Source organism: Bacillus paralicheniformis (assembly GCF_001042485.2).
Lineage (GTDB): Bacteria > Bacillota > Bacilli > Bacillales > Bacillaceae > Bacillus > Bacillus paralicheniformis.
Map to the genome: position 1 here is coordinate 1 of NZ_LBMN02000023.1, position 56,990 is coordinate 56,990.

The following is a 56,990-nucleotide window of genomic DNA, read 5'->3' on the forward strand; positions in this document are numbered from 1 at the left end:
GAATGGATTTGTGCTGGGGGCGGTTGTTGAGCCTGCCAATATTCATGACAGCCAAGTGTTCACGACCCTGTTTCAACAGGTGAAAGAGCACGTCGCTAAGCCTCATACAGTCGCAGTTGATGCCGGATATAAAACGCCGTTTATCGCAAAGTTTCTAAGTGATCAAAATGTCCGTCCCGTCATGCCTTACACTCGACCACAAACTAAAAAAGGGTTCATGAGAAAACATGAATATGTATACGATGAATATTACGATGCTTATATTTGCCCTGACGATCACGTTCTGACATATCGCACAACCAACCGTGAAGGCTATCGGATTTATGCATCAGATCCAAACCGATGTGAACACTGTTCTTTTCTGAAGCAATGTACGGAAAGTCGAAATCATCGAAAGATGATTCACAGGCATCTCTGGCAGGATCATTTGGATGAAGCCGACCATCTTCGCCACACGGATGAGAATAGGCGAATCTACGCCAAACGCAAAGAAACGATCGAACGAGTTTTTGCGGATTTAAAACACAAGCATGGCCTGCGCTGGACAACCCTGCGGGGAAAGAAAAAATTGTCCATGCAGGCGATGCTTGTTTTCGCTGCCATGAATCTCAAAAAGCTGGCGAATTGGACTTGGAAAAGTCCAATTCGCCAGCATTCTCATCGAAAAAACAGAATAAATTGGACAAAAATAGGTCGGATTATAAAAATCCGACCTATTTTGTCAACGGTCTGAGAGGCTCTTTTTAGAGCCTCTTTTTATTTTAACTTGCGATGACATATAATTACTACTTTAATCCATTGTGGTATAATTGGAACCTGGATTTTTAACAGAAAGGCTAAACAATTGATGTCGCACAACAAACTAATGTTTTTGCTTTTATCATTTTCATCTATTATACATCTGCTCGGTACAATTTCTGACCCTGCGTCCAGCTGGAAGTCCTGGTTGGTGAACATTGCTTTCATTTTATTGGCCCTTCTCTTTTTAAATCTCACTTTAAAAGAAAAGAAAGAAAATCAACAGAACAAGTAACGGTACGCTCTTCTCAAAGAGAAGGGCATATATTTTATAAAGAATGAGCAGTCGGCCAGTGCCTCAGAAGTCATTGTTCTTTTCGGGAGGTTTTAAAAAAATGGTCAAAAAAATTGTAAATCGATTGAATTCATTTTCCCTGCTGGGGACAATCTTTTTTATCGGCAGTTATTTGACGTACAAATTTAATGGCATAGAGCTAGTTGGGTTCCTGTACTCAGGCATCACTTTTTTGATAATCCTGATAGCCACCACCATAATGTTATTCAGGCTAAAAAGAAAAGGAACCAATGAAAATAAACAGGCTTAATGCATGCTTTATACTATTTTTAACTTCCCTCCATTAGTGTAACCTTTCTCATCCATAATATAGATGATCATTAAAGCATCACACGTCCAGTACATCAAATATCATCTCCTGTTCATACTAATAGCGGGAGGTACATCGACTTATGCTGAAAATTTGGATGACTGGACTTTTATTATTAGCGCAGCCTGCGGGGCATTCTGACAGCTTAACGATCACCCAGCAAGGGAAGAAAGTGGCCGTTGTGAACCGCGAAGATTTTACAATGCCGCTTCCCGGGACACCGTTGATTGATGATAAAAAATACGCCGAGTTCGTTGACAGGCTTGAGCGGAAAGTACACAAGGATCCCGTCAACGCCGTGATCAATGATCAGGGAAGGATCGTTCCCGGCAAGGTTGGCTACAGCCTTTCCAGGAAGGGGGTTAGAGAGCAGTTTTATGCGTATTTTTATGGGGATGGTCCGTCCACGATAGAAGTGCCTGAATTGAACATTTACCCGAAAGTGGACAGCGAACTGCTTTCCCATATCCGGACACAGCGGATCGGTCAGTATGTGACGTATTTTAATTCCGGGAATAAAAGCAGGACGCACAACATTTCACTCGCGGCAAAAGCGATCGACAATCATGTTGTGTTTCCTAATGAGACGTTTTCATTTAACAAAGTTGTCGGTATGAGGACGCCGGACAAGGGGTATATGAAGGCTCCGGTGATCGTGAGAGGCGAATTGTCTGAAGGGGTTGGCGGAGGCATTTGCCAGGTTTCGTCAACATTGTTTAATGCGGTTGACCGGGCAGGACTGGAAATCGTCCAGCGTTATTCCCACAGCCGGCGTGTCCCTTATGTTCCGCCGGGGCGCGACGCGACGGTCAGCTGGGGCGGACCTGATTTGCGCTTTCAAAATAAATATAACCAGCCGGTATTGATCAGGGCGAAACGGCATGGAGGAACGATGATTGTTACACTTTATTCTTCTGATGTGGTCAATCATCAGCTGCGGAAAGTTCCGAAGGCTCCTTCTGAAATCCCAAAAGAAGAGCATCAGGGCGGGGATCACTGAAGGCGAATGTTCATCTGGGCTGCACTTGTTCACACAATGTACAATAAAATCCTTTAGTCTGTATGATAGGATGAATCAAGGACATCTTTAAATTTCAGACAAGAGGAGATGATCGAGTGACATGGCTTTTTGTAACCTTTTTGGTTATCTTCAGTCTTTTTAAAATATTGGTCACTTGCCTTCCGAGCGGTGTCGTAGAGTGGCTGACCGGCAAATTTCAAGTTCATGTTAAGCTTGAGGAAGCGAATGTTACAGTGACGTTCGGAGGAGAGCGTTTAGAGGGATCTGACAAGAGTCAATTTATTCAAAACTTTAATGAGGCCGTATTTATGGAGCGGTATTACATCTACCCGGGAGACGAGCCGCTTTTTGTAAATCCGAAAAACGCTGGGACACCGTTTGTTATCGAAACAAAAAGAGGGAAAAACGCTGTGAAGCTGTTGGTTTACAGATACGATGATCATATAGACGTCGTTAAACAATATAAGAAAAAGACGGCCGCTTATTGTCTGCGTTCTGACGGTCTGCAAAAATGCAGGGGGCTCAAAACAGCGGATTTGGTTTAAAAAGCAGGGAAAACCTGCTTTTTTATTATGATATGAAATAAAGCCTGACAGCGCTGTAACCGATCAAAAATAAACAAGCAGCGATCGTAAAGATAAATTCTCCTTTTTTATTCTTCTTCAAAAGAACGAATGAACGCACACCGATGTTCAGTCCAAACAGGATGAATCCCACATTCAAATAAACGGGATTGAACCCGGATGGAATGATGAGAAGAAATATCCCGGCAAGCGTGATATAATGGAATGCTTTGCCAAGCGGCGGTTCTTTTTCCCGCGCTGTACGGCTGTCCATTTCACCATCACCTTTCTTTAGCAGTAAAATCCTTGTATTGATATTATTCTAATTTAAAATGTGATTGATGAAAAGTCTTGCACAGGGAGAAACGCCATGACCATACATATTCAACAGCTTGATGCCCCTCTGAAGCCTGAGTTTGTTGATGAACTGATTAATTTGTGGAATGATAATGCATTGGAAACGGCTGATTGCACATTGGATGATCAAGATAGACAAATGATACAGCAGCAGCTGAAACAATATGTTCAATCTGCATACGGAGCGGTTTTTGCCGTCGTGAATGAGAGGCAAGAAGCGGTCGGATACGGGCTGGCCTCTATTAAGAAAGATTTGGTCAGCGATTGTCTGAGCGGGCACATCGATGAAGTGTACATAGCCCCGGTCTATCGAAGAAACAAGCTGGGAAAGCTTGTTGCAGATCGTATGATGGATTGGTTTGAAAGGCATCAAGTGTCTCACGTTCAAGTATCGGTTGATATCGATAATCAATCGGCGCTGCGTTTTTGGGAAGGCATCGGCTTCAGCAGTGAATTTTATCTTCTGAAACATTAGTTTTTTGAATCAAGTGGGCGCGGCTCCTCTCGTCATGACCGGCCGCCTCGCCCAAAAGCCCCTTTTTATTGCAAAGGGGCTTTTTTGATGAGCTCAGGAGAATTATGATGCGGTGAATTGACGAGAGGCGCGACTTCATACGCTTCCATCTCTTTTGACGCATATGGTTTTAAAAGGCTTTCTAAGTATGCAAGGTCTTGATTTTTCGGATTCAGCCATTCTTTTTCAGCTTGACGATCAAGAATGACGGGCATGCGATCATGAATATCTTTCATTAAATCGTTGGGCATTGTCGTAATGATTGTGCATGTATAGACGGGCTTGCCGCCGGCAGGCTGCCACTTCTCCCAAAGCCCCGCAAACGAAAACAGTCCATTTTTTTTGAGCTTGATCCTCATCGGCCGCTTTGTCTTTGCATCGGTCCGCTTCCACTCATAAAAACTGTCTGCCGGAATGAGACACCTTTGTCTGATCAGCGGCTTTCGAAAGCTCGGCTTCTCAGCCAAAGTCTCAGCGCGCGCATTGATCATTTTATAACCGATTTTCTCATCCTTTGACCACGGCGGAATCAATCCCCACCGCAGCCGCCCTAACCGGTTATGGGAACCGTCGCTGATGACGGCGAGAATGCGCTGGGAAGGCGCGATGTTATAACTGGGGCTGTAATCTTCAATCGTCATTTGATCAATCTCGAAACGGTCAATAATCTCATCAAATTCAGAAAAGAGCGTAAACCTGCCGCACATCTTAGTCACCCTTGTTTGTTTATTGAAAGTTTGAGGCTTTTATATATAAATGGCCAACAAGGCCGCTGAAACAGCCATGACAAAGCAGTCATCGCCCGTCATGGCCACGCCGTTTTTGATGAATACGCTGCAGGTCCAGTTGAGCGCCGATCCTTCTGCGGTCCGGTCAATCAGCTTTTTACCCGCTGTGTAAACACATGCTTTAAATAAAGAAAACGAAATGGAACATAAAATAAAGAGCAAAATAAACTTTACCATCAACACCAGCATTGCCTTTTCACCCCGGCATATTTTGTAAGCTCCACCTTCATTTTACCAATAAATTCATATGTTAAAACCCTATTCTTGTTTTATTTTATTGACCGACTGGTCAGCAAGCGCTACAATTTATACTAACCGATTGGTCAATAACGAAAAGGAATGATGATCAATGCCTTTACAGCTTTATGAAAAAGAACAAATACTCGATGCCTGTTTGGAGGTTTTTGCCCGGCACGGCTATGCAAAGACTTCGACCGGAATGCTGGCGGAAGCGGCCGGTATTTCAAAGGCGCTGATTTTTCATCACTTTAAAAGCAAAAAAATTCTGTACTTAACTGTGCTCGATTATTGTATTGAAAAGGTAAAGTCGCGCCTTTCCCTTGATGACCTGTCGTCTTATCATGATTTTTTTGAAGCGAAAGAAAAAATAAGTTTGGCTAAGCTTGAGTTTTTCGCGGATTATCCAAATGTATATAAGCTCACGAAAGAAGCCTTTTTTTCGCCGCCTTCCGAATTAAAAGAAGAAATCGCCGCAAAGTATGGGGAGCAATTTGCCGTTAGAAATCGTATTCTAAAACAGCTTTTCGCAAAAGTTTCGTTGAGGAAAGGAGTCGATCGTGAAGAGGCGTTCGAACTCATAATGGTCATGATGGGGCATTTTGAACAAAAGTTTCTAGCGAAAGTAACGGCTGAGAACGATTATGATCCAGCCTGGAGCAGACGTCTTCTTGAAGAACGAAAACGGTTTTTGGATATGATTCGTTTCGGTATTGAAGGCGAATAAAAAGGGGGATTTCTGATGGGACGCTATGTATTGGGCTTTCATGAGGTCGATCGAGCCGATTTGCCGCTTGTCGGGGGGAAAGGGATGAACTTGGGCGAATTGTCCAAAATGGGCGGCATTCAAGTGCCTCACGGCTTTTGTGTAACCACAAAGGCATATGAAAGGATGATTGGCGAAAACGGCAGAGTCAGTGAACTGATTGATCAGCTGTCACTTTTAAAAGTGAAGGATAGAGAGCAGATTAACGAACTCGCCCTCCAGATCCGCAATGGTATTGAAAGGGCCGAAATCGCCGAAGAGATCAAAGAAGCGGTTAAAAGCGCTCACTCAAATGCTGGCGGCGGTGCATATGCCGTCCGATCAAGCGCTACGGCGGAAGATTTGCCTCATGCCTCTTTCGCCGGGCAGCAAGATACGTATTTAAATATAAAAGGAATAGAGGCGATCTTGAAGCATATCAGCAAATGCTGGGCTTCATTGTTTACAGAGCGGGCCGTGATCTACCGGATTCAAAACGGTTTTGACCACCGTAAAGTTCAATTATCGGTCGTCATCCAGCAGATGGTGTTTTCGGATGCGTCCGGCATTATGTTTACGGCAGATCCCGTTACATCCAACCGGAAGGTCACCTCGATTGATGCGAGCTTTGCTTTGGGGGAGGCGCTTGTATCTGGTACGGTTTCGGCAGACAACTACAAGGTTCGCGAAGGAGAGATCGTTCAAAAAACGATTTCCGAGAAAAAGACGGCAGTCTATTCTTTGGAAAGCGGCGGCACTGAGGCGCGTGAAGTCGAAGCGGGACGCCGGAAAAAGCAAACATTAACAGATGAACAGATCATACAGCTTGAAGCACTGGGAAGGAGAATCGAAGCTCATTTCGGTTTTCCGCAGGATATTGAATGGTGTCTGGCTGATGGCGAATTTTTCTTTGTCCAGAGCAGGCCTGTAACGACATTGTTTCCTCTTCCGAAACAGAGAGATGACAAGCTGCGCGTCTATATGTCTGTCGGGCATCAGCAAATGATGACAGAGCCGATCAATCCGCTTGGGATATCGTTTTTCGGGTTGATCTCGGATTATGAGCTGACTTGTGCCGGCGGAAGGCTTTTTATTGATTTATCACACGATTTGGCATCTTTTGCTGGTCGGAAAGTCGTCCTCAGCACGGCGGGGAAAAATGATCCTTTCATGCATAGCGCTCTTGTGAATTTTTTGAAAAGAAAGGAGCTTGTCAAAACCCTGCCTAAAGGGAAGCGGATGTTTAGATTAGGGGCTGAGGGGCTGTCATGGTCGCTGCCTGGTCATGCGCTGAAGATTTACCGGAAAAACGACACAGGTGTAGTCAACCGGCTCATGTCCAAAGCGGAAGCATCCATTCATGAGGCTGAACAGCGATTGAAAAATGCATCGGGTGAAACGTTATTTGCACAGATAGAAGAGGATCAAAAAAACTTGAAAAAAGTTCTCTATGATTCAGAGAGCATGGCTGTGATTATGGTTGGTTTATATGCGGTATACTGGCTCAATCGAAAAATGGAGAAATGGCTTGGCGAAAGAAATGTCGCCGATACCCTTTCTCAATCGGTATTGCACAATGTCACATCTGAAATGGGATTGGCGCTTTTGGATGTTTCCGATGCTGCCAGAGGATACCCCGAGGTTCAGAAATATTTAGCGCATGCCAATGATGAAACCTTTTTCGAAGATCTCAAACAGCTTGACGGCGGTCCCGCTTTTATCAGCGCATTGCGGGCATTCCTTGAGAAATACGGCATGCGCTGCACCGGTGAGATCGATATGACCAAGACGCGCTGGAGCGAACGCCCTTCCATTCTTGCTCCAGTGATTTTGAGCAACATCAAAAACTTTGAACCTGGTGCGCGAACGGTCAAGTTTGAACAGGGGCGATTGGAAGCGGAGCAAAAGGAGAGGGATCTGTTAAGCCGTCTGCAACAACTAAAGGGAGGCAGACAAAAGGCAAAAAAGACAAAGAAGATGATCAGCGTTTTGCGGAATTTTATCGGTTATCGGGAATATCCCAAATATGCTCTGATCAAACGCTATTTTATATATAAGGAAGCGTTGATGAAAGAAGCCGCCGTTTTGCAGCGAAAGAAGCTGATTCAAGCGAAGGAGGATATTTATTATCTGTCTTTTGATGAATTGAGAGAGGCCGTTTGCGCTAATCGTCTCGATGTGAAGAAGATCGAGGAAAGAAAAGCAGAATATCAGCATTATGAAAAATTAACGCCTCCGCGAATGATGACTTCAGAAGGCGAGGTCATCACGGGAGAAGTTCTGGGAGACCACATTCCGGCGGGAGCATTGGCGGGCGTTCCTGTTTCATCGGGAGTCATCGAAGGTAGGGCAAGAGTGATTCTGAAATTGGAAGAAGCCGATATCGAAGAGGGGGATATCCTTGTTACGCCTTTTACAGATCCGAGCTGGACACCGCTGTTTGTCTCAATCAAAGGTTTGGTGACGGAAGTGGGCGGCCTCATGACACATGGCGCCGTCATTGCGCGGGAATACGGGCTTCCGGCGGTGGTGGGGGTTGAGCATGCGACGAAAGAAATTAAAGACGGACAGAAGATCAGGATTAACGGATCGGAAGGCTATGTTGAAATACTCGAATCATAAAAGTGAGCGCAGCTTCAAGCTGCGCTTTACTGTTTATAAAGGTCGGCGGACAACATCCAATCCATCAAATGCTGATACGGATAATAGGTTGTGCCATTTAATTCAATTTTAGGTATGTCAGGATATTTACTCAGCATTTCTTTCGTTTCTACTTTACTTAAACCTAAATAATAATGTAAATCGCCTTCTTTGACTAAATAGGGATAGCCTGAATAACTCCCTTTTGGGTTTTTAAAGTTTTTCAAGCCGTCACCGATAAAATAGCCTAAAGCCGCTAAACCAAGCCCGATCCAAAACAGGTTCATTTCCATGTTTACCATCCTTTTCGCATATTGCTTTATCTGTCATACGAAAAGCGTTGAAAAAAGTTTCAAGGTCAAAGGCTTTGCCGGTTCAGCATCTCATAAAGAACGACGGCATGGTTATGGCGCTCATCCTTTGCACCGTAAAGCAGAATAACGGTTTCGTCCGCAGCCATTTCTTTTAATTCCTTGAAGCTTCTCTGTTTTTCAGGGTGTTGTTTGATTTCATTTTGATAGGCTTCTTTAAACGATTCGAATTTTTTCGGGTCATGACCGAACCATTTTCTTAAATCAGGACTTGGAGCGATTTCTTTCATCCAGCAGTCAAGGTTCGCTTTTTCTTTTGAAATGCCGCGCGGCCACACAAGGTCGATTAAAATGCGGCGTCCTTCTGCATGCTGGTTTTCTTGATAAATGCGCTGGAGAATAAACGGCATTTGGATCACTCCTTCTCATTTTATGATAAAACGGCCGTCTGGAAGGAACAACCTCTATTGAAATGACAATGCCAACATTCCTTTTATTCGATGGAATGTTTTAAAGAACTGTACATTTGGCTGACGCTTTCATCGATTTCATCTCTTGACATCCGCAAGGCTTTTTCCGATCTGGCATAGCCGATTTCTAATCGGCCTTCTTCCAGCCCTTTAAAAATCTCATCGGCAAATTCATCCAAAGGAGCTCCGGAATCATGCAGTCCGACACCGCCCAGATCTGTATTGACCGCGGGAGGAGCGACCTCTATGACCTCAACGCCGGCCTCGGAAAGCTGATGTCTTAAACTCATCGTAAAAGAATGGAGAGCGGCTTTTGTCGATGAGTAGATCGGTGCGATCGCCATCGGTGTAAACGCCAGGCCTGATGTCACATTGATGATCGCTGTTTTCCCCGGTTTTTTGGCAAAGTATTGGCTAAAGAGCATGGCCAGGTGGATCGGTGCCTCCATGTTGACGGTGATTTCTTTTTTGTAGTCAGCCCAATTGTCTATGACATCTGCTTTTAAAATGTGGTAGCGCTGCTGTATACCCGCATTATTCACAAGTACGTTTACGCCAGGGTGACGTTCTTTGACCCATTCAAATAATGCCAGTCGTTCCGTTTCATCGGTTACATCGCATATACGCGTGATCAGCTCCGGATATTTTTCCTTTGCTTCTTTCAACTTGCTTTCCCTTCTCCCGCAGACGATGACCGTATTTCCCGATTTCATAAATCGTTCGGCAAAAGCAAAGCCGATTCCTGATGCGCCGCCTGTGATCAGTACTGTGTGTCCCGACAGTTTCATTGAAATCCCTCTTTTCCGTCAAATTTTCAAACAATAAGTTGAACATCTCTTCTGATCCTATACTAGACCCTTCATTTTCCAAAATGCAAGTATTCCGATTAGACGGTATCGTCCGATTCCATTATCATTGAAAACTGAAAGGGGTGGAATAAAATGTATGAAACGACTGTCGAAACGTGCTTTGGAAAGCTGAAAGGCAGAACGGAAAACGGTGTCCGTATCTTTAAAGGCGTACCTTTCGCAAAACCTCCCGTCGGCAAGTTAAGGTTTCGGGAACCGCAGCGAATGGAAGCCTGGGAAGGTGAGCGGGAGGCTTTTCAATTTGGTCCGGTTTGTCCGCAGCCTGACAGGGGGTTGCCTGGTGAGTCAACGGGGGTTGAAAAGTCTGAGGATTGCCTTTATTTAAATGTGTACGCACCTGAAGAGGCGGATGGGGATCTGCCTGTTATGGTGTGGATTCATGGGGGCGCTTTTTATCTCGGAGCTGGCAGTGAACCGTTCTATGACGGGACTCAGCTCGCAAAGCAGGGAAAGGTGATCGTGGTCACCATCAATTATCGCCTCGGTCCGTTCGGTTTTTTGCATCTTTCTGCAATTGAAGATTCCTACACAAGCAACCTTGGCCTCTTGGATCAAATCGCGGCCCTTGAGTGGGTGAAAGAAAATATCGCTTTCTTTGGCGGAGACCGTCATCATATTACGGTATTTGGAGAATCGGCGGGATCGATGAGCATCGCTTCGCTCTTGGCGATGCCGAAAGCAAAGGGGCTTTTTCAACAGGCCATTATGGAAAGCGGGGCGTCCGCAACAATGTCTGAAAAGCTTGCGAAAGCCGCAACAGAAAGATTCTTAACGATTCTCGATATTGATCAACATCATCTGGAGCGCCTTTGCGATGTATCTGATCAAGAACTTCTTCAAGCCGCCGATCAGCTGCGTACTTTAATGGGAGAAAATATTTTTGAATTGATCTTTCAGCCTGCACTTGACGAAAAAACCCTCCCGCTGAAGCCGGAGGCCGCCGTCGCGAAGGGTGCGGCAAAAGGAATCGGTCTATTAATCGGAACAAACCGCGATGAAGGCGCTTTGTTTTTTGCCTCTGATTCGGAACTTTTGCCTGAGAGGAAGATTAATGAGATTTTAGAAGAATACATGGGAAAAGAGGCCGCTGAAGCCGCCGCGCCTCTGTATCCGAGATCATTGAAAGGCCATGTTGATATGATGACAGATCTAGTCTTTTGGCATCCGTCCGTTGTGTTCGCTTCGGCTCAATCACAACATGCATCTGTCTTTATGTACCGGTTTGACTGGCATGCCGATTCGGAGCATCCGCCGTTCAACAAAGCGGTGCACGGCTTAGAGATTCCGTTTGTATTTGGCAATATGGACAGTTTGGAACAGCTGACAGGTACGAAGGCTGGGGAGGAAGCGCATCTGCTTGCTAAACAGATCCAGGCTGCCTGGGTGTCTTTTGCCCGCTCCGGAAATCCGAGCACCGATGATGTCAGCTGGCCTGATTATGATGAAGATTCACGGAAAACGCTGATTTTTGATCAAGAGATCGCGATTGAAAACGACCCGTATTCAGAGAAGAGGAAGCTGTTGACAGCCTCAAACCTGCAGGTTTAGAACAAGCGGCTGACCACAGGTCAGCCGCTTTGGTGGTAGCGTTCGCTTTGAATGGCTTCAAGCGATTTGCCGCGCGTTTCCGGCGCCATACGGAGCCCGATGATCATATGAATGACGAGAAATGCAATCATGACGGCGCCGGCTGTTTTAAAGCCCAATCCCGTAATCATCGCAGGAACGATCAATGAGATGAGCCCGACGCCGATGCGGACGATGAAGAACATAAAGCCTTGGGCGAGCGCCCTGTATTTCGTATGAAAAAGTTCTGCCGCCCACAGCCCGTAAAACGCCTGCGCTCCAAATCCCGCAGAAATGCCCCACAGGCATACGAATAATAAAAGCTCAGTGATGTTCATCGTACCGAAGGTGAGGATGACCCATGCGGCGGTTGCCATGGCTGCTCCTATGCCAAAAAGCGTTTTCCGATTGACTTTATCGCCGAGACGGATAAAGACGAAGTATGTGGACGCCACTGTCAAAATCCATAAAAATGCCTGCAGCAGGTTGGCTTGCGCCGCTGTTAAACCGCCGACCGTCTCATAAATATACGGCATGAAATATCCCATTGTTCCGGCAACAAGGTTCCAAAACGCGTAAATTCCGATAAGGAGAATCATGGCGTGGAGGTTCGCTTTGTTGGTCAACAGCTCTTTGATCGATGCCTTTTCTGCAACTCCTTTTGCTTTGTCTTCAGCTTCTTTTCGCTTTTGCTCCTCCCAGATGGACGATTCGTGAATCTGCTGCTGCAAAATCCACGTGATGACCGCGACAACGAATAATTGCGCAAAAATCAACCGGCTTCCCAGCAAACCGAGCGGTGCCAAGGCAACCGATAGCAGCAGCGTAAGCGCCGGTCCGACCGACCATGCCAGCTGCCCCCAGCCGACGCGTCCGGCGCGTTCGTGATCAGGCGCCTCCTCGGCAATATAAGTCCAAGCAGCCGGAATCGCTGCGCCCACCGCAATTCCCGTCACGATGTAACCGGTTAAAAGCATCGGAAAATTAAACGACACGGCAATCAGCAAAACGCCAAGCATATAGACTAATAGATCGTACTTGTATATGAATTTTCTCCCGTAACGGTCGACTAAAAAACCGCCGAGAAAAGCGCCGATCGCCGCGCCGAAACCATTTGCGCTTAAGGCGCCGAGAAGCCCGACCCGGGCGTCGTCCAACCCTAAATATTCAACCCATAACGAAAGCCCGCCGGCCCCTGCGACGATTGATCCCGCCTCCAAATAGTTGGACATGGCAACCGTGATCGTCGACTTCAAACTGCCTTTTTTTCTCCCTGGCATGATTCGCTCCCCTTTCAAATCAGAATTCTTTTCTGACAGAAGCCGGATTGATGCGTTGAATGCTGGATTTTTCTTTCGTGAGGCATGCGGATATGTAAGCGCTGTCATTTTCTGGTGATACCGACCCTGCATCCGTTCCAGCTTGCATGCTGTTCCGAATGTTTTTCATATAGTATTACTTTATTCCGAAATCAAAAATAAATCAACATATAAATCAGAATATTCCGTCTGAATATTTTTGTTTTTGTTTGAAAATTTTTCTCGAAAAACTGCCATTATATCAATTTTTTATTAAAAAACCGAAACTTTTCCTCTGGAAAAATAGTATATTTAAACTAAGTATATTTTACTATGAGGAGGAGTTTTTAGATGAGTATATTAAGCAGGTTCAAAGACATTATGGCCAGCAATATTAACGCTTTGCTTGATAAAGCGGAGGACCCGGAAAAAATGGTGGATCAGTACGTCAGGAACTTGAACAGCGACTTAAACAAAGTAAAGGCGGAAACGGCGTCTGTCATGGCGGCCGAGCAAAGGGCAAAAAGAGAACTGGCGGATTGCCGGGCGGAAATCGACAAGCTTGAGCGCTATGCAATGAAGGCTTTGGAAGCCGGTAGCGAGGCGGATGCCCGAACATTTTTAGAAAAGAAAGCGGTGCTGGAAACGAAGGCGTCCGAATTAGAAACTGCATTACAAACGGCGTCATCCAATGCGCTTCAAATGAAAAAAATGCACGATAAGCTTGTTTCCGATATCGGAGAGCTTGAAGCGCGCCGGGCCGCGATCAAAGCGAAATGGACAGCGGCGAAAACACAGGAAAGAATGAATAAACTCGGTGCATCTGCAGCGAATGCCAACCATTCAATGTCCGCTTTCGGCAGAATGGAAGAAAAGGCCAACCGGGCGCTTGATGAAGCGAATGCGATGGCTGAACTGAACGCCGCTCCTCAAGATGACGTAGAAGACCTGAAAGCTAAATATGACAGCCCCTCTGGTGTGGATGATGCGCTTGCCGCACTGAAAGCAAAAATGGCGGGTCAAAAGTCATAACAATTTGAAATGAATAAAGTGAGAGGTTAAGAGACATGGTGATTTCTTATAAATGTCCGGGCTGCGGGGATGACATGGCCTTTGACGCTGAATCCGGCACGCTGGCCTGCCGGAGCTGCGGGAGACAGGACAAGATTGAAAACATTCCGGAAGAATTAAAAACAGCGAGATTTACTGAAGACGAAGCAACAGAATATCATTGCCAAAACTGCGGCGCTATTTTGATCACTGAAAAAGAAACGACGGCTACCTCCTGCAGCTTTTGCGGGGGAGCGGCTGTGATCCCCGACCGCCTGTCCGGAAACCTTGCCCCGGCAAAGGTCATTCCTTTTACGATCAGCAAAGAGGAAGCGGCAGACGCGTTTCGCAAGTGGTGCAGAAAAGGGCTGTTAACACCAAAGGGCTTTATGTCGGCGGACCGGATTAAAAGCATCACAGGCATGTACGTTCCTTTCTGGATGTACGATTTAAACAGCAAAGTGCAGGTCAGCGCCCGCTGCACAAAGGTACATAGGTATACACAGGGCGACTACATCTATACGAAGACCGAACATTATGATGCGTTTCGCGATATCAATCTCGACTACATCAAAGTCCCGGTGGATGCATCAGAAAAGATGAACGATGAATTGATGGACAAATTGGAGCCTTATCCGTATGATCAGCTGAAAGATTTTAAAACGGCCTATTTGGCAGGCTACATCGCTGAAAAATATAATTACGATGATGAAGAGCTTTTTCCGCGGGCGAAAAGCAAAATCAGCGGCTACATCGAGTCATATATCGATTCCACCTTATCCGGATACAGCTCCGTCGATGTGAAAACGAAACACGTCGATACGCAAAAAATGAAAAGCTTTTATGTGCTTTTGCCCGTCTGGATGGTCAATTACAACTACAAACAAAAGGATTACATTTTTGCGATGAACGGACAAACGGGAAAAGTCGTCGGCAAGCCGCCGATCAGCTCATTTAAAGAAAAGATGTGGTTTAGCGGACTAGCTGTCTCCATATTTGCGGTCTGGAAAATCATCGCTGCTGTGATGGGAGGCGGGGCATGATGAGAAATTTATTGAGAAGCGCAATGATCCTATGTATGATTTTCCTTGTCTTCATCCCTATAGCCTCCGGTGCGGCAGCCTCTGAACAGAAGCGGTATGTTTATGATGAAGCCGGGCTTCTGACCAAACAGGAAATCGAGAAGCTGGAGACGCTGGCAGCTAAATTAGGCGCCGAACGGGAAACCGACTTTATCATTGTGACGACCCATGATACGAATAGCCGCGATGTGAAGAAATTTACTCAGGACTTCTATGACGAAAAAGCGCCCGGCTATCAGAAAAAGCATGGAAATGCAGCCGTGTTAACGGTTGATATGGAGCATAGAGAAGTCTATCTTGCCGGCTTTAAAAAGGCTGAAGAATATTTGAATGACGCCAGACTGGACAAAATTAGAGAAAAAATCACGCCGGATATATCTGACAATCATTATGAGACCGCATTCGAAATGTTTATGAAGGCGGCGTATGATGATATGGAGAAGAAACCATGGGCGGACAGCATCTTTTTTAAGACATGGTTTCAATTGCTTGTGTCAGCAGTCATCGCGGGAATTGCCGTCGCCATTATGAAATACAATTCAGGCGGCAGAGTGACCGTAAGTGCAAACACGTATATGAACGGTGATACTTCCGGAGTGATCAGAAAGAATGACGAGTACATCAGAACGACCGTCACAAAACAAAGAAAACCGTCCAATAATAAAAGCTCAGGCGGCGGAACGACGAGCGGAGGACATTCGCACAGCGGCAGCCGGGGAAGCTTTTAGAAAGGGAAAGGAAGAGCTCAATGGTGTTTTTTAAAAATCAATTTGCAAATGTAGTAGAGTGGGATGAATTTCGCGATGATATGATTTTCTACAAATGGAACAACCGCGAAATCAAAAAGGGGAGCCGGCTGATCATTCGTCCCGGTCAGGATGCCGTCTTTTTAAACAATGGAAAAATTGAAGGCATATTCCAAGATGAAGGCGACTATGATATTGAATCTGAAATTATTCCTTTTTTATCTACTTTAAAAGGTTTTAAATTTGGCTTTAACAGCGGGATGCGCGCCGAAGTCCTGTTTGTCAATACGAAGGAGTTTACCGTCAAATGGGGGACGAAGAATGCCATCAATATCCCGGCTGCAGGACTACCGGGTGGCATGCCGATCAGAGCGAACGGCACATTTAATTTTAAGGTGAATGATTATGTCGCATTAATCGATAAAATTGCCGGTGTGAAAGATCAGTATGTTGTGGAAGATATCAAAATACGGATCACATCTATCCTTGATCAGCTTTTGATGAAGTGGATCACAAAAGAAGGAAAAGATATGTTCAACCTTCAAGCCAACGCCTTTGATATCGCAAAAGGGATCAAGGAAGACCTTGATATGGAGATTGTCAGCGACGGCATGACGGTTACAGGCTTTAACATCATGAGTTTCAATTATCCGAAAGAAATCCAGGACATGATCACGAAGAACGCTTCCCACGGCATGGTTGGCGATCTGAACAGATATCAGCAGATCTCCATGACAGACGGCATGGCGTCAGGAAAGATGACAGGCGGCAGTGCCGCATCCGATATGGCCGGCATGATGATGGGAATGAACGTAGCGAACCAAATGATGAATCAGATGAACCAAAATCAGCAGGCGCAGACACCAACGCCCCAAAGCACGCCGCAGGCAGGGACAAAGCCGAACTTCTGTCCAAACTGTGGAACGAAAACGGGGGAAGCCAACTTCTGTCCGAACTGCGGGCAGAAACTTGTGTAAGCTGGTATCTTCTTTGTGAATGCATGAATACCAGACCGGCATGATTGCCGGCAGACCAAGCTGGAAAACAAATGGAGCAGAAGCTGATCCTGTTTCACAAGTCGGATCAATTGCATGATCAGAACGCCCGCCGTATTCTATATATAACAATGTGAGTGCCGGGTGAAAAGAATACGGCATACATCAATCAACGATGTACAGAATAATTAAAGGAAACAATGTGGAGGAAAAGCGACATGGAATTAGGCATCAGCACCTTTGTAGAAACGACCCCTGATATCAAAACCGGAAAAGCCATCAGCCATGCAGAGCGGCTGCGCGAAGTAGTGGAGGAGATCGTCCTTGCCGATCAGGTGGGCTTGGATGTATTCGGAGTTGGAGAGCATCATCGTCAAGATTACGCAGCTTCTTCTCCTGCCGTCGTCCTGGCCGCAGCGGCTGCACAGACGAAGCGCATCAGATTAACGAGCGCGGTCACCGTGCTGTCGTCGGCTGATCCCGTCCGTGTTTTTCAGGATTTTGCGACGCTCGACGGGATTTCAAACGGCAGGGCGGAAATCATGGCGGGCCGAGGGTCTTTCATCGAATCCTTTCCGCTGTTTGGATATGATTTAGATGATTATAATGAGCTCTTTGAAGAAAAGCTTGATCTGCTGCTCGAGCTGCAAAAGTCGGAAAGGGTCACATGGAGCGGCAAACATCGTCCGGCTATTCAAAATACAGGCGTGTACCCGCGCCCTGTTCAGAATCCGCTGCCTGTATGGATCGGAAGCGGCGGAAACCAGGAATCCGTCGTGCGCGCCGGCCTGCTCGGCCTGCCGCTGGTTCTCGCGATTATCGGGGGGAGTCCGCAGCATTTCGCCCCGCTTGTTGAGCTTTATTACAAAGCGGCGGAACATGCAGGGCATGATGCCTCAAAGCTGACAGTCGCTTCCCATTCCCACGGCTTTATTGCGGAGGATACCGAGACGGCCGCCGATCTGTTTTTCCCTTCCACCCAGCAGGCTATGAATACACTTGCGAGGGAGCGGGGCTGGGGGCCGTACAGCCGGTCGAGCTTCGATGCAGCCAGAAGCTTTGAAGGGGCGCTCTATGTAGGCGATCCCGAGACGGTGGCGGAAAAAATTATTCACCTGCGCAAGAATGTCGGGATCACCCGCTTTTTGCTTCACGTTCCGGTCGGTTCGATGCCGCACGAAGATGTCATGAAGGCGATTGAACTTTTTGGAACAAAAACGGCGCCGCTCGTCAGGGAAGAAGTATCCCGCTGGGAGGCAACCGAAAGATCATAATTATAAAAGGCCCGCGCTTTCTTTGCGCGGGCCTTTTATTTCATATAATGCTTTTTGAAATCCGGATGAATCGAAAATTTTCGGCGCAAATGGATCAGGTTTTCGCCGAAACTTTCCTCCAATACCTCTCTGTGCTTCTTCATGATTTCCATCAGATACAGATCATGAATCATCACTTCGGTAATCGGCATCACCAAGCCTACATGCATCGTCCAGGCTGCGCGGCTGTCTTTCCCGTGCGAGACAATGCCGGCCACGACTTCCGAATCGTCGACGCTGAATACAAGCCAGCGTCCGTCGTACTCTTCTGTAATTTGCGTGCTGCTGTCATGGAGATAGACATTGGCGAAATCAGCTTCAATGTCGCCGTACGCAATGATGGTGACGATGACGCCTTTTTTTGCGGCCTGCTTGAGTTCCGGCTCCAATTCAGGAAAATCCTCTTTCCAAATTTCGAGGAGAATCCTTTTTCCGGCTGATGATATACAAGCCTTTACTTTATCGATAATCTCGCTTCGTCCGGTGATGTTCCAAATATTTTCCCGGTCATTTGCAGTGCGCTCAAACTTCTCGAAATATTTTTCTGCCTGTTCAAAAGTCTCTTCCGCTTTCAGCCGCCGGTTTTTAATCAGTTCCTTGGCGGGAACGGGGATGTACTGCGGTGTGCCGCCGTAGCTGACAAAGATATCGCCGCGGATCACGAGGCTCTCCAGCACTTCGTATATTTTCGACCGGGGAACACCCGATTTTTTTGCCACCGCATAGCCTGTCAGCGGCGATTCTTCCAAAAGCGCCAAGTATGCTTTCGACTCATACTCGGTGAAATTCAGGTTTTTCAGTACGTCTAATATGTTTTCCTTCATAAGCCCTCCAGCTTCAACAAGAGTCGCTACCTTTGTCACTCATATTTTGCTGGATGTATTGATTTATTTCAAGTCCGCTGATACACTTTTTAATAAGTGGTTACTAAAGTAGTCACTATATAAAACCAGTATGGGGGGAGACATCTGATGGATAGCCTGCTGTCATACATATCGATTGCCGCCATGATGGTGGTGATACCAGGAGCAGATACGATGCTTGTGGTGAAAAACACGCTTCGCTACGGGCCGAACGCCGGGCGCTGCAATGTTCTCGGTTTGGCGACAGGGCTTTCTTTCTGGACGCTGATTGCCGTTCTCGGCTTAGCGGTGGTGATTGCGAAATCGGTGATTCTGTTCAATACGATCAAATACTTGGGGGCGGCCTATTTAATATATTTAGGCATTAAAAGCTTTTTCGCGAAAAAAATGTTTTCTTTGGAGGACATACAAGCCGAGAAGAACAAAACCGAAAACGCATCAAGCCGGCATTATAAGGATTCGTTTATGCAAGGATTGTTCAGCAACGTTCTCAATCCGAAAACTGTTTTGGTTTATATCACGATTATGCCTCAATTTATTAATTTAAGAGAAAGCGTCAACCAGCAGTTGATCATCCTCGCTTTAATCCTTACCTTTCTTGCTGTGTTTTGGTTCCTCATCCTCGTATATTTGATCGATTTCGCAAAAAAATGGCTGAGAAGCGTGAAATTCCAGAAGGTCTTTCAAAAAGCCGCGGGGCTGGTGCTTGTCGGGTTCGGCGTTAAAACGGGTTTGGATTGATATCGGTGAAGGAGTGAGTTTTGACTCGCTCTTTTTTTGTTTATTTGTCAACAATTATAGGGTGGAATAAGTGAGATAAAACAGATGTCTATGGTTATTCGTTGACATTTTGACAACGGTTCTATATATTTATACCGACTTGGCCTTTTGGCTGATAGATTGATACATTTTTAGTGTGAGAGGAGAAAGGCTCGTGGATGAACAAAAGAAAAATCAGCTGGGGGCGCTGCTGAAAGAGCATTTGCGAAAAAGATCATTATCTTTAAGAGAATTGAGCGAACGCACTCAAATCGATAAAGCGACCATCTCAAGAATCATCAATGGCAAAAGAAAAGCAAACCTGAACCATTTGCAAAGGTTTTCAGAAAGTCTCGGCGTTTCTTTTGATGAGATGATGACAGCGGCCGGCTATGCGATCGAGAAGACGAGGGAAAGCGAACGTCAGGATATTCACTCGTCAGTTGCCGAAATTGAAGATGTTTTGCAAACCTCAAATGTCTATGATCGGTCCTTTACCACGGAAGAACTGAAAAACAAATTGAATGAGTACGAACAATATTCCCAGACGGAAGAAGGAAAGCGTACCATTCTGGCTGAGTTTGAATCCAAAGTCGAGAAAGTCGCCGGCATTGGTCCTTTTCTGACCCGTTTGCACGACATGTACAGCCGATTTACCTCAGGGCGGGGGACGCCGCGTGAATTGCTGCTGATGGGCGGCGCTTTGCTGTATTTCATCGTTTCTGTTGATGTCATACCGGATTATATTTTTCCAATCGGCTATATTGATGATGCCGCAGCGGTTCAATTCGTTTTCAACCAGCTGTCACATAAATCATGATGGAGCATGTTACAGATGAAAAGAAAGCCTATCAACATTGACGTCAGCCTTCTGCTCATTCTATTTTGTTTGTTTATCATTAGTCTGCTGGCCGTTTACAGCGGGTCCGGCCAGTATGAAACACAGGACCCTTTTTATTTTGCGAAACGGCAGGTTTTTTGGTATCTTGTCGGGTTTGGCGTCATGGCGGGAACGGCCTACATCGACTATGAGCTGCTAGAACGATTGGCGCTTCGTTTATTTGCGGGAGCCGTTTTTCTTCTGATTCTCGTTCATTTTTTTGGAACTTATAAAAATGGTTCACAAAGGTGGATCAGCTTCGGAGTCATCGAAATCCAGCCTTCAGAATTTATGAAGATCATTTTGATTCTTCTGTTGGCTTCGATACTCAACCAATTTCAGCATAAAAGGTTCTCCTTCACGGAGAGCATCATACCGACGGGGAAAATCATGGTGTACACGGTGATTCCGTTTTTCTTCATATTGGTACAGCCTGATTTAGGGTCCGCATTGGTGATTTTGTCGATCGCATTCACGTTGATGCTTGTCTCGGGGATTTCGGGGAGAATGATCATGTCCTTGTCGCTTGGATTCATGGGATTGGTCGCCTTTTTGACGTATTTGCACAATCATTACTTTGAGATTTTTTCAAAGATAATTAAGCCTCACCAGCTTGACCGGATATACGGCTGGCTCAGTCCTCATGAACATGCTTCTACATATGGATACCAGCTGACGCAGGCGTTATTGGGGATCGGATCGGGCCAGATGTCAGGAAGCGGCTTTACTCATGGAACCCAAGTGCAGGGAGGGAAGATTCCGGAGGCTCATACCGATTTTATTTTCGCCGTGATTGGTGAAGAATTCGGCTTTTTGGGTGCCGTCACATTAGTCTGTCTCTATTTTCTGATGATCTACAGAATCATCAGGATCGCGATCTCGTCCAACAGTCTGTTCGGTCTTTATATATGTGCGGGGGTTGCGGGGTTGATTGTATTCCAAGTGTTCCAAAATATCGGGATGACGATCGGGTTAATGCCGATCACAGGGCTCGCTCTTCCGTTTATCAGCTATGGCGGCAGCGCGCTGCTGACCAACATGATCGCCTTAGGTCTCGTTTTCAGTGTGAATATCAGATCTAAACATTACATGTTTGGGAATGACTGGGGATGAAGGTGCACAAAATGATTCTTTCCCATCTAAAGAAACTGGATTATGTATTGATTGCTTCGGTTCTGTTTTTATCCTCGTTTGGCTTGCTGATGGTATACAGTGCCGGCTACCCCCTCGGATATATGAAGTATCATGATGGCAGCTATTTTTTTATGAAGCAGCTGCAGTGGCTGCTCATCGGTTTGACCTTTTTTTCGGCTGCCGTCTTTTTCCCTTACAAAGCTTACAGCAAACTCATCCGTTTTTTGGTGAAGCTTTCTTTTTTGCTGCTGATTCTCGTTTTGCTGCCGGGAATCGGGATGGAGAAAAACAATTCTCAAAGGTGGATTCAACTCGGTTCGCTCATGATCCAGCCGTCCGAGGCTGTGAAGCTTGTGATGGTTATTTATTTCGCCTATGTGTATGCAAAAAAGCAGAGATACATCGCCGATTTTGGAAAGGGCGTCATGCCGCCGCTGATCATTTTGGCCGCTGTGTTTTTTTTGATTTTAAAACAGCCCGACTTGGGCACCGCTGTTTCGATCCTGTTAAGCTGCGGAGCGGTTCTGTTGTGCGCCGGTCTCAGAATACGGCACTTGCTGCTTCTCGGAACAATGGCAGGGGCGGGCATCGCATATTTTGCTATGACAGCGTCGTACCGGTTAAAAAGGCTGACATCGTTCAGCGATCCTTTTCAAAATGAAAACGGAGACGGCTACCAGTTGATCAATTCCTACCTTGCCATTGATTCGGGCGGGGTATGGGGGAATGGATTGGGGAACAGCGTTCAAAAGCTGGGGTTTCTTCCTGAAGCCCATACGGATTTTATCATGGCGGTCATCAGTGAAGAACTCGGCGGTGTCGGGCTGTTGATGATCATCGGGGCCTACCTGTTGATCATGTTAAGAGGTGTTAAGATCGCTGCGCAAATCGATGATCCGTTTGGAAAGCTGCTGGCGGTCGGCATTACATTTCAGATCATGATTCAGGCATTATTTAACCTGGGCGCTGTTTTCGGCCTTCTTCCCATTACCGGAATTCCTCTTCCGTTTGTCAGCTACGGAGGTTCTTCGTTAATGTTCATGCTGACGTCAGCCGGGATATTGGTCAACCTCTCCTCACATGTGCAGCGGGGAGTAAAAAAAGAGGGGCCTTTCTGATGTAGAAAGGCCTTTTCCCGATTTTGAAGTTACGATTGACCAGATGATCCTGTCATCAGGAATTTATCTTCTCATATCGCATTTGACCGTGACTCCATTTTTATATAAACGCATCCATATTGATAAATAAAGGAAATCGTGATATATTCAAGGTGTGAAACAGAATAATCTTTAGATGAATGCGTAAACTGAAAAAAACCGGAAGATGCGGCAACATCTCCCGGAAGCAACAGAGAGGCTCCGTAAAAAGGAGTCGGCTCTATTTTTAGATCCCAATTAAAAAGTAAGATCGTCTTGGTGTGGGAATCAAGGGCGATCTTACTTTTTTTTGTCGTTCGATGACAGAATTGCCACGACAAGAATGCCGAAAGAGACCATGAGTTGCAACGCCTCTGATACTGTCACATGCTCACCCCCTTTCTCTCCAAGAGATGGAGGGTGAGCCGACCGCCCTTATATAGAACCGAACTGTTGCTACCCCTTATTATACCAAAAAGAAGAGGCGTTTCCATAAATGCCCTTTGTCAAGTGAATTTGAAAAAACGCAGTTTTTTAAATTTTTGTGGTCAAATACCGCTTTTTAGCCAAAAAACCCTGCAAATTTTTCCGTGCAAAAAAGGCCGGTTCATGAAACCCGGCCTTTTTTGATCTGTCTCATTTGTTCATTTATGCGGGACGCGCGGCAAAAATTTGAAAGGTAACGCCGAACGGATCGGTGACAATGCCGTAAGCGGGACTGAAATAAGTCTCCTTCAGCTCAAGCTTGACCTCGCCCCGCTCGCTCAGCTTGCCAAACAGCCGCTTGGCCGAAGAAACGTCAGCTGCCGTTACGCAAATGGACAATTGGTTTCCACTTTGGAAAGGCAGTTCAGGAATGATGTCGGCGATCATCATGACGGCGTCGCCGATTGTCAAAACGGCGTGTGCGATGAAAGCCAATTCGTCATCCTTAAAATTCGCCGCCTCATCTGCGGGGCCTTCGCCAATCGTCTGACTGAACTTTACTTCAGCCTCGAGTACATCACGATAATAATCAATCGCTTCCTTTGCTCTTCCATTCATCAGGATGTAAGGTGTAAATTGCGTTTTCATAGAGCGAACATCTCCTTTTTTTGTTGATCTAAGAAGATTGTATATTATAATAGTGACAACTTATGTCATGGTTAAAAAATGATTGGAGGTTTTCATGTCTAAAGCGAAACGATTGAATGAAATGATCATGATGGTAAACCGGAAAAAACGATTTACGGTCGGGGAGCTGGCGCAGGAATTCGGCGTTTCCAAGAGAACGGTTTTAAGGGATTTGCAAGAGCTCAGCGAAATGGGGGTGCCCCTCTATTCTGAAACCGGCCCCCACGGAGGGTATCAAGTGTTAAATGAAAGGATTCTTCCTCCCATCGCCTTCAGCGAGAACGAAGCGATCGCCATCTTCTTTGCGATCGATGCGCTGAAGCATTATATATCCCTGCCGTTTGACGCTCAGTACGACTCCATCAAAAAGAAATTTTATTTGAACCTTACAGGAGACATCCGGAATGCGATTGACAGTATGAAGGATCGCGTTGCTTTTTATACGCCTTATGAGCAAAAAGACGACATTCCGGTCTTAAAGGTGCTGCTTGAAGCGGCAGTTCAGCAAAAGGTGTTGATCATCGAATATGAAGCAAATGGCGCAGCAAGCAAGAGAAACATTCAGCCGATCGGAATCTATGCCAATCAAGGGAAGTGGTATTGCCCGGCTTACTGTTTTTTAAGACAAGACTACCGCATCTTCAGGTGCGACCGGATTAAGCGGGCCGAACTTGATGAACATACGGCCCCGCTTGATTTGACCGGTCTTAATTTAAAGAACCGTTTTTCAGCTGTGTCCCGGCCAAGGGAGACATTGGAATTATCCGCGGAGCTGACAAAAAAAGGAGTAGAACGGCACGGTTCCCTCAAATGGCCGCACCTTGAGCTGGATGTAAAAGAAGACGGGTCCGGCGTGCTGAAAGGAGAGATCGCGCCGAAGGACATTGATTTTTTTGCGGATTATTTCATTTCATTCGGCCGGGAAGCAATTATTCAGAAGCCTTCCGAATTAATCGAAAGGATGAAGCGGACATTATCCGACATGCTGAAACAATACGGCTAAAATGAAGACTCCGGTCAGACTGATCACGAAGTCCGCGGCCTGCGTTTTTCCGCCTTTAAAGCCCCTCAAAAAAAGCGTGAAGACGCACGTCTCATTCATCATTCCGTTAACGCCACTCTCAGGAATTGAGAGTGTCTTATTTTTGCCGTCAGAAGAAATTTTTACCCAAAAAAGTTGACGGGGGATTTAAAAGTGGGTATCATTACAAATATGAAATAAATATTACATTTGTGTTACAAAAGAAAATGATATGTTACGAGTTTAAAAGAAGATTGACAAAGGAGCATGCTTATGAAAAAAGCGATGGCTATTTTAGGATTCCTTGTACTCACAGCATCGCTGCTATTCATCATCAATAAAGGAACATCTCAAATAAACGCTTCACAAAATAGAAAAGCCGCGATTCACACGGAATATTACAAAGACATCAGTTCGCTTTCTTTTCCGGTATTCAGCGATTTGAAGGAAGAAGATGCCCAGCTGGCCAACGAAGCGGTAAAACTTCATTTAAAAAACTCTTATAAAGAATTTCAAAAAATCGTTAAAGATGCCGAAAAGAAGGATAAGGACGAGGAGAACGTCTATGAAACGTCCTACAAAGTCAAATACAACGAGGAAGGCAAACTGAGCTTTTTAATCTATGACTATCAGTTCTCCGGCGGCGCGCACGGCCGCTACATCCTACAACTTTGACTTTGACAAGCGCAAACAAGTCGTGCTGACTGACGTATTAAACAATCAGGCAAAAATCGAAAAAGCAAAAAACTATATTTTCAGCTATATCAACGAACATCCGGAACAGTTTTATTCTGATCTTAAAAAGAGCGATATCCGCTTGGATGAACACACGGCTTTCTATTATACAAGCAGCGGAATTTCAATTGTATTTCAGCAGTATGATATCGCCCCGTATGCGGCCGGAAATCAGGAAATAAAGCTTCCGTCGACGCTTTTATATTAGTCCCGGTATGAGAAACAATATTTGTAATAGAAACAGAGAAAGCAAGTCATGAAACAGGAGAGTGAGCAGCGATGTCTGGCAAACCATCATTTCGATGGGTTAAAATGTTGATTTTTTTAACGATATTAATAGGTTTGGCGGGGTACTCTTACAATAAGGTGTCAAGCAACAGTCAAGAGCCCCCTCAACCAAAAAAAGACGGCGGACAATCCGGCCTCGGCGTCGAATCCATGGTCAGCGACAGCAAACAAGAGCGGTATGCCATCCACTATCCGGTATTTCGCATAAAAGAAATCGATGAACAAATAAAAGATTATGTGAATCAAGAATTGGCCAGTTTTAAAGAGGATAATGCAAAGGCCCAGGCTCAGCATAAAGACGGGCCTTTTGAACTGAACATCAAATATAAGGTTGTCTATTACACAAAAGATGCAGCCAGTGTGGTGCTGAATCAATACATAGAGGCCGGGGGCGTTTCGGGTACAACGTCTGTCAAGACGTTTAACGCCGATTTAAAACAGAAAAAGCTGCTGTCCCTTCAAGACCTGTTCGAAGAAAATTCAGATTTTCTGAACAGGATTTCAAGCATTGCCTATCAGGAATTGAAAAATCGGAATCCGTCTGCCGACACGGCTTTATTAAAAGAAGGGACAAGCCCTCAGGAAGAGCATTTCAGCCGCTTCGCGCTCCTGGAAAACGAAGTCGAATTTTATTTTGAGAAAAAACAAACCGGTCTTGAGCAGTCTGTAAAAATAAAAAAAGAATGGGTAAAAGATATTTTAAAAGACCAATATCAGGATATGAAAAAGAGCCGTCTTCAGGCCAAACGAGAGCAGGAGCCTGTCCCCCTTCCGAAACAGGCGAAAATAAATCCTGATGAAAAAGTGATTGCTCTCACATTTGATGACGGCCCGAATCCCGCTACAACGAATAAAATATTGAATGCTTTACAAAAGCATGAAGGGCATGCGACCTTCTTTGTGCTTGGAAGCAGAGCCCAATATTATCCCGAAACGATAAAACGAATGCTGAAGGAAGGAAACGAAGTCGGCAACCATTCCTGGGACCATCCGTTATTGACAAGGCTGTCAAATGAAAAAGCGTATCAGGAAATTAACGACACGCAAGAAATGATCGAAAAAATCAGCGGACACCAGCCGGCACACTTGCGCCCTCCATATGGCGGAATCAATGATTCCGTCCGCTCGCTTTCCAATCTGAAGGTCTCGTTGTGGGATGTTGATCCGGAAGATTGGAAGTACAGAAATAAACAAAAGATTGTCAATCATGTCATGAGTCATGCGGGAGACGGAAAAATCGTCTTAATGCACGATATTTATGCAACGTCCGCAGAAGCGGCGGAAGAGATTATTAAAAAGCTGAAAGCAAAGGGCTATCAATTGGTAACTGTATCTCAGCTTGAAGAAGTGAAGAAGCAGAGAGGATATTGAATAAATGAGAAGAAAGCGCCATATCGGCGCTTTTCTGTTGCAAGAAAATATAGGGAAAACGATATTTGTTAAAAATTCAAAATATTTATACAATAGCATGTGTTTCACTTTGAAAGGGGAGAGGAAAATCATGAAACAACACAAACGGCTTTATGCCCGATTGCTGCCGCTGTTATTTGCGCTCATCTTCTTGCTGCCTCACTCTGCAGCTGCGGCGGCAAATCTTAATGGGACGCTGATGCAATATTTTGAGTGGTACATGCCAAATGACGGCCAACATTGGAAACGCTTACAAAATGACTCGGCATATTTGGCTGAACACGGTATTACTGCCGTCTGGATTCCCCCGGCATATAAGGGAACGAGTCAAGACGATGTAGGCTACGGCGCTTACGATCTGTATGATTTAGGGGAGTTTCATCAAAAAGGGACGGTTCGGACAAAGTACGGCACAAAGGGAGAACTGCAATCTGCGATCAACAGTCTTCATTCCCGGGACATCAACGTTTACGGCGATGTAGTCATCAACCACAAAGGCGGCGCTGATGCGACCGAAGATGTAACGGCTGTTGAAGTCGATCCCGCCGACCGCAACCGCGTAACATCAGGAGAACAGCGAATCAAAGCGTGGACACATTTTCAATTCCCGGGGCGCGGCAGCACATACAGCGATTTCAAATGGCATTGGTACCATTTTGACGGAACCGATTGGGACGAGTCCCGAAAGCTGAACCGCATCTATAAGTTTCAAGGAAAGGCATGGGATTGGGAAGTTTCCAATGAAAACGGCAACTATGATTACTTGATGTATGCCGACATCGATTATGATCATCCTGATGTCACGGCAGAAATAAAGAGATGGGGAACGTGGTATGCCAATGAGCTGCAATTGGACGGATTCCGCCTTGATGCCGTCAAACACATTAAATTTTCTTTTTTGCGGGATTGGGTCAATCATGTCAGGGAAAAAACAGGAAAGGAAATGTTTACGGTAGCCGAATATTGGCAGAATGACTTAGGTGCGCTGGAAAACTATTTGAACAAAACAAACTTTAATCATTCAGTGTTTGACGTGCCGCTTCATTACCAGTTCCATGCTGCATCGACACAGGGAGGCGGCTATGATATGAGGAAATTGCTGAACGGAACAGTCGTTTCCAAGCATCCTGTGAAAGCGGTTACGTTTGTTGATAACCATGATACACAGCCGGGGCAATCGCTTGAGTCGACTGTCCAAACATGGTTTAAGCCGCTGGCTTACGCTTTTATTTTGACAAGAGAAGCAGGCTACCCGCAGATTTTCTACGGGGATATGTACGGGACGAAAGGAGCCTCGCAGCGCGAAATTCCTGCCCTGAAACACAAAATCGAACCGATCTTAAAAGCGAGAATACAATATGCGTACGGAGCACAGCATGATTATTTCGATCATCATGACATTGTCGGCTGGACGAGGGAAGGCGACAGCTCGGTTGCAAATTCTGGTTTGGCGGCGTTAATAACAGACGGACCCGGCGGGACAAAGCGAATGTATGTCGGCCGGCAAAACGCCGGTGAGACATGGCATGACATCACCGGAAACCGTTCCGATTCTGTTGTCATCAATGCAGAAGGCTGGGGAGAGTTTCACGTAAACGGCGGATCGGTTTCGATCTATGTTCAAAGATAGAAGAAAAGAGTGATAGGACGGATTTCCTAAAGGAAATCCGTTTTTTTATTTTCTCCTTCTTATAAAATTTCTTTGATTCCATCTTATAATTAATTTTAACAAGGTGTCATCAGCCCTCAGGAAGGACTAGCTGACAGTTTGAATCGTATAGGTAAGGCGGGGATGAAATGGCAACGTTATCTGATGTAGCAAAGAAAGCAAATGTATCGAAAATGACGGTATCGCGGGTGATCAATCATCCTGAGACTGTGACGGATGAATTGAAAAAGCTTGTTCATTCCGCAATGAAGGAGCTCAATTATATACCGAACTATGCAGCAAGAGCGCTCGTTCAAAACAGAACACAGGTCGTCAAGCTGCTCATACTGGAAGAAATGGATACGACTGAACCTTATTATATGAACCTGTTAACGGGAATCAGCCGCGAGCTGGACCGTCACCATTATGCTTTGCAGCTTGTCACAAGGAAATCTCTCAATATCGGCCAGTGTGACGGCATTATAGCGACGGGATTGAGAAAAGCCGATTTTGAAGGGCTGATTAAAGTATTTGAAAAGCCTGTCGTTGTATTTGGCCAAAATGAAATGGGCTATGATTTTATTGATGTTAACAATGAAAAAGGTACCTATATGGCAACACGCCACGTCATTGGGCTGGGCGTCCGCAATGTCGTCTTTTTTGGAATCGATTTGGATGAACCCTTTGAACGGTCAAGGGAAAAAGGCTACCTTCAGGCGATGGAAGGCAGTCTGAAAAAAGCGGCGATTTTCCGGATGGAAAACAGTTCGAAAAAAAGTGAAGCACGCGCACTGGAAGTGCTGGCATCCCTTGATGCACCGGCAGCCGTGGTTTGCGCTTCCGACCGCATCGCGCTCGGGGTCATCCGTGCGGCGCAATTGCTCGGCAAAAAAATTCCGGAAGATGTCGCGGTTACCGGCTATGACGGGGTGTTTCTCGACCGGATCGCTTCGCCTCGCCTGACGACGATCAGACAGCCTGTTGTTGAAATGGGAGAGGCTTGCGCCAGAATCCTGCTGAAAAAAATCAATGAAGACGGAGCGTCGCAAGGCAATCAATTTTTTGAGCCGGAACTTATTGTCCGGGAATCGACTTTGTAAGGGTCTCATTCTGTTACCGGTAACAAGCTGAAAATGATTGTTCCTGTTATGCCGTCATGATAATTTCAGAATAAAAGCCGGTTTATCACAGCCGGACAACCAAAAAGGGGGAAACATGATGGAATATGCAGCGATTCATCATCAGCCTTTCAGCTCTGATGCCTATTCTTACGATGGAAGGACATTGCACATCAAAATCCGTACAAAAAAGAATGATGCCGAACACGTCTGCTTGATTTGGGGAGATCCTTACGAACACACCGGCGGCACATGGAAAGCGAACGAGCTTGCGATGGCGAAAATTGCCGCGACAAGCACGCATGATTACTGGTTTGCCGAAGTGGCGCCTCCATTCAGGCGTCTGCAATACGGGTTTATCCTTACAGGCGCTGATGGTCAAGACACTTTTTACGGAAGCAGTGGTGCCTGTCCGTTTGCCGGAAAAGCGGCAGATATGGCCAAGTACTGTTTTAAATTTCCGTTTGTTCATGAGGCAGATACGTTTAATGCACCTGACTGGGTCAAATCAACCGTCTGGTATCAAATTTTTCCGGAGCGCTTTGCCAGCGGCCGAGAGGATTTGTCTCCGGAAAACGCTTTGCCATGGGGAAGCAAGGACCCCGAGGTGGACGATTTTTTCGGAGGGGATTTGCAGGGGATCATAAACAAACTGGACTATCTGGAAGACTTGGGGGTAGGCGGCATTTATTTGACGCCGATCTTTGCCGCGCCTTCCAACCATAAATACGATACATTGGACTATTGCTCGATCGATCCGCATTTTGGCGATGAGGAACTCTTTCGCACGCTGGTCAGCCGGCTTCACGAGCGGGGAATGAAGATCATGCTTGACGCTGTTTTTAATCACATCGGCAGCGCTTCGCGAGAGTGGCAGGATGTCGTCAAAAACGGTGAAAAGTCCCGTTATAAAGACTGGTTTCATGTTCATTCTTTTCCTGTTAAAGAAGGCGGCTACGATACATTTGCGTTTACGCCCGAGATGCCGAAGCTCAATACCGCCAACCCGGAAGTTCAGGCTTATTTACTTGATATCGCGCTGTACTGGATACGCGAATTTGATATCGACGGCTGGCGTTTGGATGTGGCAAATGAAGTCGATCATGCGTTTTGGAAGAAGTTCCGTCAAGCCGTTACTGCAGAAAAGCCCGACATTTTTATATTGGGCGAAATCTGGCATCAGGCTGATCCGTGGCTTAGAGGAGACGAATTTCATTCGGTTATGAACTACCCGTTCACAGAACCGATGATTGACTATTTTGCAGACGGATCGATTTCAGCTTCGCAAATGGCGAGCCGCATCAATTCGCATCTCATGAGCGGGATGAAGCAGGTCAATGAGGTGATGTTTAATTTGCTGGACAGCCATGACACGAAGCGGATTTTGACAAGATGCGGAGGAGATGAGAAAAAAGTACGCTCTCTTTTGGCATTTATGTTTGCTCAGACAGGCTCGCCGTGCATTTATTACGGAACCGAAATCGGGCTGGACGGCGGGGATGACCCATTGTGCCGGAAGTGCATGGTTTGGGAAGAAGAGAAACAGAATCAAGAGATGCTCACATTTATGAAACGGCTGATCGCTTTGCGAAAACAAGAAAATGATGTATTGACATATGGAACGCTCGAGTGGAGGCTGGTTGACGACGAAAACGATTTTGTCAGTTTTTCCCGAACGGATGAAGAAAAAGAGCTGATCTACTTCTTCCACCAGGGCAGCGAGGTGCGCCGTGTCAGATTGCGGGATTTGAAGATTGCAAGCGACAAAAGAATATATGATGCGTGGTCGGAAGAAGCGCTCCATCATGATGATGCGGTCGACATACAGCCAGGCGGGTTTTTCATTTTGGGGGCGGTTTAAATTCTGTTACCGGTAACAGAATTTAAACTATTGTAACCGCTTTCTATCGAGGATTACAATTGTCTCAGATTCTAAGATAGAAGGGGGAAAAAAGATGCAACATTTAAAAAAAGGATTTTTAGCGATGCTGGCGACAGTTCTGCTGTTCGGTCTTGCCGCCTGTTCAAGTTCAAAGGAAACGGGGGGCAACGGCGGGAAAAAAGTGCTGACCGTGTCTGTAGAAGAGGTCTATAAACCTTACGTTGAAAGCATAAAGGAAGGTTTTGAAAAAGAGAATGATGTGACAGTCAAAATTGTTGAAAAGCCAATGTTCGATCAGCTTGAAGCGCTTCCTCTTGACGGCCCGGCAGGCAATGCGCCCGATGTCATGCTTGCGGCATACGACCGTATCGGCGGCTTAGGACAGCAAGGGCATTTGCTGGAAGTCAAACCGTCTGAGACTAAAAGCTTCGGCGACAAAGAAATGCAGCAAGTAACAGTTGACGGAAAAGTCTACGGAATCCCGCTTGTTATTGAAACTCTCGTACTCTATTACAATAAAGACCTGTTAAAAGTGCCGCCAAAAACCTTTAACGAGCTTGAGGATTTAACAAAAGACAAGAGGTTCGCTTTTTCTTCGGAAAAAGGAAAATCGACCGCTTTTCTCGCAAAGTGGACGGACTTTTACATGTCATACGGTTTAATGGCGGGATACGGGGGATATGTATTCGGAGCTGACGGCACGGATTCCGGAGACATCGGTCTGAACAACAACGGGGCCGTGGAAGCGGTGGAATACGCCGAGAAATGGTTCAGTGAATATTGGCCGAAAGGCATGCAGGACAATACGAGCGCTGACGATTTTATCCAGCAGACCTTTATGGACGGAAAAGCAGCTGCTGTTATCGGAGGTCCCTGGTCAGCTTCCAATTATAAAGAAGCCGGTTTGAACTACGGTGCCGCGAAAATCCCGACATTGCCAAACGGAAAAGAATATGCTCCGTTTGCAGGCGGAAAAGGCTGGGTCGCCTCTAAATATACGAAAGAGGCAGAGCTTGCTGAAAAGTGGCTGCAATATGCCGCAAATGACGAAAATGCTTACCGTTTTTATGAAGATACGAACGAAGTTCCGGCCAACCTCGCCGCACGAAAAAAAGCAGGGGAGCAAAAAAGCGAGCTGACGTCGGCGGTCATCACACAATACGAAACGGCGACTCCGACTCCGAACATTCCGGAGATGGCCGAGGTATGGACAGGTGCAGAAAGCCTGATATTTGACGCGGCAGCAGGGAAAAAATCGGCACAGCAATCAGCGGATGATGCCGTCCGTGTAATTAAAGAAAACATTAAAGAAAAGTATGTGAAATAAAACGGCGGTTTTAGCGTCCGGAAGAATAGAGGGCGAAAAAAATGAACAAAGACCAAACACTTGCAAAACGGAGCCGGAAGGCAGCGCTGTTATCGATTATTCCCGGTGCTGGCCAGATTGCAAACCGGCAGTTTTCAAAGGGGATCCTTTTTCTTGTCATCACAGGCTTGTTTATTTGTGAGTTAGCGGTTTTCGGTTATCAGGCGCTGATCGGCCTCGCGACGCTGGGGACTGTCCCGGGAGAAGATCACTCGCTGTTTCTGTTGATAGAGGGCACGCTGCAATTGATATTGACGCTCGTTTTTCTGATGTTTTACATCTTTAATCTGTATGATGCCCGGAAGACCGCCGCGATGAAAGCGGCGGGTTTGAAAATCAGCGAGACGGCCGGGGACATGATCAGAAATGCAGGTGACAAAGGGTTTCCGTATTTATTTACGCTGCCGGCATACCTCATGATGGTGTTTGTAATTATTTTTCCGGTGCTGGTGACTCTGTTTATCGCGTTTACAAACTACGATTTTTATCATATTCCGCCTAACAGTCTCATCGACTGGGTCGGCTTTAAAAATTTCATGAATATCTTTTTCCTTGGCTCGTATCGGCAAACATTCGCCGATGTACTGGGCTGGACGATCATCTGGACGATCTGTGCGACAACGCTGCAAATTGTTCTCGGCATCGTGACAGCGTTGGTCGTCAATCAAAACTTTATTAAAGGCAAGCGGATGTTCCGGATCATTTTCCTGCTTCCGTGGGCCGTTCCGGCATTTATTACGATTATGAGCTTTGCCAACATTTTTAATGACTCGGCGGGCGCGATGAACGTCCAAGTGATCCCGCTTTTGAACCAGCTCCCGTTCGTCGATATCCCGGCTGTCGCATGGAAGACCGATCCGTTCTGGACGAAGACGGCTTTGATTATGATTCAGACGTGGCTCGGTTTTCCATACATTTATGTCATGGTGACAGGGGTGCTTCAGGCGATTCCCGGAGAGCTTTATGAAGCGGCAAAAATTGACGGCGCGACATTTATTCAGCGCTTTAAACACATTACGCTGCCGATGATTTTATTTGCGACCGCACCGGTGATGATTACCCAGTATACGTTTAATTTCAATAACTTCTCGATCATCTATTTATTTAATGAGGGCGGTCCGGGGAGTGCGGGGGCCGGAGCTGGGTCAACCGACATCTTAATATCCTGGATCTATAAGCTGACGACGGGAACGTCGCCGCAGTATTCCGTGGCGGCTGCTGTCACACTGCTCATTTCTTTCATTGTCATCGGGGTTTCCCTGATTGCTTTTAAGAAATCGAATGCCTTTGGCAATGAGGAGGTCATGTAGATGAGAGGGATTTTCAAAAATACGCGGTTCACCGGGATTCTGAACAAGGTTTTGACCTATATATTTTTGACGTTTTTAAGCATCGTGATTATTTATCCGCTTTTGATTACGGCATCATCCGCATTTCGGGTCGGGAATGTAGCGGCTTTTACACTCGATTTTTCGGGCCAATGGACATTGGACCACTTTAAGCGGCTGTTTGAAGAGACGCTTTACCTCAACTGGTACGGGAATACGCTTGTGATCGCGCTGTCTGTCATGGTGTTCCAGGTGACGATTGTGACGCTTGCCGGCTATACGTACAGCCGCTACCGGTTTGCGGGCCGAAAAAAGAGTCTCATTTTCTTTTTGATCATTCAAATGGTGCCGACGATGGCGGCGCTGACCGCTTTTTACGTCCTGGCCATGCTGATCGGAGCTTTGGACCAATATTGGTTTTTAACTGCAATCTATATCGGCGGCGGAATTCCGATGAACACATGGCTGATGAAGGGCTACTTTGATACAGTGCCTAGAGAAATCGATGAAGCGGCGCGGATTGACGGAGCGGGGCACCTGCGGATCTTTGCTTCGGTCGTTCTGCCGCTTGTGAAACCGATGCTTGCTGTCCAGGCGCTGTGGGCGTTTATGGGGCCGTTCGGCGACTATCTGCTGGCGAAATTTCTGCTTCGCTCGCCGGAAAGCCTGACCATCGCCGTCGGTTTGCAGACATTCATCTCCAATCCGCAGCAGCAAAAAGTCGCGCTGTTTGCAGCGGGCGCGATTCTTGCGGCTCTGCCGATTTGCATCTTGTTCTTCTTTCTCCAAAAGAACTTTGTGTCCGGTTTGACATCCGGCGGAACGAAGGGATAAACCGATGAACGACATGAGACACGAAAAGCTGATCGTCCGCTTTCTTAAAGCAGCGGCATCACCGGCGGGCGTCATGCGCTGCAAACATACATTCAGCTGGCTCGAAATTTCTTTTCTGTTTATGTTTTTGACAGCTTGCTTAACGGCGCCCGTGTCGATTGCGTTGATGAAAATGGACCGCTTCAACGCCGGGAATTTGCTCCCAAACGTTGTTCAAAAGGCTGACGCGCAATTCATCAAACAATTAAAAGGCTACCAATTGACAAACGGGAGATTGACAGGCACAGACGAGCTGTACCGTGTGGAGAAAGAGAAAACCTTGCTGGCGGTCGATTTGAAGCATGAATTGAAAACAAGCGGTGAGAACGGCCGGATAAAGGCGGAAGGCGGCTATCAAAACGCGCTCATCTTTCAGTCAGATCATCTGATTATCAGCGATCAAAGCGGAGCGGGGTTTTCTGTCCGCTATCCGGCAAAGGCCGGGCTGAATGATCTGGATGCCGATCATGTAGGGGATTTTATCGGTGCCATGTGGTTTGCCCAATATAAGCCGCTTATCATCATGCTGGCCTGTTCCGCGGTTTTCATCATTTCGCTTTTTGTAACGGCCGTTCTGACGGGAGGCATCTGGATCTCCAAAAAATCCAACATGACCGGGATAAGGTCGTTTAAGGAAGCGGCCGCAGCGGCGGTGTGCGGATCAGCGCTTCCGGCAGCGGCTGCAATGGCTTTTGGTATGATCCGCTTTGACTTCATCATGATGCTGCTCATCCATTCGTGCGGAAGCGCTTTGATGGTCTCTTTCATCTTCAGGCATATATTCAAAACCCGCCATCACAACGAAAATCTTCAGTCAGGAGGAAATCATGGTAAATCAGCGGCTATTTGAGATCGACCAGTGGAAAATCAAAACAAACCAATTTGAAAAAGAACATAAGCGGCTTCAGGAAAGTCTGACATCCTTGGCGAACGGCTATATGGGGATCAGGGGGAATTTTGAAGAAAGCTATTCAGGCGAAAGTCTCAAAGGCACATATATCGCAGGGGTTTGGTTCCCGGACAAAACGCGTGTCGGCTGGTGGAAAAACGGCTATCCCGAATATTTCGGGAAAGTGATCAATGCGATGAATTTCATCGGAATTGATGTATATGTAGACGACGAAAAAGTCGACCTCAATCAAAACGGCATCGAATCGTTTGAATTGGAGCTCAATATGAAGGAAGGCATCCTGCGGAGAAGCGCTGTCGTTCGCGTGAATCAAAAGGCTGTCAAAATTTCGTCGGAGCGCTTTCTTAGTCTTGATGTCCAGCAGCTGTGCGCGATTCATTATGAAGCGGAATGCCTGACCGATGAAGCTGTTATTACACTTGTCCCTTATCTTGATGGCCATGTCGCAAATGAGGATGCCAATTTCGAAGAGCGGTTTTGGCAGGAAGAAGCGAAAGGCGCCGAATCTCATCGCGGTCATCTTGTGACGAAAACGATTGAGAATCCGTTTGGAACGCCGCGTTTTACGGTGGCTGCTTCAATGTGCAATGTGACAGAAGGATATGTCAGCGAGCATTTTCAAACGGATGCGATGTACGCGGAAAACCGCTTCTGTTACGAAGTGAAGCCGGGAACAAAGGCTTCTTTAAAAAAATTGATCATTGTCACAACGTCCCGGGACTTTGAAGAAGCAGAGCTTTTAGTAAAGGGCAGGGCGCTTTTGGCTGATGTTCTTCAGCAGGGATATGAAGAAGCAAAGCGGAGGCATACCGAACATTGGATGGAAAGGTGGGCAAAGGCTGACATTGAAATTAAAGGGGATGATGAGCTTCAGCAGGGCATCCGGTACAACCTCTTTCAGCTTTTCTCGACATACTACGGAACCGATTCGCGCTTAAACATCGGGCCGAAAGGATTCACGGGCGAGAAATACGGAGGAGCCGCCTACTGGGATACTGAGGCGTACGCCGTTCCTGTGTATTTGGCGACGGCCGAGCCGGAGGTGACAAAGAATCTGCTTTTATACCGATATCATCATTTGGAGGCAGCTAAACGGAATGCGGCCAAACTGGGGCTGAAGGGAGCCCTTTATCCGATGGTGACCTTCACAGGCGATGAATGCCACAATGAATGGGAGATCACCTTCGAAGAAATTCACCGCAATGGCGCAATCTGTTATGCGATCTACAATTATGTCAATTACACAGGCGACCGTGACTATATGAAAGAATACGGGATAGACGTTCTCGTCGAAATCAGCAGATTTTGGGCTGACCGTGTCCACTTCTCAAAACGTAACAACAAATATATGATCCACGGCGTTACAGGGCCGAATGAATATGAAAACAATGTCAACAACAACTGGTATACGAATTTGATTGCGTCGTGGACGCTTGAGTACACGCTCGAAAACCTCGCTGTCCTCCCGGAGGAAAAACGCCGTCGGCTTGATATACGGGAAGCCGAGATGGAGAGGTGGAAGGATATCATTGCGAAAATGTACTATCCATACAGTGAGGAATTAAATGTTTTTATTCAGCATGATACATTCCTGGATAAAGAGCTTCAGGCAGCGGATGAGCTTGAACCGGATGACCGCCCGCTCTATCAGAATTGGTCATGGGACAAAATTCTCCGCTCCAGTTTTATTAAGCAGGCGGATGTTCTGCAAGGCATTTATTTCTTTAATCATCGATTTACGACGGAAGAAAAACGGCGCAACTTTGAATTTTATGAACCGATGACGGTTCATGAATCGAGCCTTTCGCCGTCTGTCCATGCGGTGCTGGCGGCTGAACTCAAAATGGAAAAGAAAGCGCTTGAACTGTATAAGCGTACAGCGAGGCTTGACCTGGATAATTACAATCATGACACAGAGGAAGGGCTTCATATTACATCGATGACTGGAAGCTGGCTCGCGATCGTGCAAGGATTTGCCGGCATGCGGACCCAAGATGAGACGCTGTCGTTTGCTCCGTTTTTGCCGAAGGAATGGGACGGTTATTCGTTCAACATCAATTATCGGAACCGGCTAATCAATGTGCAGGTAGAGGAAAACAGCGTCGCCTTCAACCTTGTAAAAGGAGAACCGCTTTCCATGACAGTTTATGGAGAGCAAATCGCACTGAACGGACGGTATGAAAGGAGGATGCCCGATGAGTCAATGGTGGAAAGAGGCAGTCGTGTATCAAATTTACCCGCGGAGTTTTTATGATTCCAACGGAGACGGATTCGGTGATTTGCAGGGCGTGATTCAAAAGCTCGATTACATTAAAAGCCTCGGAGCCGATGTTATCTGGCTGTGTCCTGTGTTTGATTCCCCGCAAGATGACAACGGCTACGACATCAGCGACTACAGAAGCATATACGAAAAGTTCGGGACGAACGATGATATGTTTCAATTGATTGATGAAGTGCATAAACGCGGAATGAAAATCATCATGGATCTTGTCGTGAACCACACGTCTGATGAACATGCCTGGTTTGCCGAAAGCCGCAAGTCAAAGGACAATCCTTACCGTGATTATTATTTTTGGAAAGATCCAAAGGCGGACGGTTCAAAACCGAACAATTGGGGATCGATCTTTTCAGGATCGGCGTGGACATTCGATGAGCGGACAGGGCAATATTACCTTCACTACTTTTCGAGAAAGCAGCCTGACTTAAACTGGGAGAATGAAGCGGTTCGCCGGGAAGTATACGATTTGATGACGTTTTGGATGGACAGAGGCGTTGACGGCTGGCGGATGGATGTGATCGGTTCCATTTCCAAATACGTCGACTTTCCCGATTATGAAACAGATAACAGCCGTCCTTATGTAGTCGGCCGCTATCATTCAAACGGCCCCCGTCTGCACGAATTTATACAAGAGATGAACCGGGAAGTGCTGTCCCGTTACGACTGCATGACGGTCGGCGAAGCAAACGGCTCAGATGTTGAAGAAGCGATAAAATACACGGATCCAAGCAGACATGAGCTGAACATGATTTTTACATTTGAACATATGGACATCGATACAAAACAACATTCGCCGAATGGGAAATGGCAGATGAAGCCGTTTGATCCGATCGCTTTAAAAAAGACGATGACGAGGTGGCAGGCCGCTTTAATGAATGTCGGCTGGAACACGCTCTATTTCGAAAATCATGATCAACCGAGGGTCATATCCCGCTGGGGCAATGACCGCGAACTGCGCAAACAATGCGCCAAAGCATTTGCAACGGTCTTGCACGGGATGAAGGGAACCCCGTTCATTTATCAGGGAGAAGAAATCGGCATGACAAACAGTGAAATGCCGCTCGAGATGTATGATGATCTCGAAATCAAAAACGCATACCGCGAACTTGTCCTCGAAAATCAAACGATGACAGAGGAAGACTTTCGAAAAGCCGTGGCGAAAAAAGGGCGGGATCACGCGAGAACGCCGATGCAATGGGATGACGGAAAACACGCGGGCTTCACAGATGGAGAGCCTTGGCTGGCGGTAAATCCCCGCTATCAAGAAATCAATGTGAAAGAATCGCTCTCAGATGAAGATTCGATTTTCTATTATTATCAGAAGCTCATCGGGCTGCGCAAACAACATAAAGTTATCGTACATGGAGATTACCAGCTGCTGCTTGAGGATGATCCGCAAATCTTTGCGTATATCCGTGAATACCGGGGCGAAAAGCTGTTAGTCGCCGTGAATTTGTCAGAAGAAAAGGCGCTGTTTCATGCTCCGCCGGAATTGCTTGAAGACAAGTGGGATGTGCTGTTATCCAATTACGCCCGCGATCGGCTTGATATAAGCGGCAGCATGGACATGGAACCCTATGAAGCTTTTATGATGATCAGCCGGGCAAAGGGTTCGACATTATGAAAGCGGTCATTTTTGACTTGGACGGCGTGATCACGGATACGGCCGAGCATCATTATCTCGCTTGGAAACATACTGCCGAACAAATCGGCATTGAGATTGACCGGAGCTTTAATGAACGACTGAAAGGAATCGACAGAGAGCGGTCGCTTAACACGATTTTGATTCACGGCGGTGCGGCCGGAACGTATCGGGAGGCGGAGAAACAAGAGATCATGCGCCGGAAAAATCAATACTACCAACAGCTGATCCAAAACTTGACACCGCATGACCTGTTGCCGGGAATCGCCGGGCTATTTGCCGAATTGAAAAGGGAAAATGTAAGCATCGCGTTAGCTTCGTCAAGCCGAAACGCGCCCGCTATTTTGCAACGGCTCGGGCTCATGGACGAATTTCATGCTGTCGTTGACCCGGCTGCGCTTGCTCGCGGAAAGCCCGACCCCGAAATCTTTTTGACTGCCGCAGCGCTGCTCGGTGTGCCTCCGTCTCAGTGTGCAGCAATCGAAGACGCTGAAGCCGGGATCGCCGCGATCAAATCCGCAGGGATGTTTGCGGTGGGAGTCGGTGATGAGACATCGCTGAGCGGGGCTGATTTGATCGTGCCCGACACAAACGAGCTGACATTTGAGCTGCTGAAGGAAGGATGGCAGCGCTGTTGCTGCATAAGAGAAGACAAATGAATCGTAAAATGGCAGGCCGCCGCTGGCGGCCTTATTTGCAATCAGAGAGGTGAAGGCAAAATTAAGATCAAGGTGTTCGGGAGGCCGTTCGGATATGCTTTTCGAATCGAAACCATCAGGCGATTGAATACCGACCTGTTGCAAATTCTAACGCCTGCGCTTTTCATGAAAAACAGCCTAATCGATCCTTTTAAAAGGATGATTAGGCTGAATGTTTATTGAGACATTTGCAATTTGACAAACTTCCGTTTGCCGACTTGGATAATCATACCGTGTTCGACCGCCACATCCGCATGAATCGATTCTGCTTTGATGCCGTTGATTTTAACGCCGCCGTTTTGGATCATTCGGCGGGCTTCGCTTTTGGAAGGGAGGAGTCCGAGCGTCACCAATAAATCGGTGACAGGCACCGTTCCGTCACCTTGCCAGTGTACAGGCGTTATATTGTCCGGCGCGCTGTTTTGCTGAAAAACCTTTTTAAACTGCTGTTCGGCCGCTTCGGCTGCCTCGCTTCCATGATACATGTTGACGATGGTTTTCCCGAGAAGCATTTTCGCATCTCGCGGATGAACGGCCCCCGTTTCCAAATCTTTTACAAGTCGTTTTTTATCTTCCGCCTCCAGGTTGGTCGCAAGATGGATATATTTTTTCATCAAACTGTCCGGAAGCGACATCGTTTTTCCGAACATTTCATGAGGGTCTTCATCAATGCCGATGTAATTGTTCTTTGATTTCGACATTTTTTCAACCCCGTCAAGTCCTTCAAGCAGCGGCATGAGAATGACGACCTGTTTTTCTTTTCCATACTTTTCCTGAAAGTGTCTGCCCATGAGCACGTTAAAATGCTGATCCGTTCCGCCCAGTTCGATATCGCTGTCGAGAACGACCGAATCATATCCCTGCATCAACGGGTAAAAGAATTCATGAAGCGAAATCGGCTTTTGCATGGCCATTCTTTCTTCAAAATCATCGCGTTCCATTAAACGGGCGACGGTAATTTTGCCCGCGAGCGCAATGACGTCTTCCAAGGTTAATCGTTTCAGCCATTTTGAGTTGTAGTGAAGCTCGACTTTGTTCTGATCAAGCACTTTTCCAAACTGTTGAAAGTATGTTTCGGAATTGCGGCGGACTTCTTCGTCCGTCAGCTGTTTCCTTGCGGCGGATTTTCCTGTCGGATCGCCGATTTTTCCTGTGAAATCTCCGATCAGGAGCTGGACGATATGTCCATTTTCCTGAAATTGGCGCAGCTTATTCAAGACGACAGTGTGGCCTAAATGAACGTCAGGCGCCGACGGATCGAGACCAAGCTTAATTTTCAGCGGTTCGCCGGTCAAAATCGATTTGGCCAGCTTTGCCCGCAGTTCTTCCGGGGGAATGACCTCCTCCGCTCCGTTCATATATAAGTGAAGCTGCCTTTCGACTTCCCGCTTCTCGGCAGTTGTCAGTTGATCAAATTGTTGTTGCTGCATGATAACTCCTCCTTTTTTGTATAAAAAAAGAGCCTCATCCCGATAAGGGACGTGGCTCAAATGCACGCGGTACCACCCTGGTTGAAGACCTCCGTCTTCCGCTCTATTTCAGATAACGGTTTCCCGTTCTTTGCTACTTGAAGGTTCACAAAGAAAGCTCGGGGAGGTAATTCGCGTCTGCCTTTGTACCGGCTCGCACCAGCCGCCGGCTCTCTGGAACAGGGAGACAGCCCGCTACTTGTTCCCGTCGTTGCTTATGGTTTATGAAGATTGTCGTTCACTTTTCGAAGGAGCTCGATCAATGTATTCTGCTCCTCTTTTGTCATGCCTTTGATCAGCATTGTTTCCCCTTTGTGGAACGCCGGATAGAGCTCTTCAATAGCGGCTTTTCCTTCAGGGGTGATCTCGGCGTATACGTGTCTGCGGTCTCTCGGATCCGTGCTTTTTCCGCAAAAGTTCTTTTTTTCAAGCGTTTTAATGACATTGCTCGCAGTGGCTGTTGAAATGCCTGACAGTTCAGCGAGTTTTCTCGTTTCAAGCCTGCCCCATACCCATAGATCGTAAAGAATCGAAAAAGCCGTCCATGACAATTGATATGAGGAAAGGATCTCGGTCTCCATTTTGACGCGGAGCTTTTGCGCTGACCGGTAAAGGTTGGTGGCAACCGAAATGGCTTCAAGATTCAAGGACTCGATCGGCATGCGTTTCAGCTTGATGAGTGTGTCGTGTTCTTCCTGTCGAAGATGGGGGGATCTATCCAAATCGTGACGCCTGCCTTTTTATTTTCAGAATCATTAGCTATGAAACGAATTTTAACAGATGGTTTTCATCCATGCAAGCCCTTTTTTGATATGACGAGAAAAGCCGGCATCATGATGATGACCGGCACTTGTTTCAGCTATTTTTTGGTGATCTGTTTGCGGCGCACTTCAACCCGATCCCCTTTTTGAATGTTGTCATACTGTTTTTTCGAGACGAGGACGGCATGTTCTTTTCCGTTTTGATCTTCAATCAACAGCCAATATCTTTTTTCTTTTCGTTCAGAGAGCGCTTTTTCTTTGATTCCGGCGGTGCGGAGCATGCTTTTTTGTTCTGCTGTATATCCGCCCGCGTGGAAGATCATCCAGTATGGAAAGTAGTAATTCAAAAAGGCTGATCCAGCAGGATTTTGATTGAGTGTTTGCTTGATGCTTCCTTTGTATAGGGCATTGGACGGCAATGTCCGCTGGATGGCGTTGAACTGACTGCTCTTGTTTAAATATTGTCGGCTCGCAGACTGATTCATATAACTGCGCATTCTCTGGTTGACTGAACCCGGACGTGTTTTTAAAGAGCTGTTATTAGCCGAGGAACTCGCAGCCTTGGTTCCGGATGTTCCATTGCTGCCTGTTGCCTCTGCTTGAGCAAAAGGCAGCAAGAGAGACAGCGCCATGATCAAAATAAGAGGAGCGCTTTTTTTCTTCATTGTTCATCACTGCTTTTTTGTTCCACTTTATCTTTGACGACGCCCTCAAGCGGCTCCTGGTCATATTTGATGTATGGGGGACGGTAGATGAAGGCTTCATGATCGCGGATTTTAATATAAGGCTGTTCGACATTTTCCACATTTTCTACATATTTTTTGAAAGTCTCCGTCTTTTCTTTCCCATTTTTCACGTATGATGCTTTCAGTAAAGGTGCTTTGTCGGATTCGCTGTCATTCACGTAATCAAACCATACGAGATCGTATCTTTGAATGGAATGGTCTTCTGAGACCTCTTGTGAACGGTCTGAAGCGGATGATGAACATCCAGATAGGGGAACGGCGAAAAGCATCGCAGCCGCGGATAACGAGATCAGTTTCGATTTTTTCACTGTGATCATCCTATTCATTTCGGTTTCTCTTTTATATACGAACGATCCTGGCAAAGGTGTCATCTGTTCTTGATAGTTTGGTAGAAAACTGGGCGTAATAATTGCATTTTAAACGTAAACAAACTGTAAAATACCATTTCTATGAAAAAAGGTATAATTTGAATGTCAGAAAAAAATCCCATTCACGGAGGATATTTTTATATGAAGAAGATACTTTTTTCTGTTTTTGTTTTGGCAGGCAGCTTACTATTGGCATTCAATTTTGCCGGTGAGGCGAGTGCTAAAACGAAAAAAGTCAGCGGCTACATCACTTGGTACAACGGCGTGGGCAAAGTCGGCGCTGACGGCAAAAGGCTCGGCCATTGGGACTGCGCCACAAAGATGGGCTTCGATGTTCCGAGAAAAGGCACAAAAATAAGAGCCTATTCTAAAGCAAAACCAAAGAAAGTCATTACAGTCTATAAATATGATGTCGGCAGAATGCCGGGCGCTGTGTTGGATGTAAGCCCGAAAGCTTTTAGAGCTTTGGGATTTCCGACAAGCAAAGGAAAGGTAGCCGGACATTATACATATAAAAAATAGGAGAAAAGAAGCAAGGAAAATCGTTTTCTTGCTTCTTTCAATTGGCGGGGGCGAATATGAAAAAAGTCTTTGTGTTTTTGTTGGCGGCCGTCATTTTAGCCGCAGGCGCATTTGCGGCCTTCCGCTATTTCGTCCCGGAAAAAGCGGAGCCGGCAAAGGGCGGCGGTTCGGACCTGCTCGTATCGATAACCGATCAGAAGCTGATGACCGCTTACTATGAAAATCAAAATAAGCTGTATGAAGAAAAGATGACGGATTACCCGGCTGCGGCATTAGACCGGAAAAAACGCATTCTTTATTATACGAACACCGATAACAGCAATATGAAGCATTTGATCAGGCTGGATTTGCAGTCGGGCGAAAAAACAACCCTATATTCAGGGGATGAATATGTCGACGGACTCAGTTTATCGGCGGATGGTTCGAAGCTGTTCATGCGATACAACCTTGCGGAGGAGAGAAATTTTCACCTCGCTTCCTTTGATTTAAAACAAAAGGCGTTTCACGTCATTTATCCATCGTTAAACAACAAGGACGAGAGTGTCAGCTACTATCAGTACAACAAAGCGAACAGTCAATTCGTTATGCTGCATTATTCATTGAAAGAAGACTATCAAAAAACAGATGAGGCCAACAGCAAAGGAGTGCCGCCCAAACCGACGAATATGAACATTTCCCTGGCGGATGAGAAAGATCAGCACCAGGTGAAAACGATCGCAAAATTTATCAATGACACGGCAATTTCGCCGGATGGCAAAACGATCGTCTTTACAGAATCGGCTGATGATCAGAAGTCGATTTATGCGATGGATGCCGAAACGAAAAAATATAAAGCGATCATTTCAGATCAGCGGGCATTTTCATTAGTCGACTCAGCACAGCCGCAATTCTCGAAAGACGGGAAAAAACTTTACTTTCTCGCTGAAGCAAAAGATGCGAAGCTGCTTGAAGATGAAACGGGGAGCGAAGCAAGGGTGAGAACGATTTATTCGTATGATATGGATACGAATAAAGTGAGCAAAGCCTGGGAAAAAACAAACGGGATTATCAACACCTTTTCCGTTATTGACGAATAATGAGCATCAGCCGGCACAAACAGTCTGTGCCGGCTGATGTTTTATCATGAGCCGTTTGCCTGAGACGCCGCAGCCGAGCTCGTCATAATGGCGATTGCTGCCGTCTGTTGTGCTTGAATAACGGCTTCAAGCGTTTGATAAAGTCCTGTTTCCAGAAGCGTCGGATCTTCCGTTTTTTCGCTCATGTACAAATTGACAGCCGTTTTCAGATTCATGTCTTTCTGCCACCTGAACAGTTTATCGCTGTTCAATGCGCCTGCCATGATTGTGATGGCATCTATGTCTTTTTCACCGTTCTCAAGCAATGCAAGCAGTCCGATTTCCGGGTATTGGACAGGCTTCGGTCTTCTATGCTTTTTTGTCAATTCATCGTATATCCGAAGGGAGCGGGCGACAAGCTGATCGGCATCCCGCTCCGGCAAAAGCGAGAGGATGTGGCTGAGAAACTGCAAATCGTTCCCTTTGCGAAAACCCGCTTGGTTCAGCTTTTGGTAAAATGCTTCGATATAGTCGATCAGTTCACCTGTTTCCATGTCTGAACCGGCCAAAAGCACGGCGAGCGGGTAATCGCCGGCCGATGTTAAAAAGACGTGCTTGTCCTTCATTCCTTTGTAAATAGACAAAGCCCGATTGATTTTGTCTTCATGATCATGCTCATCAGGATATTTTGTCAAAAGGATAAGTGCGGACAAGTAGGTGAAAATGCTTTTTTTGAATCCGTTGCCGGTCAGTTTTTCGTAAATAATGAAAAAAGGTCTGATATGCGTTTCAGGTTCTTCGAAGCGCACGTCAAACATAGCGGCGAATGTATAGCGATGGGCCGACTTTAACGGCGAAAATGTCCCGGCGGCCTGTTTGACGGCCTCACTAAGCGTTAAAAACCGTTCTTTATTAAAAGGCCGCTTGTTGACGACATACATGGAAGCAATCATCATCAATGTCCGCTGATCTGTGACTTTCCATTTTAAATCGCTTTTTAACTCAGAGTAAATTGCTTTATATTGATCCAATCGCTGCTGCAGTTTAGCAGATGCCATTTTATCTGTCTCCTTCCTCGGTTTGCGTCGTTTTTGTATATACGAAGCAAAGGAAAATAAGTTTCATGGATTTGGCATCATACCGGGCTTTTGCTTAATAATATGGAAAAGGATACAGCGCGGCAATAATAACAAACGGGAAGATCCTGCTCCTGAACCGTCGGAATCGCCGGCGCGGATATCCGTATCCGCCGTAAAACTGCCTTTCATCTGTCACGTCTTCGGGAATGAGGAGAGATGCTTCCTGACGGTTCACCCCTTCAAGGATCCCGTGAACGGAACGGCCGTCCTTCATTTTCAGCACGACGTGATAGTGCATGTATTTGCGGCATAAATCGTGCAAAGACCTTTGATGATCATGGGGCATTGAGCAAACGGCATCTTTCGGAACACTCATATTCATTTCCATCTCCTTTTAGATTTATGGTATTCATCTAATGGATGAATGTTCCGGCTTGGAACGGTGAAGCCGTGGTATATGTAAAAAAGCCGATATGAATCGGCTTTAAAGATCAATGGTCAGCACTTCTTTCTGCGGCACTTGAAACGGTCGTCATCATCATCAGAAAAACACTTTCTTTTTCTGCATTTGAACCGGTCATCGTCAGAGCTGCGGGTTTTATCCGTATTATTTGTTTTATCCGTTTTATCCGTTTTATCCGTTTTATCCGTTTTATCGGTATCCGCCGAACGCAGCGCTTTCCTTGACTGTCTTTCTTTTTCCCGCTCAGGGCTGTATGGATCGTAATTGTCATAGTACTCTTCGTAGCTGCTCATTTTGAGGCAATCACCGCCTTTGGGTCATGATATGATAATGTATTATAAAGAGGGGCGTTTTGCCTGTGCATATGTAATGGTTTGTTGTGCCGTAAATAAGCTGATCAACTGACAAAATTCAACATTGAATAAAAGGATTTTTCGTTTCAACCGCTAATATTATTATGTATCAACTATTTTTTTACGGCTGCGCCTGCCGATGCTTGCGAGAAAGCATTCAGGCGGACAGTCTGATAGGATAGAAGGAGCGGAATGCCAATGAAACGATCCGAAAGTGAAGGAGAGTACTTATGAAAAATAGTAGAAAAAAAGAAATCTTATCGTGGGTGAAAACACTTGTCATAGCCGCCGCGCTTGTCATGGTTTGCCGCTATTTTCTGTTTACGCCGTCAACTGTTTTGGGAGATTCAATGTATCCGACTTTAGAGGACGGCAACATGGTCATGGTTAGTAAAATCAGCGATATTCAGCGCTTTGATAAAATTATTTTTCACGCGCCTGATTCAGATGAAAACTATGTGAAAAGGGTGATCGGCCTCCCGGGGGATACGATCGAAATGAAGGACGATGTCCTTTATATTAACGGAAAAGTATATGATGAGCCTTATTTAAAGAAAAACAAACAAAAGCTGACGCTTCATGAACATTTAACAGATAATTTCACACTGGAGAAATTAACCGGCAAACAAAAGGTGCCGGAAGACCACTTGTTCGTGATGGGTGATAACCGTCAAAACAGCAAGGACAGCCGCTTTTTCGGATTTATTACAATGGACTCCGTTGTCGGCAAAGTTGAGTTCCGTTATTTTCCTTTCAATGAGATCGGCGGAATAGAATAGAAACGAAAAAGGCTTCCCATGATACGAATGGGAAGTTTTTTGGTTGTTAGAGCCCAGTTTTGGATGTCACAGATGCTCTCTAAATAAAAAGGGATTGCCATGTTTGATTGTTGATTATAATTTATCATTGAAACAATAATAACTAAAAAATCCTCGATTTAACAATTTAGTGTATGGTATTCTTTAAGCACAAATATTGTTCACTTTTACTATACATATTATTGGGGGGATAAATGGAATCAAAAAATAGTATAACTTACACCGTCTATAACTGTATTTTTCTCTCTGAAAAGTTAGTTTTTTAGTTGTTCTAAATCAGAGGTTTCAGCTTTTCTAAGGAGTAATCTTGATTTTTTTATTTTCAATTCTTACGTTGTTGCTGCGATGATTGACATAAATTCTGATAGGAGGTCATTATGTTTAATACACAACAGAGAGATAAGCTGCTAGAACTGAAGAAAAAGTTTGGAAGTGGTTTTATCGCAGTTTTCTATATCTCTATTCTTCTTTCCGTGTGTACGTTTTTTATAGAATACAAATATTTTCTCATTGTATTATTCGCGCCCACTATTATTGTAATGTTAATCAACCCTCCTTTTTCCGAAAAAAAGGGTGTGTTTCGTTTCATTGCCGGCCTTTATTTGCTTTTATTGGCACTGGCAACATACTTGTGGCTTTAGGCATGAAAAATCCGGACTGTCATCAGCGCGAGGTTTTTTCGAATAGGAGAGAGGTTGGTTATTTTCGGCCCGCGGAGAAAAGGTGAATTTACGTTTAACGCTTTTGCTGCCAAAATCTCGAAAATCCGGCAAGCTTGACTTGAATGGTTCTCATCACCAGAAAACAGAATGAATTGGATAAAAATAGGGCAGGTTATAAAAGTCCGACCTTTTTTATCAATAATCTGAAAGGCTGCCTACAGTGATCATGGGGAGCCTTTTTAGCATTCGCACATTTTGGAGAGCGGGCGGTTTGAAACATTGTCTGTACAGTGAAATAATGAAAAAAGAAACTGGACAACAAGGAGGATGAGCAGATGAAAGTGTTTGTAGTGGGGGCGAACGGACAAATCGGGCGCCGTTTGACGAAAAGCTTGAATGAGAGCGATGAACATCAAGTCAGAGCAATGGTGAGAAACGAAGAACAGGCGCAGGCTTTGAAACAATCGGGAACAGAAACCGCGCTCGCTAATTTAGAAGGCACTGTGGAAAGCATCGCAGAAGCGGCGAAAGGCTGCGACGCGATTGTCTTTACCGCCGGCTCAGGCGGCAAAACGGGCGCTGATAAAACGCTTTTGGTGGATTTGGATGGGGCGGTTAAAACGATCGAAGCTGCCGAAAAAGCGGGCATCCACCGTTTTATTATGGTCAGCACATTGCAGGCACACCGCCGTGAAAATTGGAGTGAAGCGTTAAAACCGTATTATGTCGCCAAACATTATGCGGATCGGATTCTTGAAGGCAGCGGATTAAACTACACGATTATCCGTCCGGGAGGCCTGTTAAACGAACCGGGTACAGGCCGGGTGAAAGCGGCGGAAAACCTTGAGCGCAGAACGATTCCGCGAGAAGATGTGGCTGATACCATCTTGGTGGCGCTCACCGAAGAGCATACATTCCGGCGTTCATTCGATTTGGTTTCGGGTGATCAAACGCCCGCCGAGGCGCTTAAATCGATATGAAAGTGAATCGGGGAACCTGTGGTCAGAAGGTTCCCCGGCGTTTTTACAGAAGCGGAATATAGATGGTCATCTTCATCTCGTTCGGCGGCACCGAACGGCACACATCAGTCACTTCAAAGTCCGGTCCTTCTGTTCTCTCGTAATTGGTATTCATCAGCCATGATCCATAGATGTATCTTCTTGTGTTCTGCACGGATTCGGTCGATCCGTTCACATGAAATACGGCGTATTTGCCGCCGGGAATTTTCATATACATAAGCGGCTCCGGCACTTCTCCGGCTGCTGTTTCGCGAACGGCTTCCCCGATGATAAATGAGAAACCTCCGTCATCCTGGAAGCGGCATGACAGCCCGTAACACATATTCGGATCTGTTTTTTGAGGGATTTGCATAAAGTATCCATTTCTGCCGAAATCGTTGTAGAATTTCGGGATATCTTCGAAATACTTTTCCTCGTTTAAATTTGTCCGGTACTCATATCCGATCATATGTATATCGTTTAAATGAGTGATGTGCGGCTTTGGGATGTTCATATCTCCAGTCATCCTTTCTTTATATTCGAGAAAATTCATTTTGGTTTGAAAATCAAGCTTGACCTTTGCTTTGCGGTACTTGGCCGGAGTGATGCCGAAATACTGTGAGAATGCCCTGCCGAAAGCTTCCTGTGAGCCATAGCCGAAATCGATTGCGATATCGAGAATGGAACGGTCCGTTTTCTCAAGCAGAAGCGCAGCTTCAGACAGACGCCGGTTGCGAATGTACTGATAAACGGAAAAACCGGAGATCGCCTGAAAAAGCCTTTGAAAATGAAACGGGGAGAAACATGATTTAGCCGCAATATCCGTAATGTTTAAATCGTTTTGAAGGTGTTCTTCGATAAAATGAACCGCGTTTTGAATTCTTTCATAATCATCCATATTCATCCACAGCCTTTACGATTTGATGATCCTATTGTACAGGATCAAGCGATGGTTTTTTTGATGATTTGTGCTTTTTTAAAAGCCTCCAAATGCGGAGGCTTTTTCTTATTGATGACGAATATCCGTTACTTCAAGAGGGCGCATCATATCGTAATCTTCGTGCTCCAGAATGTGGCAGTGCCACACATATCTGCCGCTGTACGGCGCGAAGGTTGCGATAATCCGCGTCACCGAGCCAGGAGGTACTTTGACGGTGTCTTTCAGCCCCTTTTCATTCTGTGCCGGTGGAGCTGCCGGACCTGTAAAGACTAGTTCTCCGTTTTCCTGATACCGTTCGATATCAAACGGCCGGTGGTCGAGAATCAAAAATTGGACAAGATGTAAATGGATCGGATGGATCGCTCTTCCGGCATTGATGATCGACCAGATCTCAGTGCTGCCGAGGGCGGGAGTTTCAGTTACCGGTTCATGCCATTTTGTGTTGTTTAAAAGCAGAACAGGTCTTCCATATTGGTCAAGGGACGCGCCCAACGACAGATTTCTAAGGGTATTGATCTTGTGTCTCCGGTAAAATGGGCGTTTTCTCAATATTCTCGGCAATGAACTTGTATCTTTTTGCTTCAATGGTTTTGAGATGCGGAATTGCATAATGTTGGCATCTGTATCGGGATCCGCGTCTTGTCCGCTGCAGCCGATCCGGTTTTTCAATGTCACGGTTTTTCCTTCAGCTCGTGAAAAATCAACGATGATATCGCATCTTTCAGCCGGTGCGATCACCAGTTCATTGACTTTAACCGGATGCTGCAGAAGACCACCGTCCGTGCCGATTTGGTGAAATGTGATGTCATGATCGAAATACAGCTCAAAGATTCTCGTATTGGAGGCGTTCAGTATCCGAAAACGGTATTTTCGAGGTTCCAGTTCATCATAAGGCCATACCTTGCCGTTGACTAAAATGGTATCACCGCAAAAAGCCGGAACAATCGACGGGTCGGGAAGATCCGGCGAAGGGTTGTCAGGCTGCCGCGGATAAAACAATGAACCATCTTCATGAAAGGACTTATCCTGAATCAAGAGCGGAATTTCATATTCTCCCTTCGGCAAGTTCAATGACCGCTCTTCCCTGTCGCGGATAAAATATAAACCGACAAGCCCCGCATATACATTCAGCCTTGTGATGGCCATTGCATGATCGTGATACCAGAGAGCCGTAGCATCCTGCTCATTCGGATATTCATACACCTCCCTTTCAAAAAAAGGGCCTTTGACTTGAAAATCTTTAGTGTACCAGGCTTCCGGGTAACCGTCGCTATCAGGCGGTGTCCGGCCTCCATGCAAATGAACGACCGTTTTGACTTCATGTTCATGATGGCCGTCGTCATGAATTGTATGGTCGACGGGGAGAAAATGATGATCCGGAAGCTTATTCAACCATTTGACCGCGACTTTTTCGTGTTTTTGCACTTCAAAGGTGGGGCCGGGATAGACCCCGTTATATCCAAACAGCCGGGTCGGCGGCAGATCGCGGTGGAGCTGCTGCTGAAATTCTTTCATCATGACTTCATAATAGGTCATTTCCTTGCTTTTGCTGTGGGGTTTAAGCACTTTCGGAATGGGGAGTTTGTCAACGAATTTTTCAAGTTTCATGTTTCACCTGTCCTCTTTTGTTCTAATGAAAAGATCATTACATTATAAGACGGGTTGCATGGTCTGGTTCCTCATGATGAGAATAAGAAATGTAATTTGTGCTGAGAATGTTAAAAAAAAGAATCGATCATGACAAGAAGATGAACAGAATATTTCCTAACGATTAAAAATCGCCTTAAGGCATGCTTCGCGGAGGAAGAAAGGCGGGGATGATGATACATTATGTGTAAACCCTTTCTTATGGGGCGAAGCGGTCTGAAAGGAGATACCCGTATTGCAGAAAAGAATAGAGTGGATTGATGTTTCGAAGGGCGTGGGAATTATATTGGTCGTGTTGGGCCATACACCGACGCCGGATTGGCTGAAAACGTTCATTTTCGCATTTCATATGCCGCTGTTTTTCTTTCTGTCCGGCCTCGTTTACCATGATGGGAAGATGACTTTTACATCATTTCTTTTTAAAAAAATAAAGACGCTTCTTTTGCCTTACTTCATTTTTTCCGTTCTTGCCTATTTATTCTGGGTTCTCGTTGAGAGGCATTTTACGTTTACGGGGAGTTCGGATGTCGATCCGGTTGTACCGTTTAAAGGCATTTTTTATTCGATGCCTGATGACTACATGCTGACACACAACCCGGCGCTCTGGTTTTTAACATGCTTATTCCTCGTTGAAATGCTTTTTTTTATCGTGAAGAGATGGGGGAAAGGAAGGCTGTTTATCGTCATTGCCGTAATGGTGTCGGCCGCCTTGGGCTATTTGAATGATCAATTTGTGGGCATCAAGCTGCCGTGGAATATTGAAGTGGCCTTGACCGCCATCGTATTTTATTCGGCCGGTTTTCTGTCGAGAAATAGCCTGAGGGAGATGAGAGACAGAAGAACGCTGCTGCCAGCGCTTCTCTTATTCATCGCGGTCGGCTTTTTACAGACCCTGAACGTCAGAGTGGATATGAGGGCCAATGAGTATGGAAACATGGCGGTCTTTTATCTGACCTCATTTCTGGGAACGGCAGGCGTCATTTTCAGCAGTTTTAAACTCGAAAAAATGAAGCTACTCCAATTCCTCGGCAAAAACTCGCTGATCATTCTCGTACTGCACTACCCGGTCATCAGGATGCTGAAAGCCGTCGTCTACTACTTTACCCAGGTTTCCCTTGATGAGACATACGGTTCCCTGTTATGGAGCGCGCTTTACACCGGTATGACATTGCTTGTTATGGTGCCTTGCATCTTTTTATTGAACCGGTATCCGATCGTGCTTGGGCGGAAGAAATGCAATTAAAAAACTTGCAAAGGAGACTTTGCAAGTTTTTTTGAATTATTGAAGGTTAAAAGTGATTTTTTCATCATTCCAAAAATTAGAAGTGAAAATAACTTTATATGTTTTGCTCTTTTTTGTCTGAAAAGCGATAGTTCCAGAAACCTTACCGTCTTTTGTCAGATTTCCAGATGATAATTGGTTATCATCTGAAAGTGCATAAGTATTATGCGTAATTTGTCCATCTTCGTTTTGAATTTGAAAATCAAGCGGGTTGTAAGAAATATCTTTATCGCTTTTATTTTCTATGTTAACTGTTACAATCACATATTCATTACCTTTTTTTGGTTTGATAAATTTATTGCCCATCGATTTTTTAACGTTGGTCACTGTGATTTGGGTGCCATCCAGATCAGCTGTTTCATTTAAACCAAATTCAGTTTTTTCTTCTTTGGCATCGTCATTGCTTTTTTCTTCGCTAGTTTTTGCGGCTGTCGTCTTTGCACTGCTACCGGACGATTTGCTTTCTTGAGAAGAAGAGCCGCTTGAAGCGAATATCATGACGAATACGATGGATCCAATAATCGTGACATAGAACCACCATTTTTTAAAGACAAGGCCTTTATTCTCGCCGCTGAACAATGCTTTACATCCGCCGATTAATAGCAGAATAAGCGGAACGATATATGCCAGGCTGACGCCGACAGTTCCTCCTATTGCAGCCGCGATATAAAAAGTACCCGCTAATTTAGTATGTTTTTTTACGATACATGCACCGACGATGGCCAGTGCAGACAGCAAAATAACAGCCCAGGATGATCCGATAACTTCTCCGGCGCCATCCGCTTCTAAAGCGGCGCCTAACCCTCCGAATAATAAACCTGAAAATCCTGCAAAAATCCCGAAAATACCGCCTAGTAACCCCAGTACAAATTCTGCTGTACGTTTGACAGGGGCTTGAAAATTCGTTTGTTCTGACATGTAATGTCCCCCTTATAAGCTATGTCATAATGTCTAAAACATATTAATCCAAAAAAGGAAAAAAGTCCATATATTTTTCGTGACTATTTTACTATTATTTTATATTGTCAGAGTTTTAAGGACTATTTTCGACTTTTTTTAATATCGTTTAAATTTTGGGTTTGTTTAATGTTTTTTAGAAGAATCATGCAGGGGAACTAAAGAAAAAATATTCAGAAAGAAGATGCCGACCTTTTAATCCTATGCAGCGTGAATAAATTGAGGTTTTCGCAAAATCCTTATACAGAGCGGGTTTTACCGGTTTTGACCCAACTGAAATTTGTTTCCTTAAATAAAAAAAGTTCTACTCTGACTATATTTCTGCAAGAAGTGAATCATGTTTCTATAGACTCACTCAAGTTTTGCTTTGTATGATTAAAAGCGAAAACACGGATGGGAAAGGAAGCTTTTTATGGAACGGTATGATGAATTAAAAAAAGGTGAAACCGGGGCATGGGTCAGCATCATCGCTTACATTGTACTGTCGGCTGTTAAATTGGCCGTCGGGCTTCTATTTCACTCCGAAGCCCTCAGAGCCGACGGACTGAACAATACAACAGATATTATCGCCTCAGTAGCGGTGCTGATCGGCCTCAGGATTTCTCAGAAGCCGCCTGATGAAGACCATCCGTACGGACATTTCCGCGCTGAGACGATCGCCTCGATGATCGCTTCATTTATCATGATGGTGGTCGGTCTTGAGGTGCTGTACAGCTCGGGTGAAATGCTGTTTAATCCGAAAGAAACGACACCGGACATGATTGCGGCTTGGACGGCGGCAGGCAGTGCCGTCGTGATGTTTTTGGTTTTCCTCTACAATAAAAGGCTGGCAAAAAAGGTAAACAGCCATGCCCTCTATGCAGCCGCCGCCGATAATAAATCGGATGCCTATGTCAGCATCGGAACGTTCGCAGGCATCTTTGCTTCGCAATTTAACCTTGCCTGGGTCGATACGGCAGCCGCATTTATCATCGGATTGATCATCTGCAAAACGGCTTGGGGGATTTTTAAAGAGGCGGCCCATTCTTTGACGGACGGATTCGATATTAAACATATTTCAACGTATAAAGAAACGATTCGGAAAGTTCCCGGCGTCGGCAAAATCAAAGATGTTAAAGCGCGTTATTTGGGCAGCACCATCCACGTGGAAATCATCGTGGAAGTGAGATCCGACCTCAACATTGCAGAAAGCCATGATATCGCCGATGAAATTGAGAGAAGAATGCAGGAGGAACACTCGATCGTTCATTCCCATGTTCACATCGAGCCATCTGGAGAAAAATAAGAAGCGGTCACTGACCGCTTTTTTTGTTTTTCACTCTGAAATTCGAAATGAAAAAAGACAAAACTCTATTTTCCTCCAGTTAGTTGTTTTCTGAGAGTACATCGTTTATGGTAAAGTTAAATAAATTCGATTCGTCAGCAATGAGGAGGAAGAGGATGGCATACGAAGAAACGCTGCATCCCGTTTTGGGAAAAGTAGCTGATAATATTGACAAAGTAATGGTAGGAAAGAAAGATATTGCCGTTTTAAGCCTGACTGCCATTCTTGCAAACGGACACGTCCTGCTGGAAGACGTTCCAGGCGTCGGAAAGACGATGATGGTTCGCGCCCTGGCAAAGTCAACCGGCGCTGAATTTAAGAGAATCCAGTTTACGCCAGATTTACTGCCTTCAGATGTAACAGGCGTTTCCATATATAATCCGAAAACACTGGAATTTGAATACCGTTCAGGCCCGATTATGGGAGATATCATTCTCGCAGATGAAATCAACAGAACGTCGCCGAAAACGCAGTCGGCGCTTCTGGAAGCGATGGA

General features: G+C 45.7%; 58 protein-coding genes, 1 pseudogene and 1 other annotated feature (1 of these 60 running past the window's edge). Of the genes and pseudogenes, 38 read left to right on the plus strand and 21 right to left on the minus strand.

Annotated features, from left to right (window positions below):
• The 3 genes from ACH97_RS15270 to ACH97_RS15290 all read left to right on the plus strand — a co-directional run.
• Positions 1-733: transposase (locus ACH97_RS15270; RefSeq protein ID WP_155519896.1), on the plus strand; the 733-nt coding region annotated here is incomplete at its 5' end.
• A 752-nt stretch (positions 734-1,485) separates the two neighbouring features.
• A complete protein-coding gene (locus ACH97_RS15285) occupies positions 1,486-2,403 on the plus strand; it encodes a VanW family protein (RefSeq protein WP_020450369.1) in 918 nt (305 codons plus the stop codon).
• Between the two features lie 116 nt (positions 2,404-2,519).
• The gene (locus ACH97_RS15290; protein WP_020450370.1) at positions 2,520-2,969 is read left to right on the plus strand and encodes a YfmQ family protein; all 450 of its coding nucleotides are present in this window, start codon (positions 2,520-2,522) and stop codon (positions 2,967-2,969) included.
• Positions 2,970-2,994: 25 nt separating this feature from the next.
• Here ACH97_RS15290 and ACH97_RS15295 read toward each other — a convergent pair whose 3' ends face one another.
• Entirely contained in the window at positions 2,995-3,261 is a 267-nt protein-coding gene (locus tag ACH97_RS15295) for a hypothetical protein (protein ID WP_025811980.1), read from the minus strand.
• A gap of 96 nt (positions 3,262-3,357) precedes the next feature.
• Between ACH97_RS15295 and ACH97_RS15300 the strand changes: the two genes are divergently transcribed.
• Positions 3,358-3,819: a GNAT family N-acetyltransferase gene (locus ACH97_RS15300; RefSeq protein WP_025811978.1), complete on the plus strand. Its 462-nt coding sequence runs from the start codon at positions 3,358-3,360 to the stop codon at positions 3,817-3,819.
• A gap of 65 nt (positions 3,820-3,884) precedes the next feature.
• Here the strand turns inward: ACH97_RS15300 and ACH97_RS15305 are convergent, their stop codons facing one another.
• Positions 3,885-4,565, minus strand: a complete 681-nt coding sequence (locus tag ACH97_RS15305; protein ID WP_048349952.1) for an SOS response-associated peptidase — start codon at positions 4,563-4,565, stop codon at positions 3,885-3,887.
• Between the two features lie 39 nt (positions 4,566-4,604).
• Positions 4,605-4,835 carry a hypothetical protein gene (locus ACH97_RS15310; RefSeq protein ID WP_025811974.1) on the minus strand — a complete coding sequence of 77 codons (231 nt, stop codon included), beginning with the start codon at positions 4,833-4,835 and terminating at the stop codon, positions 4,605-4,607.
• A 160-nt stretch (positions 4,836-4,995) separates the two neighbouring features.
• On the opposite strand from ACH97_RS15310, the gene ACH97_RS15315 reads away from it, so the two are divergent.
• Positions 4,996-5,610, plus strand: a complete 615-nt coding sequence (locus ACH97_RS15315) for a TetR/AcrR family transcriptional regulator (protein WP_025811972.1) — start codon at positions 4,996-4,998, stop codon at positions 5,608-5,610.
• Between the two features lie 15 nt (positions 5,611-5,625).
• On the plus strand, positions 5,626-8,250 hold the full coding sequence (ppsA, locus tag ACH97_RS15320; RefSeq protein ID WP_025811969.1) for a phosphoenolpyruvate synthase: 2,625 nt from the start codon (positions 5,626-5,628) through the stop codon (positions 8,248-8,250).
• Positions 8,251-8,276: 26 nt separating this feature from the next.
• Here ppsA and ACH97_RS15325 read toward each other — a convergent pair whose 3' ends face one another.
• From ACH97_RS15325 to ACH97_RS15335, 3 genes are all read right to left on the minus strand, one after another.
• Entirely contained in the window at positions 8,277-8,561 is a 285-nt protein-coding gene (locus ACH97_RS15325; protein WP_020450376.1) for a hypothetical protein, read from the minus strand.
• 65 nt (positions 8,562-8,626) lie between these two features.
• A complete protein-coding gene (locus tag ACH97_RS15330) occupies positions 8,627-8,989 on the minus strand; it encodes a DUF488 domain-containing protein (RefSeq protein WP_020450377.1) in 363 nt (120 codons plus the stop codon).
• Positions 8,990-9,072: 83 nt separating this feature from the next.
• Positions 9,073-9,837, minus strand: a complete 765-nt coding sequence (locus tag ACH97_RS15335; RefSeq protein WP_035337097.1) for an SDR family oxidoreductase — start codon at positions 9,835-9,837, stop codon at positions 9,073-9,075.
• A 153-nt stretch (positions 9,838-9,990) separates the two neighbouring features.
• Between ACH97_RS15335 and ACH97_RS15340 the strand changes: the two genes are divergently transcribed.
• Positions 9,991-11,466 carry a carboxylesterase/lipase family protein gene (locus ACH97_RS15340; RefSeq protein ID WP_035337094.1) on the plus strand — a complete coding sequence of 492 codons (1,476 nt, stop codon included), beginning with the start codon at positions 9,991-9,993 and terminating at the stop codon, positions 11,464-11,466.
• Positions 11,467-11,486: 20 nt separating this feature from the next.
• Here the strand turns inward: ACH97_RS15340 and ACH97_RS15345 are convergent, their stop codons facing one another.
• Entirely contained in the window at positions 11,487-12,764 is a 1,278-nt protein-coding gene (locus ACH97_RS15345; RefSeq protein WP_020450380.1) for an MFS transporter, read from the minus strand.
• 369 nt (positions 12,765-13,133) lie between these two features.
• On the opposite strand from ACH97_RS15345, the gene ACH97_RS15350 reads away from it, so the two are divergent.
• From ACH97_RS15350 to ACH97_RS15370, 5 genes are all read left to right on the plus strand, one after another.
• Positions 13,134-13,814 (plus strand): PspA/IM30 family protein, encoded by a 681-nt coding sequence (locus ACH97_RS15350; protein ID WP_020450381.1) that lies wholly within the window; start codon positions 13,134-13,136, stop codon positions 13,812-13,814.
• Between the two features lie 35 nt (positions 13,815-13,849).
• Positions 13,850-14,875, plus strand: a complete 1,026-nt coding sequence (locus ACH97_RS15355) for a TFIIB-type zinc ribbon-containing protein (protein WP_020450382.1) — start codon at positions 13,850-13,852, stop codon at positions 14,873-14,875.
• A complete protein-coding gene (locus tag ACH97_RS15360; protein ID WP_025811966.1) occupies positions 14,875-15,642 on the plus strand; it encodes a TPM domain-containing protein in 768 nt (255 codons plus the stop codon). Before ACH97_RS15355 ends, ACH97_RS15360 begins: the two co-directional genes overlap by 1 nt.
• Positions 15,643-15,662: 20 nt before the next feature.
• A complete protein-coding gene (locus tag ACH97_RS15365; RefSeq protein ID WP_020450384.1) occupies positions 15,663-16,637 on the plus strand; it encodes an SPFH domain-containing protein in 975 nt (324 codons plus the stop codon).
• 236 nt (positions 16,638-16,873) lie between these two features.
• On the plus strand, positions 16,874-17,929 hold the full coding sequence (locus ACH97_RS15370) for an LLM class flavin-dependent oxidoreductase (RefSeq protein WP_020450385.1): 1,056 nt from the start codon (positions 16,874-16,876) through the stop codon (positions 17,927-17,929).
• A 35-nt stretch (positions 17,930-17,964) separates the two neighbouring features.
• Here the strand turns inward: ACH97_RS15370 and ACH97_RS15375 are convergent, their stop codons facing one another.
• Positions 17,965-18,792, minus strand: a complete 828-nt coding sequence (locus ACH97_RS15375; protein ID WP_020450386.1) for a TrmB family transcriptional regulator — start codon at positions 18,790-18,792, stop codon at positions 17,965-17,967.
• Positions 18,793-18,939: 147 nt separating this feature from the next.
• On the opposite strand from ACH97_RS15375, the gene ACH97_RS15380 reads away from it, so the two are divergent.
• The 4 genes from ACH97_RS15380 to ftsW all read left to right on the plus strand — a co-directional run bounded on the left by ACH97_RS15380 (position 18,940) and on the right by ftsW (position 22,722).
• The gene (locus ACH97_RS15380; protein WP_020450387.1) at positions 18,940-19,572 is read left to right on the plus strand and encodes a homoserine/threonine efflux transporter; all 633 of its coding nucleotides are present in this window, start codon (positions 18,940-18,942) and stop codon (positions 19,570-19,572) included.
• 193 nt (positions 19,573-19,765) lie between these two features.
• Positions 19,766-20,410, plus strand: coding sequence for a helix-turn-helix domain-containing protein (locus ACH97_RS15385; RefSeq protein ID WP_020450388.1), 645 nt, complete (start codon positions 19,766-19,768; stop codon positions 20,408-20,410).
• Between the two features lie 15 nt (positions 20,411-20,425).
• Positions 20,426-21,583 (plus strand): rod shape-determining protein RodA, encoded by a 1,158-nt coding sequence (gene rodA, locus ACH97_RS15390; protein ID WP_020450389.1) that lies wholly within the window; start codon positions 20,426-20,428, stop codon positions 21,581-21,583.
• The gene (ftsW, locus tag ACH97_RS15395) at positions 21,580-22,722 is read left to right on the plus strand and encodes a putative lipid II flippase FtsW (protein WP_020450390.1); all 1,143 of its coding nucleotides are present in this window, start codon (positions 21,580-21,582) and stop codon (positions 22,720-22,722) included. Before rodA ends, ftsW begins: the two co-directional genes overlap by 4 nt.
• A gap of 318 nt (positions 22,723-23,040) precedes the next feature.
• Here the strand turns inward: ftsW and ACH97_RS24515 are convergent, their stop codons facing one another.
• Together ACH97_RS24515 and ACH97_RS15400 are read right to left on the minus strand one after the other, a co-directional pair.
• Positions 23,041-23,127, minus strand: a complete 87-nt coding sequence (locus ACH97_RS24515; protein WP_003179417.1) for a putative holin-like toxin — start codon at positions 23,125-23,127, stop codon at positions 23,041-23,043.
• A gap of 261 nt (positions 23,128-23,388) precedes the next feature.
• On the minus strand, positions 23,389-23,814 hold the full coding sequence (locus tag ACH97_RS15400; RefSeq protein WP_020450393.1) for a VOC family protein: 426 nt from the start codon (positions 23,812-23,814) through the stop codon (positions 23,389-23,391).
• A 94-nt stretch (positions 23,815-23,908) separates the two neighbouring features.
• Here ACH97_RS15400 and ACH97_RS15405 point away from each other — a divergent pair, with 94 nt between their 5' ends.
• From ACH97_RS15405 to pgmB, 14 genes are all read left to right on the plus strand, one after another.
• Entirely contained in the window at positions 23,909-24,856 is a 948-nt protein-coding gene (locus tag ACH97_RS15405; RefSeq protein ID WP_020450394.1) for a helix-turn-helix transcriptional regulator, read from the plus strand.
• 291 nt (positions 24,857-25,147) lie between these two features.
• Positions 25,148-25,549 carry a DUF4163 domain-containing protein gene (locus tag ACH97_RS24075; protein ID WP_241494260.1) on the plus strand — a complete coding sequence of 134 codons (402 nt, stop codon included), beginning with the start codon at positions 25,148-25,150 and terminating at the stop codon, positions 25,547-25,549.
• Positions 25,497-25,817, plus strand: coding sequence for an RsiV family protein (locus ACH97_RS24080; protein WP_241494261.1), 321 nt, complete (start codon positions 25,497-25,499; stop codon positions 25,815-25,817). Before ACH97_RS24075 ends, ACH97_RS24080 begins: the two co-directional genes overlap by 53 nt.
• Before the next feature lie 71 nt (positions 25,818-25,888).
• Positions 25,889-27,268 carry a polysaccharide deacetylase family protein gene (locus ACH97_RS15415; RefSeq protein WP_020450396.1) on the plus strand — a complete coding sequence of 460 codons (1,380 nt, stop codon included), beginning with the start codon at positions 25,889-25,891 and terminating at the stop codon, positions 27,266-27,268.
• 130 nt (positions 27,269-27,398) lie between these two features.
• Positions 27,399-28,937, plus strand: a complete 1,539-nt coding sequence (amyS, locus tag ACH97_RS15420) for an alpha-amylase (RefSeq protein ID WP_025811956.1) — start codon at positions 27,399-27,401, stop codon at positions 28,935-28,937.
• Between the two features lie 167 nt (positions 28,938-29,104).
• A complete protein-coding gene (locus ACH97_RS15425) occupies positions 29,105-30,055 on the plus strand; it encodes a LacI family DNA-binding transcriptional regulator (protein WP_025810299.1) in 951 nt (316 codons plus the stop codon).
• A gap of 115 nt (positions 30,056-30,170) precedes the next feature.
• The gene (locus ACH97_RS15430) at positions 30,171-31,934 is read left to right on the plus strand and encodes a glycoside hydrolase family 13 protein (RefSeq protein ID WP_033155045.1); all 1,764 of its coding nucleotides are present in this window, start codon (positions 30,171-30,173) and stop codon (positions 31,932-31,934) included.
• Positions 31,935-32,028: 94 nt separating this feature from the next.
• On the plus strand, positions 32,029-33,282 hold the full coding sequence (locus tag ACH97_RS15435; RefSeq protein WP_020450400.1) for an extracellular solute-binding protein: 1,254 nt from the start codon (positions 32,029-32,031) through the stop codon (positions 33,280-33,282).
• 41 nt (positions 33,283-33,323) lie between these two features.
• Positions 33,324-34,631, plus strand: coding sequence for a carbohydrate ABC transporter permease (locus ACH97_RS15440; protein ID WP_020450401.1), 1,308 nt, complete (start codon positions 33,324-33,326; stop codon positions 34,629-34,631).
• Positions 34,632-35,483 carry a sugar ABC transporter permease gene (locus tag ACH97_RS15445; protein WP_020450402.1) on the plus strand — a complete coding sequence of 284 codons (852 nt, stop codon included), beginning with the start codon at positions 34,632-34,634 and terminating at the stop codon, positions 35,481-35,483. It abuts the gene before it with no gap.
• Positions 35,484-35,487: 4 nt separating this feature from the next.
• Complete coding sequence (locus ACH97_RS15450; RefSeq protein ID WP_020450403.1) at positions 35,488-36,372, plus strand: DUF1189 domain-containing protein; 885 nt, start codon at positions 35,488-35,490, stop codon at positions 36,370-36,372.
• A complete protein-coding gene (locus ACH97_RS15455) occupies positions 36,350-38,686 on the plus strand; it encodes a glycoside hydrolase family 65 protein (protein WP_020450404.1) in 2,337 nt (778 codons plus the stop codon). Before ACH97_RS15450 ends, ACH97_RS15455 begins: the two co-directional genes overlap by 23 nt.
• A complete protein-coding gene (locus ACH97_RS15460; RefSeq protein WP_020450405.1) occupies positions 38,628-40,334 on the plus strand; it encodes a glycoside hydrolase family 13 protein in 1,707 nt (568 codons plus the stop codon). The genes ACH97_RS15455 and ACH97_RS15460 overlap by 59 nt, the downstream gene beginning before the upstream one ends.
• The gene (pgmB, locus tag ACH97_RS15465) at positions 40,331-41,011 is read left to right on the plus strand and encodes a beta-phosphoglucomutase (RefSeq protein ID WP_020450406.1); all 681 of its coding nucleotides are present in this window, start codon (positions 40,331-40,333) and stop codon (positions 41,009-41,011) included. Before ACH97_RS15460 ends, pgmB begins: the two co-directional genes overlap by 4 nt.
• 215 nt (positions 41,012-41,226) lie before the next feature.
• Here the strand turns inward: pgmB and tyrS are convergent, their stop codons facing one another.
• The 4 genes from tyrS to ACH97_RS15485 all read right to left on the minus strand — a co-directional run bounded on the left by tyrS (position 41,227) and on the right by ACH97_RS15485 (position 44,343).
• Positions 41,227-42,480 (minus strand): tyrosine--tRNA ligase, encoded by a 1,254-nt coding sequence (tyrS, locus tag ACH97_RS15470; protein WP_020450407.1) that lies wholly within the window; start codon positions 42,478-42,480, stop codon positions 41,227-41,229.
• Positions 42,481-42,522: 42 nt separating this feature from the next.
• Positions 42,523-42,740 (minus strand) — a binding site (T-box leader).
• Positions 42,735-43,181 carry a MarR family transcriptional regulator gene (locus ACH97_RS15475; protein ID WP_223254891.1) on the minus strand — a complete coding sequence of 149 codons (447 nt, stop codon included), beginning with the start codon at positions 43,179-43,181 and terminating at the stop codon, positions 42,735-42,737. It overlaps the preceding feature by 6 nt.
• Positions 43,182-43,378: 197 nt before the next feature.
• A complete protein-coding gene (locus ACH97_RS15480; RefSeq protein WP_020450409.1) occupies positions 43,379-43,945 on the minus strand; it encodes a hypothetical protein in 567 nt (188 codons plus the stop codon).
• Positions 43,942-44,343, minus strand: a complete 402-nt coding sequence (locus ACH97_RS15485) for a hypothetical protein (protein ID WP_228119649.1) — start codon at positions 44,341-44,343, stop codon at positions 43,942-43,944. Before ACH97_RS15485 ends, ACH97_RS15480 begins: the two co-directional genes overlap by 4 nt.
• A 192-nt stretch (positions 44,344-44,535) precedes the next feature.
• Here ACH97_RS15485 and ACH97_RS15490 point away from each other — a divergent pair, with 192 nt between their 5' ends.
• Together ACH97_RS15490 and ACH97_RS15495 are read left to right on the plus strand one after the other, a co-directional pair.
• Entirely contained in the window at positions 44,536-44,916 is a 381-nt protein-coding gene (locus ACH97_RS15490; RefSeq protein ID WP_020450411.1) for an RlpA-like double-psi beta-barrel domain-containing protein, read from the plus strand.
• A gap of 56 nt (positions 44,917-44,972) precedes the next feature.
• Positions 44,973-45,992 carry a PD40 domain-containing protein gene (locus tag ACH97_RS15495; RefSeq protein WP_020450412.1) on the plus strand — a complete coding sequence of 340 codons (1,020 nt, stop codon included), beginning with the start codon at positions 44,973-44,975 and terminating at the stop codon, positions 45,990-45,992.
• A 44-nt stretch (positions 45,993-46,036) separates the two neighbouring features.
• Here ACH97_RS15495 and ACH97_RS15500 read toward each other — a convergent pair whose 3' ends face one another.
• From ACH97_RS15500 to ACH97_RS15510, 3 genes are all read right to left on the minus strand, one after another.
• Positions 46,037-47,029 (minus strand): DUF4003 domain-containing protein, encoded by a 993-nt coding sequence (locus ACH97_RS15500; RefSeq protein WP_020450413.1) that lies wholly within the window; start codon positions 47,027-47,029, stop codon positions 46,037-46,039.
• A 94-nt stretch (positions 47,030-47,123) separates the two neighbouring features.
• On the minus strand, positions 47,124-47,432 hold the full coding sequence (locus tag ACH97_RS15505) for a hypothetical protein (protein ID WP_020450414.1): 309 nt from the start codon (positions 47,430-47,432) through the stop codon (positions 47,124-47,126).
• Between the two features lie 116 nt (positions 47,433-47,548).
• Positions 47,549-47,806, minus strand: a complete 258-nt coding sequence (locus tag ACH97_RS15510; RefSeq protein ID WP_020450415.1) for a hypothetical protein — start codon at positions 47,804-47,806, stop codon at positions 47,549-47,551.
• A 290-nt stretch (positions 47,807-48,096) separates the two neighbouring features.
• Here ACH97_RS15510 and lepB point away from each other — a divergent pair, with 290 nt between their 5' ends.
• From lepB to ACH97_RS15525, 3 genes are all read left to right on the plus strand, one after another.
• Positions 48,097-48,645 (plus strand): signal peptidase I, encoded by a 549-nt coding sequence (gene lepB, locus ACH97_RS15515; protein ID WP_020450416.1) that lies wholly within the window; start codon positions 48,097-48,099, stop codon positions 48,643-48,645.
• 416 nt (positions 48,646-49,061) lie between these two features.
• Complete coding sequence (locus ACH97_RS15520) at positions 49,062-49,325, plus strand: hypothetical protein (RefSeq protein ID WP_033155046.1); 264 nt, start codon at positions 49,062-49,064, stop codon at positions 49,323-49,325.
• A 356-nt stretch (positions 49,326-49,681) separates the two neighbouring features.
• Complete coding sequence (locus ACH97_RS15525; protein WP_020450418.1) at positions 49,682-50,326, plus strand: SDR family oxidoreductase; 645 nt, start codon at positions 49,682-49,684, stop codon at positions 50,324-50,326.
• Positions 50,327-50,369: 43 nt separating this feature from the next.
• Here ACH97_RS15525 and ACH97_RS15530 read toward each other — a convergent pair whose 3' ends face one another.
• Together ACH97_RS15530 and ACH97_RS15535 are read right to left on the minus strand one after the other, a co-directional pair.
• Positions 50,370-51,242 (minus strand): AraC family transcriptional regulator, encoded by an 873-nt coding sequence (locus tag ACH97_RS15530; protein ID WP_020450419.1) that lies wholly within the window; start codon positions 51,240-51,242, stop codon positions 50,370-50,372.
• A 108-nt stretch (positions 51,243-51,350) separates the two neighbouring features.
• Entirely contained in the window at positions 51,351-52,892 is a 1,542-nt protein-coding gene (locus ACH97_RS15535) for a multicopper oxidase family protein (RefSeq protein WP_048350362.1), read from the minus strand.
• A 274-nt stretch (positions 52,893-53,166) separates the two neighbouring features.
• On the opposite strand from ACH97_RS15535, the gene ACH97_RS15540 reads away from it, so the two are divergent.
• On the plus strand, positions 53,167-54,174 hold the full coding sequence (locus ACH97_RS15540; protein WP_020450421.1) for an acyltransferase family protein: 1,008 nt from the start codon (positions 53,167-53,169) through the stop codon (positions 54,172-54,174).
• Positions 54,175-54,210: 36 nt separating this feature from the next.
• Here the strand turns inward: ACH97_RS15540 and ACH97_RS15545 are convergent, their stop codons facing one another.
• Positions 54,211-54,711: a DUF4352 domain-containing protein gene (locus tag ACH97_RS15545; RefSeq protein ID WP_025810309.1), complete on the minus strand. Its 501-nt coding sequence runs from the start codon at positions 54,709-54,711 to the stop codon at positions 54,211-54,213.
• Positions 54,712-54,786: 75 nt separating this feature from the next.
• Positions 54,787-55,131 (minus strand): annotated as a pseudogene (locus tag ACH97_RS23045) (DUF4064 domain-containing protein); the annotation flags it as partial.
• A gap of 451 nt (positions 55,132-55,582) precedes the next feature.
• On the opposite strand from ACH97_RS23045, the gene ACH97_RS15550 reads away from it, so the two are divergent.
• Entirely contained in the window at positions 55,583-56,455 is an 873-nt protein-coding gene (locus tag ACH97_RS15550; protein ID WP_020450423.1) for a cation diffusion facilitator family transporter, read from the plus strand.
• Positions 56,456-56,610: 155 nt separating this feature from the next.
• Positions 56,611-56,990, plus strand: partial view of an AAA family ATPase gene (locus tag ACH97_RS15555; RefSeq protein ID WP_020450424.1) — the 5' end (the start) only. Its footprint extends 583 nt past the window's final position; only the first 380 of its 963 coding nucleotides appear in the window; its start codon is at positions 56,611-56,613; the stop codon falls past the right edge of the window.

What these genes read in the sequence shown, in the direction of transcription:
- ppsA (WP_025811969.1), top strand. Translation starts at nt 5,626, where the DNA reads ATGGGACGCTATGTATTGGGCTTTCATGAGGTCGATCGAGCCGATTTG.
- ACH97_RS15545 (WP_025810309.1), bottom strand. Translation starts at nt 54,711, where the DNA reads ATGATATTCGCTTCAAGCGGCTCTTCTTCTCAAGAAAGCAAATCGTCC.
- ACH97_RS15405 (WP_020450394.1), top strand. Translation starts at nt 23,909, where the DNA reads ATGTCTAAAGCGAAACGATTGAATGAAATGATCATGATGGTAAACCGG.
- ACH97_RS15315 (WP_025811972.1), top strand. Translation starts at nt 4,996, where the DNA reads ATGCCTTTACAGCTTTATGAAAAAGAACAAATACTCGATGCCTGTTTG.
- ACH97_RS24075 (WP_241494260.1), top strand. Translation starts at nt 25,148, where the DNA reads ATGAAAAAAGCGATGGCTATTTTAGGATTCCTTGTACTCACAGCATCG.
- ACH97_RS15500 (WP_020450413.1), bottom strand. Translation starts at nt 47,029, where the DNA reads ATGGCATCTGCTAAACTGCAGCAGCGATTGGATCAATATAAAGCAATT.
- tyrS (WP_020450407.1), bottom strand. Translation starts at nt 42,480, where the DNA reads ATGCAGCAACAACAATTTGATCAACTGACAACTGCCGAGAAGCGGGAA.
- ACH97_RS15430 (WP_033155045.1), top strand. Translation starts at nt 30,171, where the DNA reads ATGATGGAATATGCAGCGATTCATCATCAGCCTTTCAGCTCTGATGCC.
- rodA (WP_020450389.1), top strand. Translation starts at nt 20,426, where the DNA reads ATGAAAAGAAAGCCTATCAACATTGACGTCAGCCTTCTGCTCATTCTA.
- ACH97_RS15440 (WP_020450401.1), top strand. Translation starts at nt 33,324, where the DNA reads ATGAACAAAGACCAAACACTTGCAAAACGGAGCCGGAAGGCAGCGCTG.
- ACH97_RS15400 (WP_020450393.1), bottom strand. Translation starts at nt 23,814, where the DNA reads ATGAAAACGCAATTTACACCTTACATCCTGATGAATGGAAGAGCAAAG.
- ACH97_RS15370 (WP_020450385.1), top strand. Translation starts at nt 16,874, where the DNA reads ATGGAATTAGGCATCAGCACCTTTGTAGAAACGACCCCTGATATCAAA.
- ACH97_RS15305 (WP_048349952.1), bottom strand. Translation starts at nt 4,565, where the DNA reads ATGTGCGGCAGGTTTACGCTCTTTTCTGAATTTGATGAGATTATTGAC.
- lepB (WP_020450416.1), top strand. Translation starts at nt 48,097, where the DNA reads ATGAAAAATAGTAGAAAAAAAGAAATCTTATCGTGGGTGAAAACACTT.
- ACH97_RS15295 (WP_025811980.1), bottom strand. Translation starts at nt 3,261, where the DNA reads ATGGACAGCCGTACAGCGCGGGAAAAAGAACCGCCGCTTGGCAAAGCA.
- ACH97_RS15505 (WP_020450414.1), bottom strand. Translation starts at nt 47,432, where the DNA reads ATGAATATGAGTGTTCCGAAAGATGCCGTTTGCTCAATGCCCCATGAT.
- ACH97_RS15310 (WP_025811974.1), bottom strand. Translation starts at nt 4,835, where the DNA reads ATGCTGGTGTTGATGGTAAAGTTTATTTTGCTCTTTATTTTATGTTCC.
- ACH97_RS15435 (WP_020450400.1), top strand. Translation starts at nt 32,029, where the DNA reads ATGCAACATTTAAAAAAAGGATTTTTAGCGATGCTGGCGACAGTTCTG.
- ACH97_RS15480 (WP_020450409.1), bottom strand. Translation starts at nt 43,945, where the DNA reads ATGAAGAAAAAAAGCGCTCCTCTTATTTTGATCATGGCGCTGTCTCTC.
- ACH97_RS15510 (WP_020450415.1), bottom strand. Translation starts at nt 47,806, where the DNA reads ATGAGCAGCTACGAAGAGTACTATGACAATTACGATCCATACAGCCCT.
- ftsW (WP_020450390.1), top strand. Translation starts at nt 21,580, where the DNA reads ATGAAGGTGCACAAAATGATTCTTTCCCATCTAAAGAAACTGGATTAT.
- ACH97_RS15330 (WP_020450377.1), bottom strand. Translation starts at nt 8,989, where the DNA reads ATGCCGTTTATTCTCCAGCGCATTTATCAAGAAAACCAGCATGCAGAA.
- ACH97_RS15455 (WP_020450404.1), top strand. Translation starts at nt 36,350, where the DNA reads ATGGTAAATCAGCGGCTATTTGAGATCGACCAGTGGAAAATCAAAACA.
- ACH97_RS15365 (WP_020450384.1), top strand. Translation starts at nt 15,663, where the DNA reads ATGGTGTTTTTTAAAAATCAATTTGCAAATGTAGTAGAGTGGGATGAA.
- ACH97_RS15375 (WP_020450386.1), bottom strand. Translation starts at nt 18,792, where the DNA reads ATGAAGGAAAACATATTAGACGTACTGAAAAACCTGAATTTCACCGAG.
- ACH97_RS15485 (WP_228119649.1), bottom strand. Translation starts at nt 44,343, where the DNA reads ATGATCACAGTGAAAAAATCGAAACTGATCTCGTTATCCGCGGCTGCG.
- ACH97_RS15350 (WP_020450381.1), top strand. Translation starts at nt 13,134, where the DNA reads ATGAGTATATTAAGCAGGTTCAAAGACATTATGGCCAGCAATATTAAC.
- ACH97_RS15460 (WP_020450405.1), top strand. Translation starts at nt 38,628, where the DNA reads ATGAGTCAATGGTGGAAAGAGGCAGTCGTGTATCAAATTTACCCGCGG.
- ACH97_RS15525 (WP_020450418.1), top strand. Translation starts at nt 49,682, where the DNA reads ATGAAAGTGTTTGTAGTGGGGGCGAACGGACAAATCGGGCGCCGTTTG.
- ACH97_RS24080 (WP_241494261.1), top strand. Translation starts at nt 25,497, where the DNA reads ATGACTATCAGTTCTCCGGCGGCGCGCACGGCCGCTACATCCTACAAC.
- ACH97_RS15450 (WP_020450403.1), top strand. Translation starts at nt 35,488, where the DNA reads ATGAACGACATGAGACACGAAAAGCTGATCGTCCGCTTTCTTAAAGCA.
- ACH97_RS15425 (WP_025810299.1), top strand. Translation starts at nt 29,105, where the DNA reads ATGGCAACGTTATCTGATGTAGCAAAGAAAGCAAATGTATCGAAAATG.
- ACH97_RS15335 (WP_035337097.1), bottom strand. Translation starts at nt 9,837, where the DNA reads ATGAAACTGTCGGGACACACAGTACTGATCACAGGCGGCGCATCAGGA.
- ACH97_RS15520 (WP_033155046.1), top strand. Translation starts at nt 49,062, where the DNA reads ATGTTTAATACACAACAGAGAGATAAGCTGCTAGAACTGAAGAAAAAG.
- amyS (WP_025811956.1), top strand. Translation starts at nt 27,399, where the DNA reads ATGAAACAACACAAACGGCTTTATGCCCGATTGCTGCCGCTGTTATTT.
- ACH97_RS15325 (WP_020450376.1), bottom strand. Translation starts at nt 8,561, where the DNA reads ATGGAAATGAACCTGTTTTGGATCGGGCTTGGTTTAGCGGCTTTAGGC.
- ACH97_RS15530 (WP_020450419.1), bottom strand. Translation starts at nt 51,242, where the DNA reads ATGGATGATTATGAAAGAATTCAAAACGCGGTTCATTTTATCGAAGAA.
- ACH97_RS15355 (WP_020450382.1), top strand. Translation starts at nt 13,850, where the DNA reads ATGGTGATTTCTTATAAATGTCCGGGCTGCGGGGATGACATGGCCTTT.
- ACH97_RS15300 (WP_025811978.1), top strand. Translation starts at nt 3,358, where the DNA reads ATGACCATACATATTCAACAGCTTGATGCCCCTCTGAAGCCTGAGTTT.
- pgmB (WP_020450406.1), top strand. Translation starts at nt 40,331, where the DNA reads ATGAAAGCGGTCATTTTTGACTTGGACGGCGTGATCACGGATACGGCC.
- ACH97_RS15535 (WP_048350362.1), bottom strand. Translation starts at nt 52,892, where the DNA reads ATGAAACTTGAAAAATTCGTTGACAAACTCCCCATTCCGAAAGTGCTT.
- ACH97_RS15360 (WP_025811966.1), top strand. Translation starts at nt 14,875, where the DNA reads ATGAGAAATTTATTGAGAAGCGCAATGATCCTATGTATGATTTTCCTT.
- ACH97_RS15285 (WP_020450369.1), top strand. Translation starts at nt 1,486, where the DNA reads ATGCTGAAAATTTGGATGACTGGACTTTTATTATTAGCGCAGCCTGCG.
- ACH97_RS15415 (WP_020450396.1), top strand. Translation starts at nt 25,889, where the DNA reads ATGTCTGGCAAACCATCATTTCGATGGGTTAAAATGTTGATTTTTTTA.
- ACH97_RS15340 (WP_035337094.1), top strand. Translation starts at nt 9,991, where the DNA reads ATGTATGAAACGACTGTCGAAACGTGCTTTGGAAAGCTGAAAGGCAGA.
- ACH97_RS15550 (WP_020450423.1), top strand. Translation starts at nt 55,583, where the DNA reads ATGGAACGGTATGATGAATTAAAAAAAGGTGAAACCGGGGCATGGGTC.
- ACH97_RS15475 (WP_223254891.1), bottom strand. Translation starts at nt 43,181, where the DNA reads ATGCCGATCGAGTCCTTGAATCTTGAAGCCATTTCGGTTGCCACCAAC.
- ACH97_RS15445 (WP_020450402.1), top strand. Translation starts at nt 34,632, where the DNA reads ATGAGAGGGATTTTCAAAAATACGCGGTTCACCGGGATTCTGAACAAG.
- ACH97_RS15495 (WP_020450412.1), top strand. Translation starts at nt 44,973, where the DNA reads ATGAAAAAAGTCTTTGTGTTTTTGTTGGCGGCCGTCATTTTAGCCGCA.
- ACH97_RS15345 (WP_020450380.1), bottom strand. Translation starts at nt 12,764, where the DNA reads ATGCCAGGGAGAAAAAAAGGCAGTTTGAAGTCGACGATCACGGTTGCC.
- ACH97_RS15380 (WP_020450387.1), top strand. Translation starts at nt 18,940, where the DNA reads ATGGATAGCCTGCTGTCATACATATCGATTGCCGCCATGATGGTGGTG.
- ACH97_RS15490 (WP_020450411.1), top strand. Translation starts at nt 44,536, where the DNA reads ATGAAGAAGATACTTTTTTCTGTTTTTGTTTTGGCAGGCAGCTTACTA.